The 50,911-nt window shown below is 47.4% G+C and carries 36 protein-coding genes, 1 tRNA gene and 2 pseudogenes; 18 read left to right on the top strand and 21 right to left on the bottom strand.

What is annotated here, in order from left to right:
- The first annotated feature begins 356 nt into the window (after positions 1–356).
- On the top strand, positions 357–1,658 hold the full coding sequence (locus B5F78_RS04815; RefSeq protein WP_087406170.1) for an alpha-L-fucosidase: 1,302 nt from the start codon (positions 357–359) through the stop codon (positions 1,656–1,658).
- A 7-nt stretch (positions 1,659–1,665) separates the two neighbouring features.
- Here B5F78_RS04815 and B5F78_RS04820 read toward each other — a convergent pair whose 3' ends face one another.
- Positions 1,666–2,346, bottom strand: coding sequence for a phosphatase PAP2 family protein (locus B5F78_RS04820; protein WP_204502458.1), 681 nt, complete (start codon positions 2,344–2,346; stop codon positions 1,666–1,668).
- A gap of 5 nt (positions 2,347–2,351) precedes the next feature.
- Complete coding sequence (gene rpoN / locus B5F78_RS04825; RefSeq protein WP_087212661.1) at positions 2,352–3,839, bottom strand: RNA polymerase factor sigma-54; 1,488 nt, start codon at positions 3,837–3,839, stop codon at positions 2,352–2,354.
- Between the two features lie 345 nt (positions 3,840–4,184).
- On the opposite strand from rpoN, the gene B5F78_RS04830 reads away from it, so the two are divergent.
- Both B5F78_RS04830 and B5F78_RS04835 read left to right on the top strand, forming a co-directional pair.
- Complete coding sequence (locus B5F78_RS04830; protein WP_087406171.1) at positions 4,185–6,782, top strand: transglutaminase domain-containing protein; 2,598 nt, start codon at positions 4,185–4,187, stop codon at positions 6,780–6,782.
- 378 nt (positions 6,783–7,160) lie between these two features.
- Positions 7,161–7,682, top strand: a complete 522-nt coding sequence (locus B5F78_RS04835) for a DUF6125 family protein (RefSeq protein ID WP_087406172.1) — start codon at positions 7,161–7,163, stop codon at positions 7,680–7,682.
- Here B5F78_RS04835 and B5F78_RS04840 read toward each other — a convergent pair.
- The 6 genes from B5F78_RS04840 to B5F78_RS04870 all read right to left on the bottom strand — a co-directional run bounded on the left by B5F78_RS04840 (position 7,679) and on the right by B5F78_RS04870 (position 14,940).
- Complete coding sequence (locus tag B5F78_RS04840; protein ID WP_087406173.1) at positions 7,679–8,440, bottom strand: copper homeostasis protein CutC; 762 nt, start codon at positions 8,438–8,440, stop codon at positions 7,679–7,681. The two genes, B5F78_RS04835 and B5F78_RS04840, sit on opposite strands and share 4 nt — an antisense overlap.
- A gap of 64 nt (positions 8,441–8,504) precedes the next feature.
- Positions 8,505–10,169, bottom strand: coding sequence for a nucleoside kinase (locus B5F78_RS04845; RefSeq protein ID WP_087406174.1), 1,665 nt, complete (start codon positions 10,167–10,169; stop codon positions 8,505–8,507).
- Between the two features lie 632 nt (positions 10,170–10,801).
- Positions 10,802–11,269: a nucleoside deaminase gene (locus B5F78_RS04855; RefSeq protein ID WP_087406175.1), complete on the bottom strand. Its 468-nt coding sequence runs from the start codon at positions 11,267–11,269 to the stop codon at positions 10,802–10,804.
- A 209-nt stretch (positions 11,270–11,478) separates the two neighbouring features.
- On the bottom strand, positions 11,479–13,110 hold the full coding sequence (groL, locus tag B5F78_RS04860) for a chaperonin GroEL (RefSeq protein ID WP_087208725.1): 1,632 nt from the start codon (positions 13,108–13,110) through the stop codon (positions 11,479–11,481).
- A 33-nt stretch (positions 13,111–13,143) separates the two neighbouring features.
- A complete protein-coding gene (locus tag B5F78_RS04865) occupies positions 13,144–13,416 on the bottom strand; it encodes a co-chaperone GroES (protein WP_022039847.1) in 273 nt (90 codons plus the stop codon).
- Positions 13,417–13,602: 186 nt separating this feature from the next.
- Positions 13,603–14,940: a cytidylate kinase family protein gene (locus tag B5F78_RS04870; RefSeq protein ID WP_087406176.1), complete on the bottom strand. Its 1,338-nt coding sequence runs from the start codon at positions 14,938–14,940 to the stop codon at positions 13,603–13,605.
- A 434-nt stretch (positions 14,941–15,374) separates the two neighbouring features.
- On the opposite strand from B5F78_RS04870, the gene B5F78_RS04875 reads away from it, so the two are divergent.
- Entirely contained in the window at positions 15,375–16,601 is a 1,227-nt protein-coding gene (locus B5F78_RS04875) for a DNA recombination protein RmuC (RefSeq protein ID WP_087406177.1), read from the top strand.
- A gap of 205 nt (positions 16,602–16,806) precedes the next feature.
- Here the strand turns inward: B5F78_RS04875 and hisS are convergent, their stop codons facing one another.
- Both hisS and B5F78_RS04885 read right to left on the bottom strand, forming a co-directional pair.
- Positions 16,807–18,165 (bottom strand): histidine--tRNA ligase, encoded by a 1,359-nt coding sequence (gene hisS, locus B5F78_RS04880; protein ID WP_022039844.1) that lies wholly within the window; start codon positions 18,163–18,165, stop codon positions 16,807–16,809.
- 139 nt (positions 18,166–18,304) lie between these two features.
- Entirely contained in the window at positions 18,305–18,979 is a 675-nt protein-coding gene (locus tag B5F78_RS04885) for a zinc metallopeptidase (RefSeq protein ID WP_087208727.1), read from the bottom strand.
- A 221-nt stretch (positions 18,980–19,200) separates the two neighbouring features.
- Here B5F78_RS04885 and B5F78_RS04890 point away from each other — a divergent pair.
- Together B5F78_RS04890 and B5F78_RS04895 are read left to right on the top strand one after the other, a co-directional pair.
- Positions 19,201–19,273 (top strand) — tRNA-Lys (locus B5F78_RS04890).
- Positions 19,274–19,515: 242 nt separating this feature from the next.
- Positions 19,516–19,704: pseudogene (locus tag B5F78_RS04895) on the top strand (Arm DNA-binding domain-containing protein); the annotation flags it as partial.
- A 95-nt stretch (positions 19,705–19,799) separates the two neighbouring features.
- Here B5F78_RS04895 and B5F78_RS04900 read toward each other — a convergent pair.
- Both B5F78_RS04900 and B5F78_RS04905 read right to left on the bottom strand, forming a co-directional pair.
- Complete coding sequence (locus B5F78_RS04900; RefSeq protein WP_087406178.1) at positions 19,800–20,285, bottom strand: dihydrofolate reductase; 486 nt, start codon at positions 20,283–20,285, stop codon at positions 19,800–19,802.
- A gap of 12 nt (positions 20,286–20,297) precedes the next feature.
- Entirely contained in the window at positions 20,298–21,092 is a 795-nt protein-coding gene (locus tag B5F78_RS04905) for a thymidylate synthase (RefSeq protein ID WP_013617267.1), read from the bottom strand.
- A gap of 265 nt (positions 21,093–21,357) precedes the next feature.
- On the opposite strand from B5F78_RS04905, the gene B5F78_RS04910 reads away from it, so the two are divergent.
- From B5F78_RS04910 to B5F78_RS04920, 3 genes are all read left to right on the top strand, one after another.
- The gene (locus B5F78_RS04910; protein ID WP_087406188.1) at positions 21,358–22,755 is read left to right on the top strand and encodes a methyltransferase RsmF C-terminal domain-like protein; all 1,398 of its coding nucleotides are present in this window, start codon (positions 21,358–21,360) and stop codon (positions 22,753–22,755) included.
- A 475-nt stretch (positions 22,756–23,230) separates the two neighbouring features.
- Complete coding sequence (locus tag B5F78_RS04915) at positions 23,231–24,493, top strand: putative DNA modification/repair radical SAM protein (protein ID WP_022039835.1); 1,263 nt, start codon at positions 23,231–23,233, stop codon at positions 24,491–24,493.
- A gap of 123 nt (positions 24,494–24,616) precedes the next feature.
- On the top strand, positions 24,617–25,873 hold the full coding sequence (locus B5F78_RS04920; RefSeq protein WP_430746767.1) for an Nramp family divalent metal transporter: 1,257 nt from the start codon (positions 24,617–24,619) through the stop codon (positions 25,871–25,873).
- 180 nt (positions 25,874–26,053) lie between these two features.
- On the opposite strand, the gene B5F78_RS04925 is transcribed toward B5F78_RS04920, so the two are convergent.
- Positions 26,054–27,403: an MATE family efflux transporter gene (locus B5F78_RS04925; RefSeq protein WP_013617412.1), complete on the bottom strand. Its 1,350-nt coding sequence runs from the start codon at positions 27,401–27,403 to the stop codon at positions 26,054–26,056.
- Positions 27,404–27,503: 100 nt separating this feature from the next.
- On the opposite strand from B5F78_RS04925, the gene B5F78_RS04930 reads away from it, so the two are divergent.
- The 5 genes from B5F78_RS04930 to B5F78_RS04950 all read left to right on the top strand — a co-directional run bounded on the left by B5F78_RS04930 (position 27,504) and on the right by B5F78_RS04950 (position 32,606).
- The gene (locus B5F78_RS04930; RefSeq protein WP_022039833.1) at positions 27,504–28,163 is read left to right on the top strand and encodes an HAD family hydrolase; all 660 of its coding nucleotides are present in this window, start codon (positions 27,504–27,506) and stop codon (positions 28,161–28,163) included.
- Between the two features lie 192 nt (positions 28,164–28,355).
- The gene (gene panB, locus B5F78_RS04935; RefSeq protein ID WP_013617409.1) at positions 28,356–29,177 is read left to right on the top strand and encodes a 3-methyl-2-oxobutanoate hydroxymethyltransferase; all 822 of its coding nucleotides are present in this window, start codon (positions 28,356–28,358) and stop codon (positions 29,175–29,177) included.
- Between the two features lie 78 nt (positions 29,178–29,255).
- Complete coding sequence (locus tag B5F78_RS04940) at positions 29,256–30,380, top strand: MFS transporter (protein ID WP_087406179.1); 1,125 nt, start codon at positions 29,256–29,258, stop codon at positions 30,378–30,380.
- Between the two features lie 13 nt (positions 30,381–30,393).
- Positions 30,394–32,082 carry an energy-dependent translational throttle protein EttA gene (gene ettA, locus B5F78_RS04945; RefSeq protein WP_087208733.1) on the top strand — a complete coding sequence of 563 codons (1,689 nt, stop codon included), beginning with the start codon at positions 30,394–30,396 and terminating at the stop codon, positions 32,080–32,082.
- A gap of 5 nt (positions 32,083–32,087) precedes the next feature.
- The gene (locus tag B5F78_RS04950) at positions 32,088–32,606 is read left to right on the top strand and encodes a histidine phosphatase family protein (RefSeq protein ID WP_087406180.1); all 519 of its coding nucleotides are present in this window, start codon (positions 32,088–32,090) and stop codon (positions 32,604–32,606) included.
- A 138-nt stretch (positions 32,607–32,744) separates the two neighbouring features.
- On the opposite strand, the gene pyrH is transcribed toward B5F78_RS04950, so the two are convergent.
- From pyrH to B5F78_RS04970, 4 genes and pseudogenes are all read right to left on the bottom strand, one after another.
- Positions 32,745–33,455, bottom strand: coding sequence for a UMP kinase (gene pyrH, locus B5F78_RS04955; RefSeq protein WP_013617405.1), 711 nt, complete (start codon positions 33,453–33,455; stop codon positions 32,745–32,747).
- 127 nt (positions 33,456–33,582) lie between these two features.
- Positions 33,583–34,230: a hypothetical protein gene (locus B5F78_RS04960; RefSeq protein ID WP_087208737.1), complete on the bottom strand. Its 648-nt coding sequence runs from the start codon at positions 34,228–34,230 to the stop codon at positions 33,583–33,585.
- Between the two features lie 259 nt (positions 34,231–34,489).
- Positions 34,490–36,121: a RagB/SusD family nutrient uptake outer membrane protein gene (locus tag B5F78_RS04965; RefSeq protein WP_087406181.1), complete on the bottom strand. Its 1,632-nt coding sequence runs from the start codon at positions 36,119–36,121 to the stop codon at positions 34,490–34,492.
- A 33-nt stretch (positions 36,122–36,154) separates the two neighbouring features.
- Positions 36,155–39,148, bottom strand: a pseudogene (locus B5F78_RS04970) (SusC/RagA family TonB-linked outer membrane protein); the annotation flags it as partial.
- Positions 39,149–39,352: 204 nt separating this feature from the next.
- Here B5F78_RS04970 and B5F78_RS04975 point away from each other — a divergent pair.
- The 3 genes from B5F78_RS04975 (at position 39,353) to B5F78_RS17075 (ending at position 40,527) form a co-directional block, all read left to right on the top strand.
- A complete protein-coding gene (locus B5F78_RS04975) occupies positions 39,353–39,571 on the top strand; it encodes a DUF3791 domain-containing protein (protein WP_022039204.1) in 219 nt (72 codons plus the stop codon).
- Positions 39,568–40,041, top strand: a complete 474-nt coding sequence (locus tag B5F78_RS04980) for a DUF3990 domain-containing protein (RefSeq protein ID WP_087406182.1) — start codon at positions 39,568–39,570, stop codon at positions 40,039–40,041. The genes B5F78_RS04975 and B5F78_RS04980 overlap by 4 nt, the downstream gene beginning before the upstream one ends.
- A gap of 345 nt (positions 40,042–40,386) precedes the next feature.
- The gene (locus tag B5F78_RS17075; RefSeq protein ID WP_158098052.1) at positions 40,387–40,527 is read left to right on the top strand and encodes a hypothetical protein; all 141 of its coding nucleotides are present in this window, start codon (positions 40,387–40,389) and stop codon (positions 40,525–40,527) included.
- Positions 40,528–40,563: 36 nt separating this feature from the next.
- Here B5F78_RS17075 and B5F78_RS04990 read toward each other — a convergent pair whose 3' ends face one another.
- Together B5F78_RS04990 and B5F78_RS04995 are read right to left on the bottom strand one after the other, a co-directional pair.
- A complete protein-coding gene (locus tag B5F78_RS04990) occupies positions 40,564–42,150 on the bottom strand; it encodes a RagB/SusD family nutrient uptake outer membrane protein (RefSeq protein WP_087406183.1) in 1,587 nt (528 codons plus the stop codon).
- A 21-nt stretch (positions 42,151–42,171) separates the two neighbouring features.
- Positions 42,172–45,171, bottom strand: coding sequence for a SusC/RagA family TonB-linked outer membrane protein (locus tag B5F78_RS04995; RefSeq protein ID WP_255376592.1), 3,000 nt, complete (start codon positions 45,169–45,171; stop codon positions 42,172–42,174).
- A gap of 171 nt (positions 45,172–45,342) precedes the next feature.
- Here B5F78_RS04995 and B5F78_RS05000 point away from each other — a divergent pair, with 171 nt between their 5' ends.
- On the top strand, positions 45,343–46,416 hold the full coding sequence (locus B5F78_RS05000; RefSeq protein WP_087406185.1) for an AAA family ATPase: 1,074 nt from the start codon (positions 45,343–45,345) through the stop codon (positions 46,414–46,416).
- 72 nt (positions 46,417–46,488) lie between these two features.
- Here B5F78_RS05000 and B5F78_RS05005 read toward each other — a convergent pair whose 3' ends face one another.
- Together B5F78_RS05005 and B5F78_RS05010 are read right to left on the bottom strand one after the other, a co-directional pair.
- The gene (locus B5F78_RS05005) at positions 46,489–47,970 is read right to left on the bottom strand and encodes a RagB/SusD family nutrient uptake outer membrane protein (protein WP_087406186.1); all 1,482 of its coding nucleotides are present in this window, start codon (positions 47,968–47,970) and stop codon (positions 46,489–46,491) included.
- A gap of 13 nt (positions 47,971–47,983) precedes the next feature.
- A partial coding sequence (locus B5F78_RS05010; protein ID WP_241148253.1) for a SusC/RagA family TonB-linked outer membrane protein occupies positions 47,984–50,911 on the bottom strand: 2,928 nt, incomplete at its 5' end.

A 50,911-nucleotide genomic window follows, 5' to 3' on the forward strand; every position in this document is an offset into this window, starting at 1 on the left:
GCTCCTGTTCTTCGTCAGATAGCCCGCTATCTTCCTCATCACAGAAGCGAAAATGCCTCAAAAACTCATCCCAAATCATCGCACGATAAATTCAAAACAGCTTCTAATTTTTTCCGTGATTTTCTTCTGATTGCTATTTTATCGCGTTAATCTGTTGTTTCGTTCGATTTTTTCAGCGATATTTTTTATTTTTGTCCATTGCTATTCCACTCGTTACTTTATTGACGTTTATCAGTTGTTTTGTTACAACAAAACTGATTTCGTATATACCTGGTAGCCGTTGGATTATCGGATAAATACTTTGCAGGTAACTGCAAGCGTACAAGATGGATTTGACAATATCAAATGAAATTATTATGAGGATAAGACTTTTATTGCTTTTATTGATGTGCGGTTTGATGTTTTCCGTTAAGGCTCAAACTTATCAGCCTACCGCAGAGAATTTGAAAGCCCGCCAAGAGTTCCGTGACAAGAAATTCGGTATATTCCTGCATTGGGGATTGTATGCCATGCTGGCAACAGGTGAGTGGACCATGACTAACAAGAACCTGAACTATAAGGAGTACGCTAAGCTGGCTGGGGGATTTTTTCCTTCGAAGTTTGATGCAGCCAGGTGGGTGAGTGCCATTAAAGCATCGGGGGCGAAGTATATTACTTTTACGACACGTCATCACGAAGGTTTTTCGATGTTTGATACGCAATATTCGGATTATAACATTGTGGATGCCACACCGTTCAAGCGTGATGTGCTGAAGGAGCTTGCCGATGAATGTCGTAAGCAGGGCATCGGTTTACATCTTTATTATTCGCATATCGACTGGTACCGTGAAGATGCGGTATGGGGACGTACGGGACGTGGAACGGGGCGTCCTAACCCAAAAGGGAACTGGAGGAGCTATTATACTTTCATGAACAACCAGCTGACTGAGTTGCTGACCCATTACGGCCCTATCGGTGCTATTTGGTTCGACGGTGTATGGGATCAGGATCAGAATCCCGGCTTTGATTGGGAATTGGATGAGCAATATGCTTTGATTCATCGATTGCAACCTTCCTGCCTGGTGGCTAACAATCATCACCTCATACCCTTTCCGGGAGAAGATATTCAAATCTTCGAACGCGACCTTCCGGGAGAAAATAAAGCCGGGCTTTCGGGACAAGACATTAGTTCTTTGCCTCTGGAAACCTGCCAGACGATGAACGGTATGTGGGGGTATAAGATTACAGACCAAAACTATAAGTCGGCTAAAGACTTGATTCAATACTTGGTGGGTGCAGCCGTGAAAGATGCTAACTTATTATTGAATATTGGTCCGCAGCCCGATGGAGAATTGCCCGAAGTGGCGTTGCAACGTCTGGCGGAGATAGGTGAGTGGATGAAAGTTTACAGTGAGACCATTTATGGCACACGTGGCGGATGTGTCGGTCCGCATCCTTGGGGAGGCACCACCCAAAAAGGCAATAAGCTTTATGTACACATCCTTAACCTGCAAGACAAGGCTTTGTTTCTTCCGCTTACCGGCAAGAAAGTAAAGAAAGCTTTTTATTTCGTAAACGGAACACCCGTGAAATACGAGAAGAACCGTGTAGGTTACACGCTTTTGCTTGATAAAATACCGACGGATATTGATACGGTGATAGCATTGGAACTGGAGTGAGCCGGATTCAGATAAACAATATTCCGATAATCCCACAGAACAGTCCGATGAGGAAGCCTCCGCCCACTTCATTCAAGGTGTGCTGACGGACGATGATGCGTGCCGAGCCTAGCATGCCGGTGAGCAGGATGAAGATGCAGAGCCACCACGTAGGATTGAACTGGAATATAAAACTGTATGAAAGCAATCCGCCTATCATCATGCCGCCGCTTGCCATGTGGGTGCTGATTTTCCATTTAAGATTGATAAGCGCACAGATGACCATACAGAGCAAGGTTGCCACAATGATGCCGCCCATATAGCGGGGAAGATGATAACGGTACATCGTGACAAGGCATCCTACATAGCTCAGGATGGTAAGGATATAGGGTACATAGCGCCGTTCGCGTTTGCCTAGTTCATGAAGAGACCATCCGTTGATTTTCTGCATCAGATATATGCTCAGCATCGGCAAGAGGATGGTGAAACAATACACTATGGCAAGCACGATAAGTTTGTATTGGAGTGGCAATATGCGCAGGTAAGTGAAGAGAAAGAGCAGGACAAAGGCTACGAAAGGGACCATAAAGGGGGTGAATACAGCCGACAGGATACGGGCTGCCGTTATCCACGGGTCTTTTTCTTCTCTAGGACTCCGTTGTACGGGGTCGTGATAAGTCAGTTGGTCGGGGATGTTTGTATCTTCCATTGTTTTTATCTTCTTAGTCGTGCTACAGGGATGTTCAGTTGCTGCCGGTATTTGGCTACAGTGCGCCGTGCGATGGGGTAGCCTTTGTCTTTCAGTATATTGGCAAGTTCGTCATCAGTATAGGGTGCGTTCTTGTCTTCATGGTCTACACATTCTTTCAGTATACGCTTGATTTCGCGGATAGAAAGTTCTTCGCCGTTTTCGGTAGTATATCCGTCGCTGAAGAAAAATTTGAGCGGATAGATACCGAAGTTGGTCTGCACATATTTACTGTTGCTCACGCGTGAGATGGTAGATATATCCAGATGGGTACGTTCTGCCACGTCTTTCAGTATCATCGGGCGGAGGAGCGATTCGTCTCCTTCCTGGAAGAAGGGGCGTTGCAGGTCGATAATTGCCTGCATGGTACTCATCAGGGTTTGTTGGCGTTGTTTTACGGCATTGATGAAGTTTTGTGCTGCGTCTACTTTTTGTTTCAAGAACAGGAGGGCATCTTTCGATTCCTTGCTTTGGTTCGCTTTGTTGCGCGTATGCTCGTCCAGCATGTCGGTGAATTCGCGGCTCAGCCGGAGTTCAGGTACGTTGTGGTTGTTGAGGCTGAGGCTGATGGTGCCGTCGTCTTCGGTTTCAACGATGAAGTCGGGAATGATTTGTTGCAGGTTTTTCCCGATGGCTTCTCCCATTGAGCTTCCAGGACGCGGATTGAGTTTTACCAGTTCTGCTACAGCATCGTTGTATTGTTTTTCAGTGATGTTCAGTCTTTGTAAGATTCTGTCTTTGTTTTTTTTGGTGAAGTCATCGCAACATTTGTCGATAATGTTGTATTCGATTTGTTTCAAGGGTGAGTCTTCTTTCCGTCTGATTTGCAGGAGCAGGCATTCTTGCAGGTTTCTTGCTCCGATTCCGGCGGGGTCGAAGTCCTGGATGACAGACAAGACGTGTTCTACTTCTTCGGGTGTGGTGCTGATGCCTTGGTAGATGGCAAGTTCGTCGATGATGGAGTCAATGCTTTTCCGCAAAAGCCCGTCATCGTCGAGTGAACCGATAAGGTATTCTCCCAATTGCTTTTCTTCGGGTGTCAGGGCTTGCATGTCAAGCTGTTCTTTCAGGGTTTCATAAAAAGAGACGTTGTCCGAGAAGGGTATGTCTTCGGGAGTATCGTTTTTTGAGCGGTTGTTCTCTTGTAGTTTGTAGTCGGGGATGTCATCTTCGGTACGATAGTCACCCAATGAGAGATCTTCTCCATAATCGGTGTTGGGCTCGCCGTCCTGGTCGGTGGTGGCATAGTCTTCCCCCTCATCGCCGTGCAGGTCATCTCCAGAAGGCTCCTTGCCTTCTTCCAGTGCCGGATTGTCCAGAAGTTCCGCGTGGACGCGCTCTTCCAGTTCTACCGTAGGGAGTTCCAGTAATTTGACCGCTAAAATCTGTTGGGGCGACAAGGTTTGTACTTGTTGCTGTGTCTGTGTCTGTACTTGACTTGAATGTATTGCCATAAGCCGGATTTGATTAACTTTCGCAAAGGTAGGAAATAAATTTGAGAATGAATCGTTTTTTCTTTATCTTTGTTCAGTCATGCCAGATTTGCAATCCGGAGCCATTTGTTGATGATGCGGATTGCAAATCCAGTGTGACGGGGAAACATCTATGTAGGGGCGTATCGCATACGCCCGTATGCGTCCACTAATCTGCGTAGATGTATTCAGGGCGTATGCGATACGCCCCTACAAGATTGGTCACGCACTGCGTGGCGAATTGGGAAGGGTAAGTAAAGCAAGGGCAGGCAACCCCTGCCCCTACAGGTTGTTTTTGTGAAATGAGGAATATAAAAAGCAAGACTTATGAGAAAATTAGTTTGTGTCGGTATGCTATGTGCATTATTGTCTGCATGTACATCTCCGTTCGAGAAGCAAGTGAAGGCGGATTTCGAAGAGAAAAAGGCTTTGTTCTCACAAGGGGATTTCTTCGGTGTGTTCGATGATGAAGGATTGACATCCGATGAGCGGGATGCCCTGATGTTTTTGTATGCCTATATGCCGGTAGGAGATGTGACCGATTATTCCGGTGAGTTTTATTTGGAGAACGTCCGAAGCTCGTTCGCCACACGCGAGGAGACGGCCTGGGGACAATCGATTCCGGATGAGGTGTTCCGGCACTTCGTTCTTCCGGTGCGGGTGAATAATGAGGCGCTCGACCGTTCCCGTATGGTGTTTCATGATGAATTGATGCCACGCCTGGAGGGCTTGTCTATGTATGATGCCGTACTCGAAGTAAACCATTGGTGCCACGAGAAGGCGAATTACCAGCCTTCGGACGCGCGTACCAGTTCGCCCCTTGCCACGGTGCGGACGGCTTACGGACGTTGTGGAGAGGAGTCTACTTTCCTTGTGGCTGCGCTCCGCTCGGTGGGCATTCCGGCACGGCAGGTCTATACGCCCCGCTGGGCACATACCGACGACAATCATGCGTGGGTAGAGGCTTGGGTAGACGGGAAATGGTATTTCCTGGGAGCGTGCGAGCCTGAGCCGGTGCTTAATTTGGGCTGGTTCAACGAGCCGGCAAGCCGCGGCATGCTGATGCATACCAAGGTGTTCGGCTATTACGAGGGACCGGAAGAGGTGATGCGCACCACCGCCAATTATACCGAAATAAATGTGATAGGAAACTATGCGCAGAACGCACCGGTAACAGTACTCGTAACGGATATCGACGGGAAGCCCGTCGGAGATGCTTGCGTGCGCTTTGGCATCTATAACTATGCGGAGTTTTATCCGGTTTCATCCCAGAAGACAGGTGCGGACGGACGGGCAAGCCTTTCCGCCGGACTGGGAGATATGGTGGTGCTGGCGGTGAAAGGCCGTGCGTTCGGAATACAGAAAGTGTCTTTCGGAAAAGACAAGGAAGTAAAACTCCGGCTCGAACATCAGGTAGGCGACACGCTTTCGTTCTCGCTTGACATCGTTCCTCCCGCAGGTGACCCGACACTTCCGGAAGTCACGCCGGAGCAACGCGCTGAGAACGATATCCGTTTCAACCGGGAAGACTCCATCCGCCATGCGTATATCGCTTCCTTCCCCAGTGCGGACGCGATTCGTGCCTTTGCCTCGGAAACGGGATATGAAGCAGAAGCGGTTGCACCCTATATCGTGGCTTCGCGCGGAAACGCTTCGGAGATAGAGGCTTTCTTGAAAGAAGCGGCAGGACGGGAGATGCGGAGTCGTGCGCTGGATTTGCTGGGCACACTTGCCGAGAAAGACTTGCGCGATGCGGAGGCAAGCGTGCTGGACGACCATCTGTATCATACGGATTCGCTGGCGGATGTGGCTACGGTCTTGGCTCCGCGCATCGGATACGAAATGCTGACTCCTTACCGTTCGTTCTTCCAGCGTGAGATACCCGAAACGGATGCCGCCCGTTTCCGCGAGAAACCTTTGGAACTGGTGGAATGGTGCAAGGATAGCCTGACGCTCCGGGATGACTTGTGCACGGTGGGTACGGTGATTTCTCCCGAAGGGGTATGGAAAAGCCGTATGGCAGACCGGACTTCGCGGAACACGTTCTTTGTAGCGGTGGCACGTTCGCTCGGCATTCCCGCATGGATAGACCGTGTGACGGGATATGTATTATATAAGGAGAACGATAAGGACGTAGCGGTAGATTTCGAAAGCGGACGTTCGGAACAAGTGGCGGAAGGCACGCTGAAGCTGGACTATACGCCGATACCCCGTCTGGGTGACCCGTCGTATGCACGCCATTTCTCCTTGTCCCGTTTCGATGGAGAAGGGTTTGCCTTGCAGGTTTATCCCGATTTCGAGCCTTGGAGCAAGTTGTTCAAAGAACCGGTCCCGGTTCCGGCAGGCTATTACATGCTGGTGTCCGGCACCCGTCTGGCTAAGGGAGGCGTGCTGGCGCAAGTGTCTTTCTTTGGCGTGGAGCAGGATAAGGAAACCGATGCAGGACTGGTGATGCGTGAGAGTGAGGAGGCGGTCAGTGTGATAGGCAGCTTCAATTCGGAATCCAAGTTCCAGACTCCGGAAGGCGGGGAGACTTCGGTTTTGCTCACCACGGGCAGGGGCTATTTCATTGTGGGCATTTTAGGCGTGGGTGATGAGCCTACCAACCATGCCTTGAAGGACATCGCCGCCAAAGCCTCGGAACTGGAGAAATGGGGACGGAAGATTGTGTTGCTTTTCCCCTCACGTGCCGCATACGAGAAATATCAGTCGGCTCCGATAGAAGGCTTGCCTTCGACCGTAGTTTTCGGTATTGATGCTGACGGAAGCATAGAGGCCGCTATCCGGCAGGAGATGAAGCTTCAGGCTGGCACCCGTCTTCCGGTTTTCATCGTAGCCGATACGTTCAACCGTGTGGTATTCGAGTCGCATGGCTATACCATCGGCATGGGCGACCAGTTATTGCATACGGTTCATGGGTTGTAAAAGATTGGTTTTCACCACAGATTAATCAATTTACGATTTGATAATTTACTATTTATACGAATCAGGAGTTAAACGTAGTTAAGTTGCACAGGAGTTATCACTTCATTCAGAAGTTAAAGTCCAATAGCCCTGTCTCTCTGAAAACAGTGCAAGGGGTATTGGCATCTAACTCCCAGCCCGCCCAGCGGAAGATAACTTCCTATAACTCCCTTTTAACTCCTGATTGGCATTATTTACTATTTTGATATATTCTGCAATTAGCCAATGTAGGGGTGGGGTTCGCCCGCTCGTATGCGTCCACGTGGATGTTTTCGGGCAGGCAAACCCTGCCCCTACAAGTTAATTGGCAAGATGCGGGATTCATTAAAAAGAAGCATAATGAAAAACGAATTTTTGCTTTCACTATCCAAAGAAGAGTTGATACGGTTGATAGAAGATTATTCGAAAAACTGGCTGGCGATGGACGGCGTGTGGTTTCAGTCGGTAGAGCGGATGCGTGGGATGGACGAGGCGATGCATCACGATGCCGAGGCTTGGCGGAGGTTTACCGTGATTGAAGCCAAGCGCATCAAGGCGTTCTTGGGCTTGCCCGAACGGCCCGGCTTAGAAGGACTTGCCCGTGCCTTGCAATGCCGTTTTTATGCGAATCTGAACGAGGCGGATATCATCATGGATGCCGAAAGGAAAACATTGGTGTACCGTACCCGTGAATGCCGGGTGCAACGGGCACGCGAACGGAAAGGAATGCCTTTCCATCCTTGCAAGCCAGTAGGCGAGATAGAGTATGCAGGTTTCGCCCGTACCATTGACGAGCGCATCTCGTGCGAGTGCATTTCATGCTTTCCCGACGTGACAGACCCTGCATGTTGTTGCGCTTGGCGTTTCAGGCTGAATGATTAGTCATACGGTGTTCCGCATAATGCTTCAATTGTAGCCCGTACCCGTCGGGATGTAGTGACATCGCGGGTATATTCGTCTGCATCTTTGCTTCCCATTGTGACTCCTGGATTGGTGAAAAGCATACGGCTCTTCACTTGCTCGCGGGCAGAGAAATGGAATTCCCGGATGCTGGTGTCTTGTGCCAGCTTTCGGATATTTGTTTCGTTCACGCCACATCCGGCAAGAAGGATGATGCGCTCTTTGGCATATACTTGCAGGTCTTTGAGAAGAGGGGCACCTTGAGGGGCGGTAGGTTGCTGGCCCGAAGTAAGGATGCGTGTCACTCCCAATGATACCAGTTCATCAAGTGCCCGGTAAGGATTCTGGCAATGATCGAAGGCACGATGGAAGGTGACAGGGGTGTCTCCGCTGGCTTCCATCAGTTTTTGCATCAGTGCCAGGTCGATGTTGCCTTCCGGTGTGAGACATCCGAACACCAGTCCGTCGGCACCAGCCTTACGTGCCGTGCGGATATCTTCCAGCATTGTTTCTGCTTCGATGGGAGAATACAGGAAATCGCCTCCCCTTGGGCGGATGATGACATGCAGACGGATGTCGAGCATCCGGCGTGCGGTCTTGATTTCACCATACGAAGGGGTAGTCCCTCCTTCGGGGATGCCGGCGCACAGTTCTACGCGCTGGGCTCCTCCTTCTTGTGCGGCAAGACAGCTTTCTACCGAATTGGCGCACACTTCGAATATGTATTTTCTTTCGTTCATCGTTTTAAAGTATGTGTAAAATTAATATTCTCACCACAGTGGGCACGGTGGCACACTGCGGGAATTAATATCTGAAGCTGCTTCCACCCAAGAATTCGCGAAGGAGCGAGGTGGGTGGTAACTGATTATCGGGGATAGACGTAAAATAGCCCAGAAAACGAAGCAGGCGGTTGGCTTCCGAATACGCCGGACAATTGTTCGGTACTTTGCGTAAGAGGGGTTCGGCATAGTCTTTCAGCACGGCAAGCTCGAACAGAAGGGCGGAGTTGAACATTGCATCGGCATATTCCTGGTAAGGGAAAATCCACTTTTCTTCTCCTGCACGTACGCTTTCCCACCGGTTGATGGTATCCTCGGCACTGCTTCCCCGGTATTTCGAGTCGCGGATGATGCGGCGCAGGAGCCGGTTGTCTGTCGTTGGGATATAGTTATGATTATCCAGTTGGATAGTGGTCAGTGCCGATACATAGATTTTGAATTTGTTCGCTTCCGGAATGTGGCGTGTCAGTTCGGGATTGAGTGCGTGTATGCCTTCCAGTATCAGAATCATGTTGTCATTGATACGGAGTTTCCTGCCACTCATTTCCCGTTTTCCTGTCACGAAGTTGAAGCGTGGAAGTTCAATTTCTTTACCGGCTATCAGATCTTGTAATTGCGATTCGAAAAAAGGCAGGTCGAGGGCATAGAATGATTCGAAATCGTGCTTCCCGTTTTCGTCCAACGGGGTATCGTCGCGGTTCACGAAATAATCGTCCAGCGAGATAGGGTAAGGGCGCATGCCGTTGGTGATGAGCTGTACGCTCAGGCGCTTGCTGAAGGTGGTTTTTCCCGATGAGGACGGTCCCGAAATCAGGACCAGTTTGACACGTTCCCCGTTCTGGTCACGGTGGGTGATTTCATCGGCGATGCGGACGATTTTCTTTTCCTGAAGTGCTTCGGATACATTGACCAGCTCGGTGGCAAGCCCTTTCTGGCACGCGATATTGAAATCGCCTACGGTGGCGATGCCTAAGATCTCGTTCCAGCGATGGTATTCTTGGAATACTTCCAGCATTTTTTCTTGCTTTACCACTTCTTCCAGCCGGGTAGGGTCTTTCCGGTTAGGGATGCGCAGGAGTAGTCCGTCATAGTATTTTACGATGTCGAACAAACGGATGTATCCGGTGCTGGGGACGAGGCTTCCGTAATAGCAATCCGTCGTGTTTCCCAGCCGATAGTAAAATGTGTATAACTGGTCATAGCTGCGGAGGAGTTTTGCCTTGTCCATCATCCCGTGCTGGAGGAACATTTCGGCCGCTTGTCTGGTGTGGCACTCGATGCGCTGGAAAGGGATGTCTGCTGCAATGATTTCCTGCATTTTCTGCTTGATGCGAATCACATCGTCTAGTCCGATGGAACGGTCCAGATGCAAATCGCAATAATAACCTCTTGATACAGGATGCTCCAGCGAGATGCTTCCTTGAGGATAGAGTTTTTCTACCGCCTTGACCAGAATGAAACACAACGAGCGGAAGTAAGTGCGCATTCCTGAAGGATTTGTGATGTCGAGGAACTCGACATCCTTATTATAGTATACTCTGAAGTTCAGGTCTTCTACTTTATTGTTTACCTTGGCGCTTACCACGCCATAAGGCATATCCAGTCCGAAACCGTTATAGATGTCGAGCAAACTGCTCCCTTCGGGAAAACTTTGGGTGGAATTGTTGTTTTTGCAATAGATGTCTACCATAAAGGTGTATATTTGTTGTTTTCGAGGGTTAAGTTACGAATTAATCCCGACATTCATTGGCTTTTAAATCTTTTTTTATTTGATGGTATAGTTTCCAAGAAAAATCAACGTCTTTTGATTTATATCAAGAATTTGCGAGAAGAATGCGAAAAACTGCTTTTAAATATAATAACATATGTCGTAAACCTGTATTTTTGTGTCGTAAAACATAAAAACAGGATAACTAGTATGCTTAAAAGGATGAAAAAAATTCTTGTAACAGGTCTTCTGGAAATGAAGAACAACAATGTGCGTATCTGGGAAGACATGACACGTTGACAGAAGATTAGGATTTTTTTGAATGTAGTAAAAAGTAAATGAAAATGGAATGAATAATGGAGGTTGCAGGGCGTAGAGCTTTGCAACCTTTTTTGTTAATGTGCTAATGAATAATGATTAATGTGCTAATGAATAATGTGCTAATGAATAATGTGCTAATGTGAGAATACATTATCACATTGCCACATTATCACATTGCCACATTGTCACATTGCCACATTATCGCATTGTTACATTAGCACATTGCCACATTAGCACATTGCCACATTAGCACATTGCCACATTAGCACATTGCCACATTAGCACATTAATCATTAGTACGCTGTTTTGTCCGTTTTATTTTCCCAGTCGGTGAAAGCTTTGAGGGCTTCTTCGGGCAAGAGGCGTTCCGCTTGCAGGCGGCGGTCTTCAGGATTCAGTTCCAGTTCTTTGTAGATGAATGCGTCATCGAATCCGATACGGGCGGCATCGTGTTTGTCGTTTCCGTAATACATGCGGTCCAGATGCGCCCAATAGATGGCTCCCAGACACATGGGGCAAGGTTCGCACGAGGTGTAGATTTCGCATCCGCTCAGGTCGAATGTCCCCAGTTTCCGGCAAGCGGCACGGATGGCGCTTACTTCGGCATGGGCGGTAGGGTCGTGGTCGGAGGTTACTCGGTTGGTACCTGTGGCGATGATTTCCCCGTTGCGTGCGATGACGGCTCCAAAGGGGCCTCCTCCTTCGGCTACATTGCGTACCGACAGTTCTATAGCTTTGCGCATCAATTCTTCTTTCGTCATAAGCTTTCAGGTTTAAGTTTCGTGTCCCTAAAAGTACGAAGAAAACCGCAGATTAACGCAGATTTTCACGGATTATTTTATTTTTACAGAGTCTTTCTTGCAATATTATCTGCGAAAATCTGCGTTAATCTGCGGTTCAGTGAAAAACACAAAAAAAGCGGAGGCACTTTTACGTACCCCCGCTTTCTTTTTATCGGGTAAGAGATATATTACATCATGCCACCCATGCCTCCCATTCCGGGTGCCGGCATTTCGGGCTTGTCTTCTTTCTTATCTACGATGACACATTCTGTAGTCAGGAACATACCGGCGATAGAAGCCGCATTTTCCAATGCTACACGGGTTACCTTGGCAGGGTCTACCACGCCTGCGGCATGCAGGTTTTCGTAAACGTCTGTGCGTGCATTGTAGCCGAAGTCACCTTTGCCTTCACGTACTTTCTGAACAACTACTGCACCTTCCTTGCCGGCGTTGGCAACAATCTGGCGCAACGGTTCTTCGATGGCACGTTTGATGATTTCGATACCGGTGGTTTCATCGGCATTGTCACCCTTCAAGCCTTCCAGTGCATCGATGGCACGGATGTAGGTTACGCCACCGCCCGGAACGATACCTTCTTCGATAGCCGCACGTGTCGCGCACAAAGCATCGTCTACACGGTCTTTCTTTTCCTTCATTTCCACTTCGCTGGCTGCACCTACGTAAAGCACGGCTACACCGCCCGACAATTTGGCAAGACGTTCCTGAAGTTTTTCCTTGTCATAGTCGGAAGTAGAGTTCTTGATTTCAGCCTTGATTTGGTTGATACGGTCCAAAATGTTGTCTTTGTCACCGGCACCGTTCACGATGGTTGTGTTTTCTTTCGTGATGGTAACTTTTTCGCAGCTACCCAGCATGTCGATAGTGGCTTGTTCCAGTTTCAAACCCTTTTCTTCGCTGATGACAACACCACCCGTCAGGATAGCGATATCTTCCAGCATGGCTTTACGACGGTCGCCGAAGCCCGGAGCCTTAACGGCACAAATCTTCAACTGGCCACGCAAGCGGTTGACAACCAATGTGGTCAAGGCTTCGCTATCTACATCTTCTGCGATAACCAGCAAAGGACGTCCGCTCTGTACGGCAGGTTCGAGGATAGGCAGGAAGTCTTTCAGGTTGCTGATTTTCTTATCGTAAATCAGGATGTACGGACGTTCCATTACGCATTCCATCTTTTCTGTATCCGTTACGAAGTAAGGAGACAGATATCCACGGTCGAACTGCATACCTTCTACAACGCCGATGGTGGTGTCGGTACCTTTGGCTTCTTCGATGGTGATGACACCGTCTTTCGAAACCTTACGCATAGCGTCGGCAATCAGTTTACCGATAACCGGGTCGTTGTTGGCAGATACAGTAGCTACTTGTTCTATCTTGTCATAGTTGTCGCCTACGGTTTCAGCCTGAGCCTTGATGCATTCAACGACTTTCGCTACGGCTTTGTCGATACCACGCTTCAAGTCCATCGGGTTGGCACCGGCGGTTACGTTCTTCAGTCCTACGCCTACGATAGCCTGAGCCAGTACGGTTGCAGTAGTTGTACCGTCGCCTGCATCGTCGCCGGTTTTCGAAGCTACAGATTTCACCAACTGTGCGCCGGTGTTCTGGAAAGCGTCTGCCAGTTCGATTTCTTTTGCTACGGTTACACCGTCTTTCGTGATTTGCGGAGCACCGAATTTCTTTTCGATGATGACGTTACGTCCTTTCGGACCCAGTGTCACTTTTACGGCATTTGCCAGTTCGTCCACGCCTTTCTTCAACTGGTCGCGGGCATCAATATTGAAAAGTATTTCTTTTGCCATGATTCTTCGTTTTTAATTGTTCATTATTCATTATTAATTGAGTACGGCGAGCACATCGCTTTGACGCATAATCAGGTATTTTACACCGTCGTGTTCGATTTCTGTGCCCGAATATTTGCCATATAATACTTGGTCGCCTGCTTTCAGGACCATTTCTTCGTCTTTTGTGCCATTGCCTACGGCTACAACTTCACCTTGCAACGGTTTTTCTTTTGCTGTATCGGGGATGATGATGCCACCGATTGTCTTTTCTTCTGCAGGTGCCGGAAGAATTAGCACTCTGTCTGCTAATGGTTTAATGTTCATAATGTTTATATTTTTATACGTTATTCATTAAATTCTATCGGGCTTGTCCATGCAAGCCACCTTTCTCTCTACCAAAACCGTGCCAAAGTGTTTTTCTGACATTCTGTCAGCATGATGTCTGCCACATAGCTGCGTGGACAGATGCATATAGGTACATCGGGCGGCGCACTTATATGCCTTGCCGGTTCAGGCTATCTGCCTTGCGGCACGCAGAATCATGTCTACGGCTCCATCGATTCCGGTCCGCTCGGTGTTGATAATCAGGTCGTAGCCATTGATGTCGGTCCATTGCTTGCCGGTGTAGTGCCAATAGTGGTTGGCACGTCCGGTGTTGACCTGTTCGATTTTTCTGGCGGCATCTGTTGCCGAAAGGTGGAGTTTGTCGGCAAGCTGCTTGACCGCAAAGTCCCGTCCCGACATGATGAAGACACGGAGCACGTGCGGGTCATCGCGCAAAATCCAGTTTCCTAACCTGCCGATGATGACGCAAGGGCTTTTGTGCGCCAACCCGCGGATAGTCCGGCTCTGGCTGACGTAGATGGCGTCTTCTTTCGAGGGGTTCATGGATGCCGGTATGCCGCTGTCGGCAAATATCATTTCCCACAGGCGGGAGGTGGAAAGGGTTTGCTCGTTCTGTGCCACGAAGTCGGCGGAATATCCCATCTGTTGTGCCGTCTGGTCGATGAGCTGGCGGTTGTAGCAGGGGCATCCCAGACGGCGTGCCACTTCCGCACCGATGGCATCGCCTCCGCTCCCGTACATGCGCGCGATGGTGATGACGTGGTTGCCTCTCCACTTGTCGCTGGTTTGTGGGGCAGCTTTCCGGCGCTCGCCTTTGGGGATGAAAATCAGGTCTAACCACTGGAGGTGAGGCGAGAATACCCGTACCATGATTCCGACGTAGAACATGGATACCAACGTGCCTACGCCCACCATCTTCCAGCTCCAGTGCCCGAAATAGACGAACATGAAAACGGTGCCGATGCATACTAAGCAGGTGTCGGAACAGATTTTCACCTTGCCGAAATCTTTTCTGAGAAAACGGGAGATGGCAAGCGGAAGCCCTTCGCCGGCAAGCATCAACGAGTCGCAGCGCACCTCGCAGGCGATGCCGAATGCCAATATGGCACCTCCGGCGAGCAGTTCGATGAAACGCAACGGGTAACCTGCCACCGGATTGAGCTCGAAAGGCACCTGTAGCGGCGCGGTGAGCCACATGGTGAGGTCGGTGTAGAAACCGAAAAGGAAAGAAACCAAAATCTGGGTGTACTGGCGTTTCTCGAAATCCTTGCGCAAGAGCAGCATCTGAATCAAGATGAAGAACACATGCATGCAGATGGTGAGCTGGCCCATCGTCATCTTCATCCCCGGTATCAGCGAGAGGATATAGGGTGGGGCGGATATAGGTGATGACCCGAGATTGGCGCGGATAGACAACGAGGTGCCCAAGGCGATGACAAAAAGAATAATGACAAAACTGGCATAGCGGCGCATCCACTCTGCCTTGCTCCTTTTTAATTCCATTGTTCTGAACTTTTAAAAATCAGTGCGAAAGTACACAAAAATCAGCGTTGTTGGCTTAAGTCCCGGCAGCGCTTTAAACTTATTTAAACTCCTTACGGTTATCATCCTTACAATTCCAGCAGAAATGACAATGCCGTCAATTGTATCACCGGCTTTTGAAAATTCAATGTAGCATTTGTCATTTGTAAGTTTTGTAAGGGGGCGTTACAATTGTTACAATTACAGTTATTTTAAAACGGTTTTATTCGTACAGGATAAAAGTGGCTATAAAATTTATATTATATATATTATATATAATATAGTATATAAATAGATAATTCTTTCTTTTTCATTCCGGATGACTCGAAAACGATTTTCGATTAACTGTAATTGTAACAATTGTAACGATTGTAATGAAATTGTTATCTTTGTTCTCCGTAAAAAAACTTGTTTGTATGGAAATACTATATTTGATTATCGGGCTTGTCGTGGGATGCGTGGCAGGCTGGCTGCTTGCATCGCGGAAAGGTGCGACACTGGAAGTACAGCTGAAGATGCAGGAAATGCACGCTCACGAATTGATAGAAGCCGAACGCCGCCGTTCCGAAGAAAGGCTGGCAGAGCAGAAGCGCGAGATGGAAGACCTGCACAAACGCTCGGCACTGGAGTTTGAAACCTTAGCCGACAAGATACTCCGCCAGCGCGCTGAGGCATTCAACCGCCAGAGCGCAGAAAGCTTGGGAGCCTTGCTGAAGCCTTTGGGTGACAATCTGAAGGAGTTCAGGCATAGGGTGGAAGAGGTTTATGACAAAGAATCGAAACAACGTTTCTCGCTGGAAGACCGCATCAAGGAGCTGGTGCAGCTGAACAAGCAAATCAGCGATGATGCCAACAACCTGACCCGTGCACTGAAAGGAGACTCGAAGATGCAGGGTAATTGGGGGGAAATGGTGTTGGAAACCATTCTGGAAAACTCAGGACTGCGTGAGGGCGAGGAATATTTCCGCCAAGAGTTCTTGAAAGATGAGAAGGGGAATCCTGTACGCAACGAAGAAGGGCAGCGGCTCCAGCCTGATGTGCTGGTGATGTATCCCGATAACCGCCGCGTAATCATCGACTCGAAGGTGTCGCTCACCGCTTACGCCGCTTATGTGGTAAGCGAAGACCGCGAGGAGCAGGAGCGTCTGCTCAAGGCGCACCTGACATCGGTACGTGCCCACATCGACGAGCTGAGCCGTAAGGATTATTCGCGCTACGACATCGCCTCGCTGGATTTCGTGATGATGTTCATCCCCAACGAGCCTGCCTATGTGCTTGCCCTGCAGGCGGACCCTGACCTGTGGAACTATGCCTACCGCAAGAAGGTGGTGCTGATGAGTCCTACCAACTTGATAGCTGCGCTCCGGTTGGCACTCGACCTGTGGAAGCGGGAATATCAGGAGAAGAACATTCAGGAAATTGTGCGTCGTGGCACTGCACTTTATGAGAAGCTGGTAGGGTTTACCGAGACTTTCGAACGGATAGGGGATACGCTGAAAGCGGCTTCTTCGGCATACGACACGGCATTGGGACAACTTTCGGAAGGAAAAGGCAACGTCATCCGCCAGGCGGAGATGCTGAAAGAGTTGGGGATTACACCGAAAAAGCAATTGAAAGTTTCAAGCGATGAGGTAACGAGATGACTGGGCTACAAGGCTTTAAATAGTCGTGCTGGCATCAACCGGATGGTGTGTGAAATGAATGTCCGCATTTAGCCGGCAAGGAGTTAAAGGGAGTTGGAAGCCAATACTTTTGTGCTATTGGCATTTAACTCCTTCTGACTCCTTTTATCTACTGGTATTTTCTAAAACCTTGTCAACTCGTCAACTTGTTACCTTGTCAACTTTATCAGAAAGAGGCAATCAACTCGTCCGGAGTGATCAAAGCCTGCTCTCCGGTCGCCATATTCTTAAGTGTCACTTTGCCTTCCTGCATTTCGTTTTCACCCACGATGGCTACGAAAGGGACCGCTTTGGCATTGGCGTAGCTCATCTGTTTCTTCATCTTGGCACTGTCGGGATAAATCTCGGCAGAGATGCCTGCCGCACGCACTTTCGCGAGAATCGGAAGTACATAAGCAGTTTCTGCTTCACCGAAATTAACGAACAACACTTGTGTGCCAGCCGATGCATCTTTCGGATACAGGTCGAGCTGGTTCAGAACGTCATAAATACGGTCGGCACCGAATGAGATGCCTACGCCCGATACACCTTCCATGCCGAATACACCTGTCAAGTTGTCATATCGTCCGCCTCCGCTGATGCTTCCTATCTGTACGTCAAGGGCTTTCACTTCGAAGATGGCACCCGTGTAATAGTTCAGGCCGCGTGCCAGAGTGAGGTCAAGTTCCACTTCCGAACGGATATTCAGTCCGGCAAGTGTCTTCAGGATAAACTCGCTTTCTTCGATGCCTTTCATTCCTGTCTGGCTGGCGGCGAGCACCTGTTTCAGGGTGTCGAGCTTTTCTTCGTTTGTTCCGCTCAGCTGGATAATGGGCTGAAGCTTGTCGATAGCTTCTTGTGGGATACCTTTTGAGGCAAGTTCGGCATTGACATTGTCTAGTCCGATTTTGTCCAGCTTGTCGATGGCTACGGTGATGTCTACTATCTTGTCCGCTTCGCCGATGATTTCGGCTATACCGCTCAGGATTTTGCGGTTGTTTATCTTGATGGCGACACGGATACCGAATTGGGTGAATACGGTATCAATCATCTGCACCAGTTCTACCTCGTTCAGGAGTGAGTTGCTTCCCACTACATCGGCGTCACATTGGTAAAATTCCCGGTAACGTCCCTTCTGCGGTCGGTCGGCACGCCATACGGGCTGAATTTGGAAGCGTTTGAAAGGGAATGTCAGTTCTTCGCGGTGCATTACCACGTAGCGGGCAAAAGGAACGGTAAGGTCATAGCGTAAGCCTTTTTCGCAAAATTTGCTTGCCAACTTGGCCGCGTTGCGTGAGAGCAGCTCCTCATCGGTAAGTCCCGAAAAGTAGTCTCCCGAGTTTTGTATCTTGAAGAGCAGTTTGTCTCCTTCTTCGCCATATTTGCCCATCAGCGTAGAAAGGTTTTCCATAGAGGGGGTTTCTATCTGTTGGAACCCATAGAGGTGGAATACCTTGCGGATGGTATCGAATATATAATTACGTTTCGCCATTTCCACGGGCGAAAAGTCTCTGGTTCCTTTCGGAATGCCTGGTTTTGTTGCCATAATAAATCGGTTTTAAAAGTTTGTGGTCGCAAAATTACGGAAAAAACCTTTATCATTTACCATTTACTGATTACCATTTTGTAGCCATAAGCAGCCGTAATTTGTAAAAGGCAAAATAGGAACTCGCAAAATATCTTTACTAGCGGCGGTTGGTGAAAATCGACACGTAGTAAATCAATGTGGCAAGCGACCCCAATGCAGCCACTACGTAGGTATATGCCGCCGATTTCAAGGCATCGAAAGCCTGAGTCTGGTTATAGGCATTGGTGATGCCTGCCCCTTTCAGCCATACCAGGGCACGTCGGCTTGCATCGATTTCTACCGGCAAGGTGATAAAGCTGAACAACGTGGTCATCGCAAAAAGGCAGATGCCGATAAGCATCAGTTGGGGGAACGTATTGATGAGGAACATTCCTGCCAATAACACCCATTGCACGATGGAAGAAGAGAACTGCACCACGGGTACTAGCGCCGAACGCATCTGAAGCGGAGCGTAGGCCCGTGCGTGTTGTACGGCGTGTCCGCATTCGTGTGCGGCTACGGCTGCTGCGGCTACACTGCACGTGTTATAGACCCCTTCGCTGAGATTGACGGTTTTGTTGGCAGGATTGTAATGGTCGGTGAGCATACCCGGTGTGCTGGTAACCCGGACATCGTAGATGCCATTGTCGCGTAGCATTTTTTCAGCAACCTCTTTGCCTGTCATTCCATTGGTTAGCGCAATGTGTGAATACTTGTCGAACTTTCGTTTCAAGTTAGCCTGTACCCAATAACTGATAAGGGAAATGGCAATAAATAAAATCCAGTACATCATAAGTGTTATATTCTTTAAATCATATGGTTTCGTCAGAAACGTTACAAATATCTTGCCAAATGTAGGGAAAAATCGAAAACTAATCAATTTGTCAGGCATTTTATTGAGGAATATTTAGCCAAAAAGGCAATATATTTGTACTTTTTTTGAAGAATCCTTTGCAGATTCGGAAAAAAGTTATACCTTTGCACACGCAATCAGGAATGATGGCAAACAGGTTTGATTCGCTAGCTCAGCAGGTAGAGCACAACACTTTTAATGTTGGGGTCTTGGGTTCGAGCCCCAAGCGGATCACTTAATCAAATGGTAAAACAACGAAAACCGCTGATAATCAATCATTATCAGCGGTTTTTCTTTTATCTCCCACCTGCATTTCGGGGCAAAATGGGGCAATAAAAACAGGTGAAATAGGTGGACTTGATTTCCATCGGAACAAAGTCCACCTATTTGTATCATACTTATCTGATTTTCTGTGTTTTGCAAACTTGCAACTACCTGATAAAACAGTATTTTTACACCCTAAAAAATATGCAGGTATGGCAATGCAAAGAAACTATTTTACGGTACTCTTCTTTCTGAAGAAATCAAAGCTCCTCAAAAACGGGGAAGCCCCCATCTGTATGCGCATCACGGTCAATGGCAAGAGAGCCGAAGTGCAGATTAAGCGCAGTGTTGAAATCGAAAAATGGAATTCCCAAAAGGAGTGTGCCATCGGGAAAGACCGGATAACTTCGTCTGGTGTAAGATTAATAATCTTCCGCTTGTAAGATTAATAATCTTGCAGCCTGAAGATTATTAATCTTACAGCGGATGGATCTAGTTAACCTCTCTCATAATCTACGAAACTGTATGCGTAGGCATGCTTTTCGTCAACGGAATGCGTTTCCCGGTTCACCACTTTCCAGTGGGTCGTGTCGATTTCCGGAAAGAATACGTCCGCTTCTTTCTTGTCATCTTCTATTTCGGTCAGGCAAAGCCGGTCGGCGATAGCCAAGGCTTCGGCATACAAGCCGGCTCCACCTATAATATATATGTCTTCTTCTTTGCAGCAATGCATCAGGGCTTCTTCCAGCGAGTGAAAGCATTCGGCACCCGGAAAGTTGTGGTCACCTTTGCTTAGTACGATGTTTCTCCGGTTGGGCAATGCCCCTTTCGGAAACGATTCGAAAGTCTTTCGTCCCATAATGATGGTGTGTCCCGTGGTCAATGCCTTGAAGCGTTTCAGGTCATTGGGCAACCAATAAAGCAATTTGTTCTCGAAACCGAGTCCCCGGTTTTTGTTGATAGCTGCGATGATGGTAATCATGGTGAGTATGGTTTATACAGATACTTTTCCTGCGATATGTGGCCACGGATTGTAATCGGTCAGTTCGAAGTCTTCATATTTGAAGCCGAAGATGTCCTTTACGTCCGGGTTCAATCTCATTTTCGGGAGCGGGCGAGGCTCACGGGTCAGTTGCAGGTCTACTTGTTCCAAGTGGTTCAGGTAGATGTGCGCGTCGCCTAACGTATGGATGAACTCACCGGCTTCCAGTCCCGTCACTTGCGCCATCATTTGGAGCAGGAGGGCATACGAGGCGATGTTGAACGGTACGCCCAGAAAACAATCGGCACTGCGCTGGTACATTTGCAGGCTCAGCTTTCCGTCCGCCACGTAAAATTGGAAGAACATGTGGCAAGGCGGCAGGTTCATGTTTTTCAGGTCCGCCACGTTCCATGCGTTGACGATAATCCTCCGCGAGTCGGGATTGTGTCTGATGGTCTCTACGGCTTCCGCTATCTGGTCGATAACCCCTCCTTCGTAATCGGGCCATGAGCGCCATTGGTATCCGTAGATGTGTCCTAAGTTTCCGTCCGCGTCCGCCCATTCGTTCCAGATGCGCACGCCGTTTTCTTGCAGGTAATGCACGTTGGTGTCTCCGCTCAACATCCAAAGCAGTTCGTGGATGATGGACTTGAGATGCAGTTTCTTGGTAGTCACCAGCGGGAATCCGTCCGCAAGGTTGAAGCGCATTTGGTGTCCGAATATGCTGATGGTGCCCGTTCCCGTACGGTCATGCTTTTGCACGCCTTCGGTGCGGATGCGTCTGAGTAGGTCTAAGTATTGTTTCATTCTTGTCGTGTTTGCTTGAAATTTGGGCAAAGGTAATCAGATTCGGCCGAATGCGCAAACATTCTTTTTCAAAGATTGCCCAAAAGCTCTCGCAAACGAACATAAGTGAGAGGGCTGACTCACTTAGGTGAAATGCGCGAGTTACTTATGTGAAACGGCCGACTCACTTATGTTTGTCAAAACGCATGCTTGAATCCTCTCCGGTATTGAGGATAATCTCGCGATTTTTATTTAAATTTGCCGTTCATTATTATAATAGATGCTTATGAATCTTCCTGTCGATTTTATAACCCGGACGGGTGGCTTGCTGGGTGAAGGGCAGTTTGCCGCTTTTCGTGAAACGCTTGCCAAGGAACCTCCGGTCAGTATTCGTATGAACCGTTTGAAGACGGATGCCGTGCCTGCCAGCGGGCGTCAGGTGCCGTGGTGCGGGTCGGGCTATTACTTGGCTTCCCGTCCTACATTCACGTTCGACCCTTTGTTTCATGCCGGATGCTATTACGTGCAAGAAGCTTCCTCGATGTTTCTCGAGCAGGTCTTGACGCAATATGTGCACGAGCCGGTGGTGATGCTCGACCTTTGCGCCGCTCCGGGAGGAAAGTCTACGCTGGCACGTTCGGTCTTGCCCGAAGGAAGCCTGCTGGTGGCGAATGAAGTGATGCGCAACCGGGTGCAGGTGCTGGCGGAAAATGTGACGAAGTGGGGGCATCCCGGTACGGTAGTCTTGAATAATGACCCTGCGGACTTTGCACCGTTGGGCGAGTTGTTCGATGTTGTCCTAACCGATGTGCCCTGTTCGGGCGAAGGCATGTTCCGGAAAGACCCCGTGGCGGTAGAAGAGTGGAGTGTGGAGAATGTGACGCTATGTTGGCAACGCCAGCGCCGCATTGTGCGTGATATCTGGCATTGCCTGAAGCCCGGCGGGTTGTTGGTGTACAGCACGTGTACGTACAATCGGGAGGAAAACGAGGACAATGTGGCATGGATCGCCGAGGAACTGGGGGCGGAAGTTCTTCCGGTAGAAGTGCAGCCCGGATGGAACATTTCCGGCAATTTGGCTGGAAAAGATTTCCCTGTCTATCGTTTCCTGCCTCACCACACCGAAGGCGAGGGATTGTTTATGGCGGTCTTGCGCAAGTCGGGAGAAACGGATGCAGCCCCATGCGGCAAGCTTTATAGAGAAAGACGGGGCAAGGGAGGTAAAAGTAAGCCGTCGGTTGTACCTAAAGAGGCCAAGGCATGGGTGAAACAGGCGGATGACTATTCGTTTGTGGCCGGTCAAAATAAAATAACAGCTTTCCCGGTGGCTTATCAGGAAATATATGAACGGCTTCGTGATACAATGCATGTGGTTTATGGAGGTATTCAGGTAGCAGAAGTCAAGGGAAAAGATTTGATACCGTCTCATTCTTTGGCAATGTCTGTTTGTCGTGAAGACGTATTTTCTTCTGTAGAAGTAAACTATGAACAGGCAATCGCTTATTTGCGGAAAGAATCGGTAGTTTTGCCTTCGGATATGCCTAAGGGCTATATATTAATAAGGTATAAAGGAATGGTTTTGGGATTAGTCAAGAATATAGGCAATCGGGCAAATAACCTTTATCCGCAGGAGTGGCGTATACGGAGCGGCTATTTGCCTGAACAGGTTGTCTGTGTTTTGTGATTGTTTTTTTACCACAGATTATATATTGTGATACTGATTTATTTGCCAAATGTTTTTACAATAGTCCGTTAAAAAATCAACATATCGGCGATGATGTTTTTAGCTGATATGTCAAGGTCGGTAGGGAAATAAATCTTGTGCCCTCTTGATTCAGGATAATGAACACGACTCTGATGTTGTGTTTCATCGCAGAGGACTTCCGAATAATGACCAAGATGAGTGAAATTTATCTTTTGGGGTAGTGCCATATACATTTATTTCGCAGTGCTTCGTTTTGGTATGAAAGTTATGAAATCAATCCTAAGAAGAAAGTGCGTGTCTACATGGATAGGAACAATCCTTCAGACTACTATGTGGACGTGGACAGTGTTGTGGGATAAAAAGCAGGATAAAGAACAGTAACTTGGCAAAAGTTTGCATAACTGGGAAACTCTTGTTATCTTTGAATTTGAAATGATTCTAAATAACGGAAGAGATGAACGAACAGGTGTTGCATAAACTGAAGGTGCTTGCCGAGTCGGCTAAGTATGACGTGTCGTGCGCGTCGAGCGGGACGGTGCGCCGCAATACGAAGGGCGGTGTGGGCAATACCGTGGGCGGTGTGGGTATCTGCCATAGCTTTGCCGAGGACGGAAGGTGCATCTCCCTGCTGAAGATTATGCTGACCAACTATTGCATCTACGATTGTGCCTATTGCATCAACCGGGTGAGCAACGACATCCCGCGTGCCACGCTCTCGGTGACGGAACTGGTGGAATTGACCATGGAGTTTTACCGTCGCAATTATATCGAGGGGTTGTTTCTTAGCTCAGGCGTGGTGCGCAATCCAGATTATACGATGGAGCGGCTGGTGCGGGTGGCGAAAGACTTGCGGGTGAAGCACCGTTTCAACGGCTATATTCACTTGAAGAGTATTCCCGGTGCCAGTCAGGAACTGGTGCACGAGGCGGGGCTGTATGCCGACCGTATGAGCGTGAACCTGGAAATCCCTACCGAGCGGAATCTGAAGCTGCTGGCTCCGGAGAAAGACCATCGTAGCGTGTACTTGCCGATGAAGTACATTCAGCAGGGCGTGCTGGAAAGTGCGGAAGAGCGCAAGCTGCACCGCCATGCCCCGCGTTTTGTGCCGGCAGGACAGAGCACGCAGATGATTGTGGGTGCCACCGACGAGACCGACAAGGACATCCTCAGCGTATCGTCGGCGCTCTACCGCCAGCCCACGATGAAGCGGGTTTACTATTCGGGTTATGTGGCGGTGAACACGTACGACAAACGCCTGCCCTTGCTGAAACAGCCTCCGCTGGTGCGCGAGAACCGCTTGTATCAGGCAGACTGGCTCTTGCGGTATTACCAGTTCAGGGTAGACGAACTGGTGGACGACGCTTCGCCCCACCTGGATATGGAGATTGACCCCAAGCTGGCGTGGGCGTTGAAGCATCCCGAGCTGTTTCCGGTCGACATCCAGAGTGCCGACTACGAGATGTTGCTCCGCGTGCCGGGCATCGGGGTGAAGTCGGCAAAGATGATTGTGATGTCGCGCCGTTTCTCGCGCATCGGCTTCTACGAGTTGAAACAGATGGGGGCGGTGATGAAGAAAGCGCGTTTTTTCATTACGTGCCGTGAGCTTCCCGACAAGACCATCCACGAGCTGGGACCGGCGGGCGTGCGCAGGCTCTTGCTTCCCAAGCCGAAGCGGAAAGAGGACGAGAGGCAATTGACGCTGGATTTCAGGGATTAGGTGACTAGGTACCAGTTGACTAGGTACTAGGTTCTGAATAGTCTTGTTGACGCAAGCAAAACTATCTATAACCTAGTCGCCTGGTACCTAGTCAACTAGTCAACTTATAAATGCTTTTTTATTATGCTGAAAAAACTACTGAATGAACTGAAACGAAAAGACCACCAGCGCTATTTGGGCGGGTTGGATTTCTTCAAGTATATCGGTCCCGGACTGCTGGTGACCGTAGGATTTATCGATCCGGGAAACTGGGCTTCGAACTTTGCCGCGGGTTCTGATTTCGGATATACCCTGTTGTGGGTAGTTACCCTGTCTACGGTGATGCTGATAGTGTTGCAGCACAACGTGGCACACCTCGGCATCGTGACCGGCTTGTGCCTGAGCGAGGCGGCACACCGTTATGTGCCCCGCTGGATTGCCCGCCCCATATTGGGCAGTGCGGTGCTTGCCTCTATCTCTACCTCGCTTGCCGAGATATTGGGCGGAGCGATAGCCCTGCAGATGCTGGTGGGGATGCCCATTGTATGGGGCGCGTTGCTCACTACGGTGCTGGTGGTGGTGTTGCTTTTCACTAATTCGTACCGGCGCATCGAGCGTGGCATTATCGGTTTTGTGTCGGTCATCGGGCTTTCTTTCCTCTACGAGTTGTTTCTGGTGGACATCGACTGGCCTCTTGCCGCCCGTTCGTGGGTGGTGCCCAGCATCCCTCAGGGCAGCCTGCTTATCATCATGAGCGTGCTGGGAGCGGTGGTGATGCCTCATAATCTTTTCCTCCATTCGGAGGTGGTGCAGAGCCGCGAATATAATAAAGGAGATGACCGCTCCATCCGGCGGCTGCTGAAGTACGAGTTTTACGATACACTCTTTTCGATGGGCGTGGGCTGGGCTATCAACAGTGCGATGATTCTGCTGGCGGCGTCCACCTTTTTTGCCCAGGGCGTACAGGTGGAAGAGTTGCAGCAGGCAAAATCGTTGCTCGACCCTTTGCTGGGCAATCAGGCGGGTACGATTTTTGCTTTGGCATTGCTGATGGCGGGGCTTTCGTCGACGGTGACAAGCGGGATGGCGGCAGGTTCTATCTTTGCCGGGATGTTCGGCGAGCCGTATCACATCAAGGATATCCATTCGCGCTTGGGTGTGCTCCTCTCATTAGGCGTGGCGTTGCTGGTCATCTTTTTCATCAATGACCCGTTTCAGGGACTGATTATTTCGCAGATGGTGCTGAGCGTGCAGCTTCCGTTCACCGTCTTCCTGCAGGTGGGGCTTACCTCATCGCGGCGTGTGATGGGCGAGTACGCCAATTCGCGCTGGAGCACCTTCGTGCTCTACACCATCGCCGCGGTGGTTTCGGTGCTTAATCTGATGTTGTTGTTCAGTTGACAGGCGGATTTCACCACAGTGTTTTTTGAAACGCAGATTATTTTAATTTACGATTTGACAATTTACTATCTACTATTTGAGCATTAAATCGTACCTCGTAAATCGAAAAATAGTAAATCAAAATAATCCGCGTTAATCTGCGTTTCCCAAAATCGTTGGGAGCACTTCGGATGCCTCGGTTCAGTTGCCTACGCTCATTTTCGTGCGGTAATGGTGTCCGAGCATCAGTACTGCCACGATGAAGGCAAGAAAGTCGGACACGGGCATGCTGAGCCATACGCCGTCCAATCCGTAGGCAAGAGGCAGCAGGGCAAGTCCCGGAAGAAGGAACAGCAGCTGGCGCGAGAGGGAGAGGAAGATGGAGATTTTGGCTTTCCCGATAGACTGGAAGAACTGGGTGATGACAATCTGCGCACCCACCACGGCAAAGGCGGCTACTCCGAAGCGTACCGCTACGGTGGCTTGGCGGGTCAGTTCGTCATTGGTGGTGAACATTCCTACGAACACACGCGGAAACAGTTCGCCGATGGCAAAGCCGCAGGTGGTGATGATAACGGCGGCGGTCATTCCCAGCCTTAGTGTCTGCCGCACACGCTGGTAATGTCCTGCCCCGTAATTGTATCCGGTGATGGGCTGCATCCCCATCGTGATACCCATTACAATCATCACAAAGAGCATCTGGATGCGGTTCAGGATGCCGAATGCGCCGATGGAGAGGTCGCCTCCGTATTTCAGCAGGCTGCTGTTGATGAAGATGGTGATGCAGCAGGCGCACACGTTCATTACGAAGGGCGACATGCCGATGCTGAACACGTTGAGGATGATTTTTTTCTTCAGCCGCAGGCGCCGTTTCTGGAACCGGATGTAGCTGGACCGGCTGCAGAAGTGGTGAAGCACCCATATCATGCCGACGAACTGCGAGAGGATGGTCGCCAGTGCGGCACCCCGCATCCCCCATTCGAGCCAGAAGATGAAGAGCGGCGCGAAGACGACGTTACACCCTACGGTGAGCATCGACGAGAGCATCGCTTTCCGCGGATAGCCCGTGGCGCGCATGATGTTGTTCAGTCCGATCATCACGTACGATACGGGCGTGCCTATCAGGATGACTTGCATAAACTGGCGTGCGTAGCCGATGGTGGCTTCGGTGGCGCCGAAGAAGTACAGGATGGGGTCGAGGAAGATGAGCGAGATGCTTCCGAACACGACGGCATTGACCACGCACAGGATGGTGACATTGCCCAGGATGTCTTCGGCTCCCTGCACGTCTTTTTGCCCCAGACGGATGGATGAGAGCGTGGCGCCTCCCACGCCTACCAGTGTGCTGAAGGCTATCAGCAGGTTCATCAGCGGGAAGTTGATGGCAAGGGCGGTGATGGCAAGGGCACCCACGCCGTGACCGATGAAAATACTGTCGATGATGTTGTACAATGAGGTCAGTGTCATGCCGATGATGGCGGGGATGGAGTATTGCCACAGCAGTTTCCCTATAGGTGCTTCTCCCAGCACGTGCGGATTGTTTGCGTTCATTTTGTGTATTCTTTCGTTAAAATTGCGGTGCAAAGTTAGGAAGATGGACGAATATTTCGGAAATTTGTGCTGTTAAATCAAACTAAATGTAAAACTGGATATGGATAAAACCAAATGTATAGCCGCTCTTTTCGATTTCGACGGGGTGGTGATGGACACCGAGCCGCAATATACCGTCTTCTGGGATGCGGTGGGGAAGAAGTATCATCCGGAGTACGAGGCTTTCGGCAAGATAATCAAGGGGCAGACCTTGAGCCAGATTTTCAGCCGTTATTTTGCCGGGATGGAGAAAGAGCAGGCGGAAATTACGGAGGATTTGAACCGCTATGAGGCAGAGATGAAGTATGAATACGTGCCGGGAGTGACCGGTTTCATGCGTGAGCTGCGTGAGCAGGGAGTGAAGACGGCGATTGTGACCAGCTCGAACGGACAGAAGATGCGGAGCGTGTATGCCGTGCATCCGGAACTGAAGGAACTGGTCGGGCGAATCCTGACGGCGGAGATGTTCACCCGCTCGAAACCAGCCCCCGACTGCTTCCTGCTGGGGGCACAGGTGCTGGGGACGGTACCGGAGAACTGTGTGGTGTTCGAAGACTCGTTTCATGGGCTGGAAGCGGGAAATGCCGCCGGAATGGCGGTGGTAGGGCTGAGCACGACGAATCCCGCCGAGGCAATCCGTGATAAATGCCGGGTGGTTATCCCCGATTTCACCTCGTTCAGCTACGAAAAGATGAAAAGCTTGCTTAACTCGTTGAAATGATTTACTTTTGCCCGGATTTTTGTATTATCGAACGCAGAGACGCAAGGACGCAGAGGAATATGTCAGAGAAGGCAAAATGCCAATCTCTGTGCGCTTTGCTCTCTCAAAAATAAAAACTTTGCGCTTTTGCGCCTCTGCGTTCCATCCTGTTTTTCACGAACCGATTTTGTTATTATAGAAAGGAGAAAGATTATGGCTGGATATTTAGTTAGTGACACTCGGAAGGTGACCACCCACCGCTTGATGGAAATGAAAGAAAGAGGTGAGAAAATTTCAATGCTGACTTCGTACGACTATACCACGGCACGCATCGTGGACGAAGCCGGGGTGGATGCGATATTGGTTGGCGACTCGGCATCGAACGTAATGGCAGGCAATGTGACGACGTTGCCCATTACGGTCGACCAGATGATTTACCATGCCCGTTCGGTCGTCCGGGGCGTGAAGCGTGCGCTGGTGGTGGTGGATATGCCGTTCGGCTCGTATCAGGCAGACCCGTTCGACGGGGTGCGCAACGCCATGCGGATGATGAAGGAGACGGGTGCCGATGCGCTGAAGCTGGAAGGCGGAGAGGAAGTGATAGAGGCTATCCGTAAGATAATCGGGGCGGGTGTCCCGGTGATGGGCCATCTGGGCCTGATGCCGCAATCCATTAACAAGTATGGTACGTATGGTGTGCGTGCCAAGGGCGATGCCGAAGCCGATAAGCTGTTGCGCGACGCGAAATTGCTGGAAGAAGCCGGCTGCTTCGGGCTGGTATTGGAAAAGATTCCGGCTGCATTGGCACAGCAGGTGACTGAATCCTTGCATATCCCCGTCATCGGCATAGGTGCCGGAGGAGCTACAGACGGCCAGGTGCTGGTGGTGGCTGATATGTTGGGCATGACCAAAGGCTTCAGCCCGAAGTTCCTGCGCCGGTATGCCGACCTGAATGCGGTGATGACCGATGCCATCGGACAATATGTGACGGATGTGAAGTCGGGCGGTTTCCCGAACGAGTCGGAACAATATTAAACAATGGACAATTGACAATTGCCCTGCGGCGATGTGAAAGAATTGTCAATTGTCATTTGTCAATTATAATAAAGGTATATGCTGTGGAATAAAAACTTTACTTTGCTTGCAGCGGCAAATGTGTTTTTTCATGCCGCCGTATACATGCAGTTTCCTGTCCTGCACCGGTGGATGACGGATGTCTGGGGATATACAGGAGTGGAAGCGGCGTGCATGGCGGTAGTGTTCGGCTTGTCCCTGTTCATTCCGGGAGTGTTCAACAGTTATCTGGTCGATACATTCAGCCGGAAACAGGTATGCATACGGAGCATGATTGTGTTAGGTCTGGCGACGCTGGCTTATCCGTGGACCTCGGCAACATGGCAGATTGTCGCTTTGCGCGTCTTGCAGGGGAGCGCGTTCGGAATCGCTTTGATGGCTACCGGAAGCACATTGGCGATAGATGTGGCTCCCAGCCATCAGCGGGACGGAGCGAACCGGGCTTTTACATGGTCGGGCATCGCGGGCATGTTGGCGGGCGTTGTGATTGGCTTGGCGGGGATGCAGCATGTGGCTTTCACGCAGCTGGTAAGTGCTTCGGCGTGCTTGCTGGCGGTGGCTATGGTGCTAATCGGGTATGTGAAAATCAGTTTCCGCGCCCCTTTGGATTTGCCCCTGTGCTCGTCCGACCGTTTCTTGCTTTTCCGTGCGGTCCCTCCGGGCATCAATATGATGGCGGTTCCGTTGGTGATAGGCATGCTTTTTGTTTCGGTTTCCGATTTTTCCTTTTATCTTTGCACAGGGCTTGGCTTCCTGCTCTATCTGTTGGTGAGGGAGAGCGTAAGGCGGCAGGTCGACGGGCGGATTCAAGTCGGGGCGGGGCAATTGCTGATGATTGCCGGACTGATGGCATTGCATCATCCTGAGGGCGTTTATCCCCTCTATATAGGCGGATGCCTGATAGGCTTAGGCACGGGATTCTCCATCGGCCAGTTCCTCCAGATGATGATTTTGCTCCCCTTGCATTGCGAGCGCGGGACGGGTTATCACACATACTGCTTGTCGTGGGAATTGGCGTGGGCGTGCGGCATCTTCTTGGGCGTGTATCTGCAAAGCCAGGGCAAAGGCTTGTTTGGGGCGGAAATACTGATAGCCGTGGCAGGGCTTTTGCTGTATCAGGCATTCACGTACCGTTATTTCAAGAGACATTATCAGAAACATTAAAACTATAAAGAATATGGCAGACGATAAAAAAATTATCTTTTCGATGGTCGGAGTGAGCAAGTCATTCCAGAACAACAAACAGGTATTGAAAGACATCTACCTATCCTTTTTCTATGGAGCGAAAATCGGCATCATCGGTTTGAACGGAGCCGGTAAGTCTACGTTGCTGAAGATTATCGCCGGACTGGACAAGAATTATCAGGGCGAAGTGGTGTTCTCGCCGGGCTACTCGGTAGGCTATCTGGCGCAGGAACCTTATTTGGACGATACGAAAACGGTGAAGGAAGTCGTGATGGAAGGCGTGCAGGCAACCGTAGACGCGCTTGCCGAATACGAGGAAATCAACCAGAAGTTCGGCTTGCCCGAGTATTACGAGGACCCCGAGAAAATGGATGCCCTCTTTGCCCGTCAGGCGGAACTGCAGGACATCATCGACTCTACCGACGCGTGGAACCTCGACTCCAAGCTGGAGCGCGCGATGGACGCCTTGCGCTGCCCGCCCGAAGACCAGCCGGTGAAGAACCTTTCGGGAGGCGAACGCCGCCGGGTGGCGCTGTGCCGTCTGCTGCTCCAGAAGCCTGACATCCTCTTGCTGGACGAACCTACCAACCACCTGGATGCCGAAAGCATCGACTGGCTGGAACAACACCTCCAGCAATACGAAGGAACGGTGATTGCCGTGACGCACGACCGCTATTTCCTCGACCACGTGGCAGGCTGGATTCTGGAGCTGGACCGTGGCGAAGGCATCCCCTGGAAAGGAAACTATTCCAGCTGGCTGGAGCAGAAGACCAAGCGCATGGAGATGGAAGAGAAAGTGGCAAGCAAGCGCCGCAAGACCCTGGAACGCGAGTTGGAATGGGTGCGCATGGCGCCCAAGGCACGTCAGGCGAAAGGCAAGGCACGTCTCAACTCGTACGACAAGTTATTGAACGAAGACGTGAAGGAGAAAGAGGAAAAGCTCGAAATCTTCATCCCGAACGGTCCCCGTCTGGGAAATAAGGTAATCGAGGCGAAACACGTGGCAAAAGCTTACGGCGACAAGCTGCTCTTCGACGACCTCAACTTCATGCTTCCCCCCAACGGCATTGTGGGCGTCATCGGTCCCAACGGTGCCGGAAAGACCACCCTGTTCCGCCTGATTATGGGCATTGAGAAGCCCGACAAAGGCGACTTCGAAGTGGGCGAAACCGTAAAGGTTGCCTACGTGGACCAGCAGCACAAAGACATCGACCCGAACAAGACCGTATACCAGGTTATCAGCGGAGGCAACGACTTGCTCCGCATGGGCAACCGCGACGTGAACGCCCGTGCCTACCTGAGCCGGTTCAATTTCTCGGGTGCCGACCAGGAAAAGCTCTGCGGCATGCTTTCGGGAGGCGAGCGCAACCGCCTGCACCTCGCCATGGCGCTGAAGGAAGAAGGCAACGTATTGCTTCTGGACGAGCCTACCAACGACATTGACGTCAACACCCTGCGTGCGCTGGAAGAAGGTTTGGAAGACTTTGCCGGATGTGCCGTAGTAATCAGCCACGACCGCTGGTTCCTCGACCGTATCTGCACCCACATCCTGGCGTTTGAAGGAAACAGCGAGGTGTTCTTCTTCGAAGGCTCGTACACCGAATACGAGGAAAACAAGATGAAGCGCATGGGCAATGTAGAGCCGAAGCGCGTGCGTTACCGGAAACTGATGGAAGACTGATTTGAATGATTACCCTATACCTCGCCCGCCACGGGCAGACAGAAGAAAACCTGAGCCGGATATTCCAAGGGCATTTGCCCGGACACCTCACCGAAGAAGGGAAGCGGCAGGCAATAGCCTTGGGAAAGGCCTTGGAAAACATTCCGTTGGATGCCATTGTCAGCAGCGACCTGCAGCGAGTGGCAGATACGGTACGCCTTGCGGTAGGCAGCCGGGATTTGCCCTGGGAAAAGAATGCCCTGTTCCGCGAAGTGGACTGGGGGAGCTGGACGGGGAGGTCGATAAACAGCGTCGACCGTTCCTGTTTCCCGAAAGACGCCGAAACCCCCGCAATGCTTTACGCACGCGCAGGCAAGTGCATCGACTATCTGAAGCAGCATTGCGAGGGCAAGTCGGTGCTGGTGGTTGCCCACGGGCAGATAAACCGGAACATCATTGCGCAGGCTCGGGGGATTCCCCTCGACCGCCTGAAGGAAATACCGCTGATGAAGAACGGAACAACAATTCAATTAACAATTAATTGAATATCCGCATTTCACTCAATTGACTGTAGGGGCGTATCGCATACGCCTGAATGCGTCCACTTATCCACGCGGATGCCTTCAGGGCGTATGCGATACGCCCCTACATGGGATGTTTGCGGATATTCATATTGTTAATTATTAATTATGTACCAGCGTGCCGATATTTTCACCAGCAACGACCTTCTTCAGGTTGCCCACGGTATCCATGTCGAAGACGATGATGGGCAGGTTGTTTTCCTTGCACATGCAGGTGGCGGTGAGGTCCATCACCTTCAGCCCGCGTGCCAGCACTTCGTCGTACGTGATATCGTCAAACTTCTTGGCGGTCGGGTCTTTTTCGGGGTCGGCGGTATAGATGCCGTCTACGCGCGTGCCTTTCAGCATCACGTCGGCTTCTATTTCGATGCCTCTCAGCGATGAACCCGTGTCGGTGGTAAAGAACGGGTTTCCCGTGCCGGCGGACATGATGGCCACTTCACCGTTCTCCATGGCTTCGATGGCTTTCCATTTGGTGTAAAACTCGCCTATCGGCTCCATGCGGATAGCCGTCAGCACCCGTGCCTTCACCCCGTTTGCCGTCAATGCCGAGCTTAGCCCCAAGCTGTTGATTACCGTGGCGAGCATCCCCATCTGGTCGCCTTTCACGCGGTCGAATCCCTTTCCGGCACCGCTCAGCCCGCGGAAAATGTTCCCTCCGCCGATAACGATGCCTATCTGCACGCCCATGTCGTGTATTTCCTTAATCTGCAAGGCATATTCTCCCAGGCGTTTCTCGTCTATGCCGTATTTCTTTTCTCCCATCAGGCTTTCGCCGCTTAACTTTAACAAGATACGTTTAAATTTTGCCATATTCAGAATCTTTTTTGTTTGCAGGCAAAGGTAACAAGAATTTACGGGAATACACAAAAAACGTCGCGGCATTTTCAGCATGCGGCGACGTCAGAAAGAGAGAGAGAATCTGTTTGTTTATGTCTAGTTAGTCTTTGTTGATGCTTTTGATGACTTCCGAAGCTATTTTGGAGGAACTTTTACGGCTGGCTTTGCTGAGTTTGGCTCCCTTTTCCAAATTCATGCATGTGAAATAGTTGTTCCCTTTGGTCACTTCATGCTGATTGCGGTCGTAAAGTGAATAACTTACAAAGTGGAACAGGGTGCGCAGGGGGGTGTCTTGCCATTTCAAGTAATGTTTATTAAGGAAAAGCACATAGTCGGCATCCGCTTCGTTAAGTATTTTGCTGAATTCTTCTTTGTTTACATTACTTAAGTCAGCATAGGTGTCTTCATTTTCTCCGTTGACTTTAACTTCGGTCACAAGAGTATTCACATCAGGAAGATTTTCTGATGAGACGAACGTATATTTTTTGTCTTTGTTTGCCTGAATGATGTTATTGGTAATAATACGGTTGTAAGTGTCACCGATGCTGTCTTGAGGAATGCCGGTTTCTTCTGTAATCATAGGAGCTGGAAAATAGTTAGAACCCACATTGTCTAGTCCAACTACCAGTACTTTTACTTGCATGTCTTTGGTCTTGTTTTCTTTGTTGCTGTCTTCTGCATTTGCAGTTGTAATGAAAGTCATGGCAGCCAAGCCTAAAATGATGTTTTTAATCAGAGTTGTTTTCATTTCTTTCTTCCTTTTTTATTTGACATTGCAAAAATAGGGTGGTCGTGTTACATCCTTGTTTCTACATTGTGATAATCTTGTTAAATGCTTTACTTGTAGCGCTGCTTTGCGGTGTCTTGCTTAGAAGAAACTGTTTTGAATTTTATCGTAGGCTGATTGGGGATAAGTTTTAAATACGTCCTTATGATATAAAATACGACCCTCCTGCAGATGTTTTCGTGCAGAAGGGTCGCTTTACTTGTTGTCGTGTATTTGTCCGTTATTCTACGGCTGGCATGTCTAATCCACTGTTGTAATCGGTTTCTCTTGACGGAAGAACCCATTTCCAGAATGAAGAGTTGGGATCTGCTCCATAAGTACCGGCAATAGACGCATGGAAATTACCTCCTTCGGTAATGCCTTTGCGCTGAACCGGGCGTCCCCAACGCTTGCAGTCGAACCAGCTGTGACCTTCACCCCAAAGTTCGAGACGACGGTACAGAATAATTTCGTTCCACAAATCTTCTCCTGTTTTCGTACAAGTATATTCAGGGTCACGTCCACTGGTTTGATTCAATTCAATCAAATCGTTTTGTGCACTTGTAATATCCCCTGTCTTATAAGCTGCTTCTGCCTCAATCAATAACATTTCAGAAGAACGGATAAATGGAATGCATCCAATACCCGGCATACCAAGTGCGGTAAATTTCAAAGCACCGTATGGTTCAATGGTTTGTGCCGGAGTGTAAGTGCAAACGCTGGCTGCATAGTTATTCGCTTTTTCTGCAGCAGCCACTCCTGCTTCCGTTTCTACATTGAAACTGCCATAAGTCGTTTCTATGACATCTTCTACTTTTTGCCCTTCCGACAGGAAAGTGCCTGAATGCAAGAACAATCCTTTACGTATATCCGAATCAGGAATGGCATCAATCAACTCACGGCTTGCCGCAATATTATAGCCAACTGATGCATAATATCCATTGTATGCCATTGTTGTTTGGAAACTCCAATAGTATAATGTCTCGGCTGCATCGTTGTAAGAACCCCAAATCCATTCGGACGTCGGATTGCAGAAGCCGGTTCGGTAATCGGCATTCGACATTAATGCATAACCATTCCGGGCCAATTGGGCCATTTCACTTGCCTTGCTATAATCCTCCCGATTCAGGGCAGCACGAGCGTATACGCCATAAGCTACATTCAGATTTGGAAAACATACGGCACTGCTGCCAAATACTGCGCTACGGTCTAAACCGGATGCCTGAAACAGTGAGATGGCTTCGTCAAGATCCTTGTAAATCTGTTCATAGGTCTGAGCTAAGGTAGACAACGGCATGTCACCTGTAGATTCATCCAAACGTAAAACTATACCGTCTGTAGCACCGTTGTTGCTATTCGCCCAACTGTTGCAATAGAACTGTACTACTTGTGAAAAGGCAAATGCGCGGAATGTCAATGCTGAAGCTTTCAGAAACTGAAGCTCTGCCTCATCTCCTTCGGCGGTATCTACATTGGCAAGAATCGTATTAGCGTTTCCTACTATGGTATAGTAATAATACCAAGGGTACGAATCATAAATGGATGTATTGCTGTCATTCATCGTTCCATTCATCATCGGAGCCCATCCCGGGGCAAATACAGGGAAATAGAAATCCTCACCCATATATTCGGCGTACATCATCATGATGGTACCTTCGCCATTAAAACCCTGGCCATAATATGCATGCTGCATGGTCATCAGTTTGCAGATACCGTTGATGGCTTGCTTCATATTGTCTGCATTATCGTTCACTTCCCCAGCAGAAGCTGAACCAGTAGGCACCGTGTCCAGCCAGCTGTCACTACAGGAGCTGAACGCCAAGGCAGCACCCAGCAATCCCATTGTCATGTATTTTGTGATAGAATGTCTCATATATTTATATGCTCTATTAATTTATGTATTGATTTAGAATTTCAAGTTTACGCCTAATGTATAAACACGGGCTGTCACGAATGTGTTGTCCATCGTACCGTTGAAACTGTACTGCGGGTTCATACCTTTCAGCGAGGTAATGGTAAATGCGTTTTCAATACTACCATATACGCTTATACCGCCAAGTCCGAGTTTGGTTACCCATCTCTTAGGCAAATTATAGTTCAAGTTGATATTCTTCAAGATGAAATAAGAAGAATTTTGCAGCCAACGGTCACATGAACCTTGCGAATAAGCATCTTGTGATGACAAGTCAAAACGGGGAATTCCGTTCGGATCTACACGATTGGGCGAATCCTCTGTCATTCCAGCAGGTACACTCTGCCAGGCATTCAACACATCTGTATGCAGTGCATTCGGACTGGCTACGCTCGAACTCATCAAAGAAGCATAGGTGGTATCGTATGTCTTTCCACCCAATGAGTAAGTCCCTAAGATAGAAAGAGTTAAATCCTTATAACTTACCGAAGTCGAGATGCTTCCATAAACAGTAGGCAATGCAGTGCCGCTCCAGTCCTTTCTAGCATACGTGGTGTTATACGTATAGTCTGTACCGTTGATATTCACATGATAACCAGCTGCTTTTGCCGATTCAACTTTTGTCGGGTCAATTTCATAAAGAGCACGACCGTTCATCTGGTCTACACCGGCATACTGGTACATATAGAATTCGTAAATACTATGTCCTTCCGAGAACATCTGTACACCGTTTAGGATATCTTCTCCGTCAGGCAATTCGATAATCTCGTTTTTCAGCCATGTCAGGTTCATGCCGATATTCCAGTTCCAGTCTTTGGTACGGATAACATCCACATCAGTAGCGATTTCGATACCTCTATTAGATACAGAACCGATGTTTTTTGCCATACTTGACATAGCTGTTGCGTCAGCACTACCGATTCCCCACAAGTCTGTAGCACCAGCCGACAACGGATTATACACATTGAACAGCAGGTCGCGCGAACGTTTATCGAAATAATCGAATGAAATGTTCCACCGGTCGAACAGGCGTGCTTCTACAGCGATGTCAAACGAAGATGTGGTTTCCCATTTCAAGTCCTCGTTCATCAGCTGGTTCTTATAATAAGCGCCCAATCCGGCATTGGTGTCCGAATTATACAAAGCCATGTAGGCATAATAATCCACGCCGGCATCATTACCTACTTCGCCGTACGAAGCGCGCAATTTCAAATCATCTACCCAAGTCACATCTTCCATGAACTTTTCTTTCGAAATCATCCAGCTTCCGCCTACCGACCAAAAGTTCCTCCAACGGTGATCGGGATGGAAGCGGGAAGAGCCGTCCCGACGGAAAGAAGCATCGAAATAATACTTGTCATCGTAGTTGTAACGGGCACGTGCCAAATAACTTTCTGTGTTATACTCAATCGTAGAACCTTCACTGTAAGTAGTTTCTGAGAAGTTTGACAACTCAGTGTTGTCACCTGTCATTTTCATATTAGCCTTTGCCGTATAATCTAATGACTCATAATAACTGCGCGCTTCATGAGCCAACAGCACATCCACCGTATGCTTGTTGAAATGGTGTGCCCAAAATAGTTCTTGTGACAATGTATAGTCTTTTACACGTTGGTAATATTGGGTCAGACGACCGTTGTTGCCGGCACCGTCACCACAGACAGGGTTATTGTAATTTTTCTGTTTCATGTTCGAATTGAACAGGTTTCCTTTTGCCGTAAACTGGAAATCATTCAAGAACGAAATCGTGGCATAAATCTGTCCTTGCATCGTGTTGGTGTACATACGGTTGATATCGTTTTCCAATTCATACACTACATGGCGGTTTGACAGATACTGTTGCCCAAGGTTGTATGTAGGGTTTCCATTCTCGTCCATCACCACATTGCCTTCCGCATCGTGAGCATAATACGGATAAACCGGAGCCATCATACGTGCGGAATAGAATGGGTTGATATAATAGGTGCCGTTGGCTTCATTGGCATAATTGCCTTCCGAAGAACTTGCTGATAAATTAATACCGCTCTTAAACCATTTGTTCGGAGTAAAGTTCGCTTTCAAACGGCCCGAAAAACGTTCAAAATCAGAACTGATGACATATCCTTTTTCGTTCAGGTAAGAACTGGATGCAAACAGGTCGTATTTCTCACCGGCAGCAGCACCGCTCAGATTATATTCCTGACGATAGCCGGTACGTTCCAGTGCGTCATACCAATCCAAATCGTTATATCCCGGCAAAACATTTCCGATGAACTTCCCGTCTTCTGTGAAAAGTTCGGTATTCCCTTTGTCGAAGATATTCGATTTGATGACGTTGCTCATCAAAGTCTGGTTAACGGCTGCGGCGGCTGAAGCAGCATCCATACCTTCGTCTATCATATAATAGCGTTGGTATCCTTTCCACATTGTTTCCATCCAGTCGTTGATGCCCAGACGGTCGTATTCGGGAATACCACGGGTATACATACCTTGGCGTATATCCAGATTCAGGCTCGGTTTGCTTCCTTTTCCATTACGTGTCGTAATCAAAATAACACCATTAGCGGCTTTATTACCATAAAGAGCAGCCGAAGAAGCATCCTTCAAGACAGACATTGATTCAATATCATTGGTATTGATTTCGTTCAGGCTGCCTTCATAGGGTACACCATCTACTACAATCAAGGGTTCGTTTGTTCCATTAATAGAACCAAAACCGCGGATACGGATGTTATTACTACCATTACCCGGTTCACCGTATGTACTGTTTACCTGCACACCGGTAGTAGTACCTTCCAATGCGCTGGTCACATTGGTTACCGGTCGTTTTTCAATCTGACCTGCACTTACAGATGATACCGCACCCGTAATGGAGGCACGTTTCTGGGTACCGTAAGCAACGACAACAATTTCATCCAATACCTCTTCATCCGACTTCAGTACAACTTTCATAACCGGTCGGATGTCGAGCTCTTGCGTCTGCAAGCCGATGAAAGAAACCACCAAAGTTCCCGCCGAACTTGATGATGCCTATAAATGACTGTTTATAAACGAATTACAGAATTTATAATTATGCTTTGTTCTTTCTCATGATTGGTTCATATAGAGTATAACAGGGTTTCGTCTGAAATTTTTCTACCCGAGATATATCTGAAAATGATGAGATAATAGAATTTTTGATTACCTTTGTGTGAAACTCAAACACCTTTAGTTATGGATGATAAGTATAAGATACCTTATATAAATGCATGCATACGTGCTTTTGCCAAGCGTTTCAGCCTTTCGGTCAAGAATGCTTTTTTATACCTATATCGGTTTAAAGGCGTGGATTTTCTGAATGACTTTTACGGCGTAGAGCATTTGCAATCCATTGATGATGCCGTGGATGACTTGATTGTCATCTGCAAAAAAAACGGAGGACAACTGATATGATACTTTATCATGGGACTAATGTTGATTTTCAGCAGATAGACATTCGAAAATCCAATCCGTACAAGGACTTTGGTCAAGGCTTTTATCTGACTGATATTCTTGTGCAGGCTGAAAATATGGCAGCCAAGAAAGCACGGATTCTTGGCGGAAGTCCGATTGTACAGAAATATCAATTTGATGAAACGTATCTCTCGGCTCCGTTTCTGAACGTCCTGCTTTTTGAAAAGCCAAGCAAAGAGTGGGCAGAATTCATTTACCGGAATAGAACAAGGAGTATCCCTGCCTTTTCGCATTATTACGATATTGTGATGGGTCCGATAGCTGATGACGGGGTAGCTTACCTTTTAAGCCGTTACGAAGAAGGTTTCTGTACTCTGGAGGAATTGGCAAAGGAATTGGAATACAAACAATTGAACAGGCAATTCTTTTTTGGAACTTTACGAAGTATTAATTTATTGAATAGAATATGATAAGACCAATTCAACAAGACTATTTGATTTCACACATAGTTGATAAAATAACAGGTTTTTTGATTGAGGATTTTCAATTAGACATACCTTCCGCATTGAATATAGTTTATACTTCTGATACGTTCAGAGCACTTTCTGACAAAGAAACAGACTTATATAGTCAAAGCCCTTCATATATATACGAATGGCTTAAAAGAGAATTTCTGACGGGTAAACTGGACGGTGCTGTCGACAAACACTGATAATTACCGAAGAGCAGGGGACCTATCAAGTGTATGACCGCTTTTTCAGTTTATGGTTAAAGGAACAAATGTAACGCTTCTTGCATTCAAACATTGTATATATGTGAAACATAATGAAGAGAGTGCACCCGAATACGAGATTGCCATAGACTACTACACCGATATAGCAGATGACCACCGTTTATATGGATTGGTTTATAACAGAATGTTCAGTCTGTACCATTTATATGTCATAATCAGTTAGGGGCACACCCTCTTCATTTCTATTTATACTAAAGATTTACAGCGTAGGACGCTCTGCTGCCGGGTTGTTATCTTCATCAGTGATTCCTTCGTTGGTTTCCATTTCACATTGTGGAATGCGGTAAATCATAATCTGCGACTCCGGCTCCAAATTGAATTGGACAGATGCCGGATAGTTCGTACCCTTCCTCACAATAGGTTTCTTCAATCGTAAAATGTCGAACAGAGCGAAACCTTCACCCCATAGTTCCATTCTGCGTTGCAGCCAAACTTCATCTTGCAATTCTTCAGCTGAAGTAGCATGACTTGTAAAGGATGGATTACGGTAAGTTTGCACAAAACTTTCCAAAGTGGATTTTCCTGCTCCAAGATTTCCGGACATGGCTTCTGCCTCAGCTTTAATCAAATACATTTCTTCTACACGCATCAGAGGCCAGTCTGAAGAATTGGTTGTATTTCCAAACACACTCTGGTAAGCACCGAATTTGGTATTTACGTATGGAGCCAAACCAAAATATTCAATAACAGGAGTTCCGTTTACCGTTTCATTATCTACCAGCGTTGAAGTAGTGTCAGGAGAAATAAACCACTGCTTGCGGATGTCTGTATCAGGAATCTGTTCATAAAGAGACGAACTGACCGAACGGAATGTCCCGGTTAATGTCGTATAGCCGTTTCCGGTAAAGGAGCATAAGTGAGAAGGCCAATTGATGATGCCTGTGGTTACCACCTCATTATCCGGTGAAATCAATATCCCCCATAACCATGAACTGGCAGTAGCCGAATTAAAGGTCGGTGTGGAAACTTCCTGCAAAGACTGCGGAGTGCCACCTTGAATAGCTTTGTCTGCATCTTCTGCTGCGGCAGCCCAGTTTTGCATAAGCAGGTTGGCACGGGCACGCAAGCCATATACCACGGCTTCGTCTATTTGGTCTTTATTGCTGCCTGCGTCAAAACCGGCTAATAGTTCTGCGGCTTGATTCAAATCGTTCATGATTTGTTCATAAACTTGTTCGACTGTAGCACGTGGATTATTTTGAAGTTCCTCGTCTGTTTTTGTTTCTGTGACAATAGGAACAGCTAATGCACTTTCATGTCCTGCATAAGTAAACTGGAAACATTGTACCAAGTTTAAGTAATCGTATGCACGTGCTGCCAAAGCCTGCCCCCGGTAGCGTTGCAAATCTGCATCTTCTGTATTCGCATCAATAAGTTTCAACAAATCATTGGCTGCCTTCATGTGATTATAGAAAATCTTCCAAATAAACTCAGCCCCGCTTGCATCGGCATAATCCCGGTCGGCATAATTCTGAGAACGACTAAACCAGTTATAGCCGCTTGTAGATGCCACAATGTCCTGACCTCCAGATTCCAGTTGTAAAGACACGGCAGGAACTCCATAGTCGCTATGGTATGTATTAAGGTCATCGGAAATCGTGCCAAAGAAATTCAGTCTGGCAGCCATGGCATTGGCTTCTGCCGTTATCAGATTCGGACGGCTTTCGATTATGTTTTCCTTTTGCTCGTCAGACACATACTGGCCTTCCGGGAACTTATCTAAGTCGCAAGACGCAAGTGCCAGTGTAATGCCTGCTATTATTATAAAATTGTTATTCAGTTTCATAATTTTCCTTTTATTTAAACGTTAGAAATCCAATGATATTCCGCCGGAAATAGTACGGATTGGAGAATATACATTATCAGTAGATACATATCCTTGCCGCGGGTCAAAACCTTTGCGTGCTGTCCACAAAGCCACGTTGTCTGCCACGAAGAAGAGGCGTACTCCTTCTATCTGTAACTTGCGCGTCCACTTCTTCGGCAAAGTATAACCGAAAGTGATGTTTTGCAGGCTCAGGTAGTTTGAGCTTGTCAACCATCTGTCTGATGTATAAGTAGTATACACGTTATTGGCGTTCATGCGTGGCACATCCGTGTTTCTGTTTTCCGGAGTCCAGGCATTCAGCATGTCTACGTGCAAGGCATGACCCATTGCTTCATCACTCATTAAATCAGCGTAAGTATTGTCTATCATGCGTCCGCCCAGTTGGTAGGCAAATGAAATGGAGAAGTCAAACCCGTAAACTTTAAGGCTGGTGCCGAAACCGCCATATACTTTCGGCAAGATATTGCCTGTAGCGAAACGGTTCTCCGAAGCCACGGCATAATCTGTTGTGACTGTATTTCCTTCCTCGTCTGGTTGAACCAACGCATATTGGGCTTCACCGGTATCCGGATTTACACCCAGATATCTAGGCAGGTATAGCTGGTACATGGAATCCCCTTCGCGATAGATACGTGCGCCGTCAATCATTTGCCCGTTCAGCTCGGGAGCCAGTTCCAGCACTTTGTTCTTAAAGTGGGTAAGATTGAGATTGATGTCCCATGATATGTTTTTTGTATCGATTACAGTCGAGTACAAATCAATTTCAATGCCACGGTTCACCATTGAACCCACGTTTTCCGGCATACGCGAATAACCCAATGACGAAGCCACTGGCTTGAAATAGAGCATGTCGGTGGTTTTGCGCGAGAAGTATTCCACACTACCGCTTAATTTCCCGTCCCAGAATGTGAAGTCAAATCCAGTATTGAAGCTGTGCGAAGTTTCCCATGTGATGTCTCTGTTTCCTTTATAATACAATGATGTAGAAAAATCACCATTGCTGTTTGCCAATGTGTATTGGTCCATATAGGGATAATAGTTACGATAAAGCCCGCCTTCATACATCAGGTTATCATTACCTTGGGTACCATAACTGATTTTAAACTTCAACATGTTAATCCAATGCTGGTTTTCCATGAATTTCTCGCGGTTGATAAGCCATCCTGCCCCTACCGACCAGAAATTACCCCAACGGTTTTCAGGAGCAAAGCAAGAAGAAGCGTCGTGACGGTAAGATACAGATGCGAAATATTTTCCGTCATAATCATATTGTCCGCGGAACAGCCAACCTTCCGTTGCGTATTTTTGCGTATAGGATTCGTTGATTTGGTTGGAAATGGCATTATTCAGTTCGGGAATATTCGGATTGTATACTTTCTCACGCTGGCCGTATAAATACTGGTATTTGTAGTTATAATTCTCATGTCCGGCAAGAATGTCTACATTATGTACATGATTGAACGTCCGGTTATAAGTCAGCAAATACTGTTGGTTCGTACTGAAAGTGCGCTGTGTGGCTACACTGACGATACCGCCCACACCGCTTGTTTCGGAATATTGTCCGTAAAACGGATTGACCATATTAGAATAATGCACATTGTTCGCATCCACGCCGATATTGATTCTTGCTTTGATGCCGCCCCAAATGTCGATGTCGGCACCCCATTTTCCACTGACAACATCACCGGAATATTCCATTTTGTCAAGCATATAGCTTGCCAGCGGATTGGCATTGGGAATTACGTTCGAGCGTGAGAAATTTGTGTCCGACCCATAGTCATAACGCTGGGAACCACGATTATCCACCATGATATTTCCCTTTGCATCACGTACATACATCGGATAAATAGCACCAATGATGTTCGCGGCATAAAATGCATTGGCATTAGAAGTACCGCTTTCGGTATCCTGTTCCCGACTGTCGTAATGGGTGAACGATACATTGCCGCTCATTTTCAGCCACGGTTTGACTTGATAATCCGCTTTCAAGCGGGCTGAATAACGCTGGAATCCGGAATTAGGGACAATTCCCTGATCGTCCAAATAACCGGCAGACATGTAATAGTTCAATTTTTCATTGGCACCACTGACACTCAAATTATATTCCTGACGCAAATTGTTTTGGAACAATTCGTCCGTCCAATCGTCAGGGAGATAAGTATATGTCCCGTCAGAATACCCTAGTTTCGCATTCGGATTCAGTTTTCCGTCCATTCCTATCAGCTGTTCACCATTCGGCACACTGAATACTTGGTATCCTAAATAAGCCGAAGACAACATAGCCTGATTGGCGTATGCATTAGCAGCAGCTAAGTCTCCGTTTGCCAGATAACCTTCCAAATCTGCATTGTAGATAGAAGCGTAATTCAATTCATAGAATTTTCCTGGATCTGTAATGCGTTCGTATGAAGCGATACCGCGCTTGTTCACACCCCATTTGGCATTAAAATTCACACGTGCTTCCCCATTGGCACCCCGCTTAGTAGTAATCAAAATGACACCGTTTGCACCGCGGGCACCATACAAAGCATTTGAAGCTGCGTCTTTCAATACAGTCATCGATTCGATATCAGTAGAGCTGATGGCAGACAATTCACCGTCATAAGGTACGCCGTCCACTACATAAAGAGGCCTGTTGCTGGCTGAGATAGATCCGATACCCCGAATGCGCACTTCCGCATCCTTTCCCGGTTGGCCAGTATTGCTTGTAGTTTGCACTCCGGCAACCTGTCCGGTCAAAGCATTCGTGATATTTGAAGTTTGCCGTGAAGCGATTTTGTCATTCTTGATTGTAGCTGCCGAACCGGTAAATGTCGACTTCTTTGCAGTACCATAAGCCACCACCATCACTTCGTCCAATACCTCAGCATCCGACTTCAGTACAACTTTCATAACCGGTCGGATGTCGAGCTCTTGCGTCTGCAAGCCGATGAAAGAAACTACCAAAGTTCCCGCCGAACTATCAGAAGCATGTAAAATGCTTAGTATTAACCGTTTATCAGATAAAGCTTAAAACCTTTGTCAAGAGATAATCAGCCAATAAAAGCCTGTAGAGGTGTTCTGGCAAGAACGGTTCTACCCAAAATGTAACCGATATACGAAATTTTTCTTTATCTTTGCGAAAAATGTCGCAACGAAAAAATTCGCAATATGAAGAATCCATTCAAATTCGGGACTATAGTAGACGGTGACTTCTTTACAGACAGGGAAAAGGAATTACAAGCTGTCGGACAGTTATTGGAAAGTGAAAACCATTTGGTGTTAATCAGTCCGCGAAGGTTTGGGAAAACCAGTCTGGTATGCAAGGCCTTGCAGCATACAGACAGGCCTGTCATTATGGTCAACCTGCAATCTGTCACTTCTGTAACCGAACTGGCTGCACTTTTATTAAAGCGTATTTTCAAGTTATACCCTTTTGAGAAAATCAAGCACGCCATGACTCACTTCCGGTTTATCCCTACTTTCTCGGTTAATCCGATGACCGATGGAGTGGACGTAGCTTTCCAACCCGGAAGCGACAACAATATCGTACTGGAAGATGTGCTGATGCTGATTGAGAAGTTAGGGGAGAAGAATAAGTTTGTCGTGGTGCTGGATGAATTTCAGGAAATCGTTGATTTAGAGAAAGGATTAGACAAATACCTTCGCTCCGTCATGCAGTTGCAGCATAATGTGAACTATATTTTTTTAGGAAGCCAAGAATCCATGATGACGGAAATATTCGAGAAGAAAAAGTCGCCTTTTTACCATTTTGGTGTCTTGATGCGGCTTCCTAAGATACCTTACGATGATTTTTTCCGTTATCTTACAGAGCGGTTTGCATTTATAGTTCCAGAGCAATCGGAACAAATAGCGAAAGACATCCTTTTGTTTACCCAATGCCATCCTTATTATACACAGCAGCTTGCCTTTCAAGTTTGGAATATATTGGAACAAGAAAGCCAGACAGTGGAGGTTGTAAATCATGCCGTAGACGAATTAACTCAATTACATGATTTTGACTATGAACGCATTTGGATGGCAATGAATAAAACCGACCGCCACATATTGACTATTTTAGCACAAAGCGCAACGTCTCCGCTTGATTCAAAAAGGGAAATGCCTACCAGTACTGCATTTAGTGCGTTAAAACGTTTGTCTAAGCAAGGATATGTAATAAAGAATAAGAAATACGAAATAGATGACCCTTTCTTTGCCCGCTGGATTTTCAATCGGTCATTGTAAAAATTGAAAAGAAGGCTGCCCAACTGATTTTCAGCATGAGCAGCCTTCTTGTTAATTTATAGAATGCACTATTTAATCATTCTGTTCTGTAATAGCACTATTCGCATTCAATTCTTTGTCCGGAATTTGATAGATAAATAGTTTATCACCAGCCGGAACTGATTTAGGAGTCGTAGCACTATGATTAGTTGCATGTGTTCTGTCTAAATCCTCATTGCGGCGTTTCATGTCAAACAAACGTCTTCCTTCACCCCACATTTCAATACGTTTTTGAATTTCAATTTCTTCTAATAACGCATCTCCAGATTTGCTGCAAGTATATCCAGGTACACGGGTTTGCATAATAGTTTCCAACATCGTTTTTGCTTCAGCTGTTTTCCCTGCACGGTATAAAGCTTCGGCTGCCACGAAATACATTTCACCTGTACGCAAATAGATATAATCAGAGCAGAAGGTGTCTCCTGTTCCTAATGAACCGACATCCACAAATTTGCATTGGATATATTGACGTACATTATAATGAGAATTCGATTCATCTACATCAATACCAAACCATTTTTTACGAATATCATTGTCTGCAATTTTATCATACAAGTCGCTGGCAATCATTTTATAGTTACCTAATGCACCTCCATACCCCGGTCCAAACGGATCCATATTACTCATAAATGAAGCATAAAATGTATTGGTTTCGCTATTGATGTCAGCACCCCAAAGCACTTCACTTAAGTTGATGTCATTGAAACCGGACAACAATTCGTCTTCATTCATCAATGTTCCGCCTTGAATAGCTATTTGGGCATATTCTGCGACTTTATTCCACTGATCAGGATAATCGTTTACGAACGAAAGAATGTTAGCGTAAATAGCAGCTGCAGCATACTCATTCAATTCTGCTTTACTTGAAATTCCTTTGCCTTTCAGGTAATTGTACCCTTTGTCAATATCGCTAAGGATTTGGTCATATACTTCTTTTACAGGAACACGCTCCAATCTTGTTTCAGTTTCTGTATAGATAGGAATACCTGGCTTTCCCTGATTCCATTGATAAGGTTGTTGGTAAAGATTGATTAGCCAAAAATAACAATAAGCACGTATAGTGTAACTTTGCCCCAACATGGTTTCTACGGTTTCGTCCCCGTCTTCCGCTAAACCGATTAGATTGGTAATAACTTCGTTCGCGCCACTAATTACAGCATAAAGCTCTTGCCAACATGTCGTAGGGCGACGGTAATTCGAGCCTCGGTTATCCAACATATAGTCGTAAACGAAGAAGTGCTGAGTCAGATAAGCCATATCATCTCCCATCAAATCCGTAGCTAATTCGAATGCTTTTAGACCAAAATCGTCATGACTTTGCTGAGCTTCTGGAGAAAATAGGTTTTTATAATATCCCGTAATATAGGCTTGTATGGCACTTGGGTCTCTCTCAATCACTTCTTTGATTTGGTCTTCCGAAGCATATTCACTTGGCTCCTTATCCAAAAAGTCATCCGCACAACTTCCTAAGGTGAGGGCAGCGGCACATAATGTAATATATTTAAGAAACTTCATAGTCTATTCTTATTTAAAAGTTTAAGTTAATACCGAATGAAATCGCACGGATAGCTGAATAGTTGGCAGCTGAATATCCGTATTCATATTGGCGTGGATCCAATCCTTTACGTTTTGAGAACATGGCAACATTGTCTGCTGAAACATAAATCCGTGCAGAGTTAGCTTGTATCGCTTTCATCCATTTAGCCGGGAAAGTATATCCCAATGAAATGTTACGGATATTGAAATAAGATGCGCTAATCAAAAAGCGGGATGATTGTGCGTTACTATTTTGTGCTCCGTCCATGATAGGCACATCCGTATTCTTATTTTCAGGAGTCCATGCATTCAAAATATCCTTATGCCAGTTTGAACCAACATTGCTTCCTGCATGCATGAATCCCATGTACATACTATCATAGATTTGACCTCCTAACTGGAAGTTTGTTCCGATAGTCAAATCAAAGTTTTTATATGAAAAGTCCATTGACAAACCTCCTTGGAAATCAGGCAAAGTCGAGCCTAAATCGTATTTGTCGGCTTGGGTATAATCTTCGGTTACGGTTCTGCCCGTTACATTCCCATTTTCGTCTTCTACATTCATATACCATTGGGCTGCACCTGTTTCCGGATTTACACCTGCATATTCGTATGTATATACATCATAGATAGAACCTCCTTCGGTCAGGCGGAACAAAGAAGATGTTCCATGGATAATACCGTCAGCTCTTTTGTCTTCAGGCAGACTCACGATTTTGTTTTTATAATGTGTCCCATTAATTGAGATGTTCCATACAAAATCATTAGTGCGGAACGGAGTTGCGGTAAGTGTAAATTCAAAACCTTGATTCTTCATATCCAACAGATTCATAGGTATATATGAAATACCAGACGATATAGGATAGGGCATATTATAAAGCATGTCTGAAGTATTCTTCAAGAAATAGTCGAAATCAAATTTCAACCGGTGGTCGAAGAAAGAAGATTCGATACCTACGTTCAAGTTCTTGCTCTTTTCCCATGTCAAGTCTTTGTTTCCGCGATAGCTTTCCACTACAGAGAATGCACCGTTATTATTTGATACGGTATATTGCTTTAAATAGGGTTGATAAACTACATAGCCATATTGATCAAGAATACCGTCATTCCCTTGTGTACCGTAACTTGCCTTTATTTTCAAGTCATTCAGCCATGATACATCTTTCAACCATTCTTCCTGAGTCATACGCCACGAACCGCCTACTGACCAGAAAGTACCCCGTCTGTTATCCGGATGGAATTTAGACGACTCGTCTGTACGGATGCTGGCAGAAAGATAGAAACGGTCTTCATAATCATAATTTACGCGACCGAAGTAACTTTCCATTGAATGTTCTTGTTTATACGAATTCATATCACTCATGGTAATGGCATTGTTGAATTCCGGATTACCAAGCGTATAGAAGTTATATTTATGCGTATATTGATAATTCTGGATATACGAATAAGATTCGTGTCCTACCATTACGTCAAATGAATGTTTTCCTATTGATTTGGCATAGCTGGCAATCTGGTTAGCTGTAAATGTCTGCATGCGGATATTGTATTTATAGGTACGTCCGTTTACATTGGCAGCATCACCATACAATTGATTCATGTGGTCTGTGCGCACTTGGTTCATTAAATCATAACCAATGTTTGCGGTCAACTTAAATCCTTCAAATAAGTTTAAGTTGATAGTTCCACGACCAGAGAAATTGTCATTCAAAGTTTGGTGTACGTCAAGATCAGAATTTGCAGCTACATTCTGGTTGCTGAAACCTGCCATACGTGAACTGTATGTTCCGTCACCATAGTCATAAATAACATTACCGTCTTCATCATACAAACGGTTCCCGTCTGTATCGTAAGCATATACTGGATAAATCGGAGCAATCTGTTGTGTAAACATAAATGCGTTCGAGTAATTTGTTAAACTTGCTCCTTGGGATGTTCCGGCATTCTTTTCCCCACGTGCATACGATAAATTTCCAGTTAAGTCCAAATATTTATTTACAGTATGCGTAATATTGGCACGAGCCGAAATACGCTCAAAGTCTGTGTTCCGCAAGATACCTTCATCTTTCAAATAACCTAAAGACAAGAAATGAGTCGTTTTAGAGTTACCGCCCTGCATACTGATATTATATTCTTGGCGTAATCCATTATGTAAAGTTGCATCCGCCCAATCATCGTGATGACGCAAAGGAGCAGAAGTGACCACACCTTCCGGAGAAACCATTTCATTATTAGCTACTCCGATAAAAGGATTATAACCGATAGAATTAATCAAACCAGCAGACGCTTCTTCACCTCCCACTTGGTTATACAATACATTCCAAGCAGTTTTTACATAAGTGCGTTGGTCTTTCATAATATCATATTCAGGGATTCCACGAGTATTAACACCCCAACGAGCGTCTACACTGATACTACTTTTGTCACTGGAACCTCTTTTGGTAGTAATCATAACAACGCCATTAGCTGCACGAGAACCGTAAAGAGCAGCAGATGCAGCATCCTTTAAGATAGACATACTTTCGATATCAGCCGGATTCAAAGCATTAACAGCTTCTTCATCGTAAGGCATACCGTCTACCACATATAAAGGAGCGGCGGAAGCACTAAACGAACCAATACCACGAATACGGATTTTTGCATTTTCACCGGGTTGTCCGCTCGTGCTGATTACTTGTACGCCTGCTGCAGCCCCTTCAAGTGCTTTGGAAACAGATGATACTTGAAGTTTTGCGATTTTCTCCCCGTCAACTGAAGTTGCAGCTCCTGTAAAAGAAGACTTCTTCGCAGTACCATAAGCCACCACCATCACTTCGTCCAGCTCATGCATGTTAGATTGCATCACCACTTTCATAACCGGTTGAATCTTAACCTCTTGCGTCTGCAAGCCGATGAAAGAAACCACCAAAGTTCCCGCCGAACT

The organism is Bacteroides sp. An279, from assembly GCF_002159615.1.
Taxonomy (GTDB): Bacteria; Bacteroidota; Bacteroidia; order Bacteroidales; family Bacteroidaceae; genus Phocaeicola; species Phocaeicola intestinalis.

Coding starts and splice junctions, on each gene's coding strand:
- groL (WP_087208725.1), bottom strand. CDS start 13,110: ATGGCAAAAGAAATACTTTTCAATATTGATGCCCGCGACCAGTTGAAG.
- B5F78_RS04910 (WP_087406188.1), top strand. CDS start 21,358: ATGAATCTTCCTGTCGATTTTATAACCCGGACGGGTGGCTTGCTGGGT.
- B5F78_RS04830 (WP_087406171.1), top strand. CDS start 4,185: ATGAGAAAATTAGTTTGTGTCGGTATGCTATGTGCATTATTGTCTGCA.
- B5F78_RS04875 (WP_087406177.1), top strand. CDS start 15,375: ATGGAAATACTATATTTGATTATCGGGCTTGTCGTGGGATGCGTGGCA.
- B5F78_RS04815 (WP_087406170.1), top strand. CDS start 357: ATGAGGATAAGACTTTTATTGCTTTTATTGATGTGCGGTTTGATGTTT.
- B5F78_RS05005 (WP_087406186.1), bottom strand. CDS start 47,970: ATGAAGTTTCTTAAATATATTACATTATGTGCCGCTGCCCTCACCTTA.
- hisS (WP_022039844.1), bottom strand. CDS start 18,165: ATGGCAACAAAACCAGGCATTCCGAAAGGAACCAGAGACTTTTCGCCC.
- B5F78_RS04925 (WP_013617412.1), bottom strand. CDS start 27,403: ATGAACGCAAACAATCCGCACGTGCTGGGAGAAGCACCTATAGGGAAA.
- B5F78_RS04840 (WP_087406173.1), bottom strand. CDS start 8,440: ATGAACGAAAGAAAATACATATTCGAAGTGTGCGCCAATTCGGTAGAA.
- B5F78_RS04820 (WP_204502458.1), bottom strand. CDS start 2,346: ATGGAAGATACAAACATCCCCGACCAACTGACTTATCACGACCCCGTA.
- B5F78_RS04835 (WP_087406172.1), top strand. CDS start 7,161: ATGAAAAACGAATTTTTGCTTTCACTATCCAAAGAAGAGTTGATACGG.
- rpoN (WP_087212661.1), bottom strand. CDS start 3,839: ATGGCAATACATTCAAGTCAAGTACAGACACAGACACAGCAACAAGTA.
- B5F78_RS04950 (WP_087406180.1), top strand. CDS start 32,088: ATGATTACCCTATACCTCGCCCGCCACGGGCAGACAGAAGAAAACCTG.
- B5F78_RS04960 (WP_087208737.1), bottom strand. CDS start 34,230: ATGAAAACAACTCTGATTAAAAACATCATTTTAGGCTTGGCTGCCATG.
- B5F78_RS04905 (WP_013617267.1), bottom strand. CDS start 21,092: ATGAAACAATACTTAGACCTACTCAGACGCATCCGCACCGAAGGCGTG.
- B5F78_RS04870 (WP_087406176.1), bottom strand. CDS start 14,940: ATGGAATTAAAAAGGAGCAAGGCAGAGTGGATGCGCCGCTATGCCAGT.
- B5F78_RS04930 (WP_022039833.1), top strand. CDS start 27,504: ATGGATAAAACCAAATGTATAGCCGCTCTTTTCGATTTCGACGGGGTG.
- B5F78_RS04855 (WP_087406175.1), bottom strand. CDS start 11,269: ATGACGAAAGAAGAATTGATGCGCAAAGCTATAGAACTGTCGGTACGC.
- B5F78_RS04920 (WP_430746767.1), top strand. CDS start 24,617: ATGCTGAAAAAACTACTGAATGAACTGAAACGAAAAGACCACCAGCGC.
- B5F78_RS05000 (WP_087406185.1), top strand. CDS start 45,343: ATGAAGAATCCATTCAAATTCGGGACTATAGTAGACGGTGACTTCTTT.
- B5F78_RS04990 (WP_087406183.1), bottom strand. CDS start 42,150: ATGAAACTGAATAACAATTTTATAATAATAGCAGGCATTACACTGGCA.
- panB (WP_013617409.1), top strand. CDS start 28,356: ATGGCTGGATATTTAGTTAGTGACACTCGGAAGGTGACCACCCACCGC.
- B5F78_RS04915 (WP_022039835.1), top strand. CDS start 23,231: ATGAACGAACAGGTGTTGCATAAACTGAAGGTGCTTGCCGAGTCGGCT.
- B5F78_RS04980 (WP_087406182.1), top strand. CDS start 39,568: ATGATACTTTATCATGGGACTAATGTTGATTTTCAGCAGATAGACATT.
- ettA (WP_087208733.1), top strand. CDS start 30,394: ATGGCAGACGATAAAAAAATTATCTTTTCGATGGTCGGAGTGAGCAAG.
- B5F78_RS04900 (WP_087406178.1), bottom strand. CDS start 20,285: ATGATTACCATCATCGCAGCTATCAACAAAAACCGGGGACTCGGTTTC.
- B5F78_RS04940 (WP_087406179.1), top strand. CDS start 29,256: ATGCTGTGGAATAAAAACTTTACTTTGCTTGCAGCGGCAAATGTGTTT.
- pyrH (WP_013617405.1), bottom strand. CDS start 33,455: ATGGCAAAATTTAAACGTATCTTGTTAAAGTTAAGCGGCGAAAGCCTG.
- B5F78_RS04865 (WP_022039847.1), bottom strand. CDS start 13,416: ATGAACATTAAACCATTAGCAGACAGAGTGCTAATTCTTCCGGCACCT.
- B5F78_RS04975 (WP_022039204.1), top strand. CDS start 39,353: ATGGATGATAAGTATAAGATACCTTATATAAATGCATGCATACGTGCT.
- B5F78_RS04885 (WP_087208727.1), bottom strand. CDS start 18,979: ATGATGTACTGGATTTTATTTATTGCCATTTCCCTTATCAGTTATTGG.
- B5F78_RS04965 (WP_087406181.1), bottom strand. CDS start 36,121: ATGAGACATTCTATCACAAAATACATGACAATGGGATTGCTGGGTGCT.
- B5F78_RS04845 (WP_087406174.1), bottom strand. CDS start 10,169: ATGGTAGACATCTATTGCAAAAACAACAATTCCACCCAAAGTTTTCCC.